This window comes from Sphingomonas sp. PAMC 26605, from assembly GCF_000241485.1.
GTDB lineage: Bacteria > Pseudomonadota > Alphaproteobacteria > Sphingomonadales > Sphingomonadaceae > Sphingomonas.
The window spans coordinates 2,871,788-2,929,458 of sequence record NZ_JH584241.1; the positions used below are offsets into that span (position 1 = coordinate 2,871,788).

44 protein-coding genes and 1 pseudogene (1 of these 45 cut by a window edge) are annotated in these 57,671 nt (G+C 66.0%); 26 read left to right on the forward strand and 19 right to left on the reverse strand.

Going from position 1 to position 57,671, the window contains the following annotated elements; translation table 11 throughout:
* From RH90_RS13425 to RH90_RS13435, 3 genes are all read right to left on the reverse strand, one after another.
* Positions 1-1,185, reverse strand: a 1,185-nt coding sequence (locus RH90_RS13425; protein ID WP_010186232.1) for a TonB-dependent receptor, incomplete at its 3' end; no start/stop codon positions are given.
* Positions 1,186-1,565: 380 nt separating this feature from the next.
* Entirely contained in the window at positions 1,566-3,056 is a 1,491-nt protein-coding gene (locus tag RH90_RS13430) for an MFS transporter (RefSeq protein WP_010186233.1), read from the reverse strand.
* Positions 3,057-3,112: 56 nt separating this feature from the next.
* Positions 3,113-4,171, reverse strand: coding sequence for a LacI family DNA-binding transcriptional regulator (locus RH90_RS13435; RefSeq protein ID WP_010186234.1), 1,059 nt, complete (start codon positions 4,169-4,171; stop codon positions 3,113-3,115).
* Between the two features lie 206 nt (positions 4,172-4,377).
* Between RH90_RS13435 and RH90_RS13440 the strand changes: the two genes are divergently transcribed.
* Genes RH90_RS13440 through RH90_RS13470 form a run of 7 tightly spaced genes read left to right on the forward strand, consistent with a single transcriptional unit; the run spans position 4,378 to position 16,557 of the window.
* On the forward strand, positions 4,378-7,068 hold the full coding sequence (locus RH90_RS13440; protein WP_010186236.1) for a TonB-dependent receptor: 2,691 nt from the start codon (positions 4,378-4,380) through the stop codon (positions 7,066-7,068).
* 56 nt (positions 7,069-7,124) lie between these two features.
* The gene (locus tag RH90_RS13445) at positions 7,125-8,642 is read left to right on the forward strand and encodes a tryptophan halogenase family protein (protein WP_010186237.1); all 1,518 of its coding nucleotides are present in this window, start codon (positions 7,125-7,127) and stop codon (positions 8,640-8,642) included.
* A complete protein-coding gene (locus RH90_RS13450) occupies positions 8,639-10,453 on the forward strand; it encodes an alpha-amylase family glycosyl hydrolase (protein ID WP_010186238.1) in 1,815 nt (604 codons plus the stop codon). Before RH90_RS13445 ends, RH90_RS13450 begins: the two co-directional genes overlap by 4 nt.
* Positions 10,450-12,084, forward strand: coding sequence for an alpha-amylase family glycosyl hydrolase (locus RH90_RS13455; RefSeq protein WP_010186239.1), 1,635 nt, complete (start codon positions 10,450-10,452; stop codon positions 12,082-12,084). Before RH90_RS13450 ends, RH90_RS13455 begins: the two co-directional genes overlap by 4 nt.
* Entirely contained in the window at positions 12,081-14,186 is a 2,106-nt protein-coding gene (locus tag RH90_RS13460; RefSeq protein ID WP_010186240.1) for a glycoside hydrolase family 97 protein, read from the forward strand. Before RH90_RS13455 ends, RH90_RS13460 begins: the two co-directional genes overlap by 4 nt.
* Complete coding sequence (locus tag RH90_RS13465; RefSeq protein ID WP_010186241.1) at positions 14,183-15,085, forward strand: alpha/beta hydrolase; 903 nt, start codon at positions 14,183-14,185, stop codon at positions 15,083-15,085. Before RH90_RS13460 ends, RH90_RS13465 begins: the two co-directional genes overlap by 4 nt.
* Positions 15,082-16,557: a tryptophan halogenase family protein gene (locus RH90_RS13470; protein ID WP_029625313.1), complete on the forward strand. Its 1,476-nt coding sequence runs from the start codon at positions 15,082-15,084 to the stop codon at positions 16,555-16,557. The genes RH90_RS13465 and RH90_RS13470 overlap by 4 nt, the downstream gene beginning before the upstream one ends.
* Positions 16,558-16,643: 86 nt before the next feature.
* Here RH90_RS13470 and RH90_RS13475 read toward each other — a convergent pair whose 3' ends face one another.
* The 3 genes and pseudogenes from RH90_RS13475 to RH90_RS24695 all read right to left on the reverse strand — a co-directional run.
* Positions 16,644-17,651 carry an SDR family oxidoreductase gene (locus tag RH90_RS13475; RefSeq protein WP_010186244.1) on the reverse strand — a complete coding sequence of 336 codons (1,008 nt, stop codon included), beginning with the start codon at positions 17,649-17,651 and terminating at the stop codon, positions 16,644-16,646.
* A complete protein-coding gene (locus tag RH90_RS23970; protein WP_010186245.1) occupies positions 17,648-19,237 on the reverse strand; it encodes an L-dopachrome tautomerase-related protein in 1,590 nt (529 codons plus the stop codon). Before RH90_RS23970 ends, RH90_RS13475 begins: the two co-directional genes overlap by 4 nt.
* A gap of 80 nt (positions 19,238-19,317) precedes the next feature.
* A pseudogene (locus RH90_RS24695) lies at positions 19,318-19,908 on the reverse strand (alpha/beta fold hydrolase); the annotation flags it as partial.
* Positions 19,909-19,987: 79 nt separating this feature from the next.
* Between RH90_RS24695 and RH90_RS13495 the strand changes: the two are divergent.
* The gene (locus tag RH90_RS13495) at positions 19,988-20,845 is read left to right on the forward strand and encodes a serine hydrolase (protein ID WP_010186247.1); all 858 of its coding nucleotides are present in this window, start codon (positions 19,988-19,990) and stop codon (positions 20,843-20,845) included.
* A 51-nt stretch (positions 20,846-20,896) separates the two neighbouring features.
* Positions 20,897-21,655, forward strand: coding sequence for a DUF72 domain-containing protein (locus tag RH90_RS13500; RefSeq protein WP_198283409.1), 759 nt, complete (start codon positions 20,897-20,899; stop codon positions 21,653-21,655).
* A gap of 297 nt (positions 21,656-21,952) precedes the next feature.
* On the opposite strand, the gene RH90_RS23500 is transcribed toward RH90_RS13500, so the two are convergent.
* Together RH90_RS23500 and RH90_RS13505 are read right to left on the reverse strand one after the other, a co-directional pair.
* The gene (locus tag RH90_RS23500; protein ID WP_157134593.1) at positions 21,953-22,111 is read right to left on the reverse strand and encodes a hypothetical protein; all 159 of its coding nucleotides are present in this window, start codon (positions 22,109-22,111) and stop codon (positions 21,953-21,955) included.
* 10 nt (positions 22,112-22,121) lie between these two features.
* Positions 22,122-23,048 (reverse strand): LysR family transcriptional regulator, encoded by a 927-nt coding sequence (locus RH90_RS13505; protein WP_010186249.1) that lies wholly within the window; start codon positions 23,046-23,048, stop codon positions 22,122-22,124.
* Positions 23,049-23,146: 98 nt separating this feature from the next.
* Here RH90_RS13505 and RH90_RS13510 point away from each other — a divergent pair, with 98 nt between their 5' ends.
* From RH90_RS13510 to RH90_RS13525, 4 genes are all read left to right on the forward strand, one after another.
* Positions 23,147-24,256, forward strand: a complete 1,110-nt coding sequence (locus RH90_RS13510; protein WP_010186250.1) for an aldo/keto reductase — start codon at positions 23,147-23,149, stop codon at positions 24,254-24,256.
* Positions 24,257-24,356: 100 nt separating this feature from the next.
* Positions 24,357-24,566, forward strand: coding sequence for a hypothetical protein (locus RH90_RS13515; RefSeq protein WP_010186251.1), 210 nt, complete (start codon positions 24,357-24,359; stop codon positions 24,564-24,566).
* A gap of 331 nt (positions 24,567-24,897) precedes the next feature.
* Positions 24,898-26,313: a M20/M25/M40 family metallo-hydrolase gene (locus tag RH90_RS13520; protein WP_010186252.1), complete on the forward strand. Its 1,416-nt coding sequence runs from the start codon at positions 24,898-24,900 to the stop codon at positions 26,311-26,313.
* 70 nt (positions 26,314-26,383) lie between these two features.
* Positions 26,384-28,033, forward strand: a complete 1,650-nt coding sequence (locus tag RH90_RS13525) for a M20/M25/M40 family metallo-hydrolase (RefSeq protein WP_010186253.1) — start codon at positions 26,384-26,386, stop codon at positions 28,031-28,033.
* A gap of 136 nt (positions 28,034-28,169) precedes the next feature.
* Here the strand turns inward: RH90_RS13525 and RH90_RS13530 are convergent, their stop codons facing one another.
* Positions 28,170-28,613, reverse strand: a complete 444-nt coding sequence (locus tag RH90_RS13530; protein WP_232280356.1) for a hypothetical protein — start codon at positions 28,611-28,613, stop codon at positions 28,170-28,172.
* A gap of 324 nt (positions 28,614-28,937) precedes the next feature.
* On the opposite strand from RH90_RS13530, the gene RH90_RS13535 reads away from it, so the two are divergent.
* The gene (locus RH90_RS13535; protein ID WP_010186255.1) at positions 28,938-32,024 is read left to right on the forward strand and encodes a TonB-dependent receptor domain-containing protein; all 3,087 of its coding nucleotides are present in this window, start codon (positions 28,938-28,940) and stop codon (positions 32,022-32,024) included.
* Positions 32,025-32,095: 71 nt separating this feature from the next.
* Here the strand turns inward: RH90_RS13535 and RH90_RS13540 are convergent, their stop codons facing one another.
* Positions 32,096-33,748, reverse strand: a complete 1,653-nt coding sequence (locus RH90_RS13540) for a tetratricopeptide repeat-containing sulfotransferase family protein (RefSeq protein ID WP_198283410.1) — start codon at positions 33,746-33,748, stop codon at positions 32,096-32,098.
* Positions 33,749-33,813: 65 nt separating this feature from the next.
* Between RH90_RS13540 and RH90_RS13545 the strand changes: the two genes are divergently transcribed.
* A complete protein-coding gene (locus RH90_RS13545) occupies positions 33,814-34,059 on the forward strand; it encodes a hypothetical protein (protein WP_010186257.1) in 246 nt (81 codons plus the stop codon).
* A 4-nt stretch (positions 34,060-34,063) separates the two neighbouring features.
* On the opposite strand, the gene RH90_RS13550 is transcribed toward RH90_RS13545, so the two are convergent.
* Complete coding sequence (locus tag RH90_RS13550) at positions 34,064-35,125, reverse strand: hypothetical protein (RefSeq protein WP_010186258.1); 1,062 nt, start codon at positions 35,123-35,125, stop codon at positions 34,064-34,066.
* 63 nt (positions 35,126-35,188) lie between these two features.
* Between RH90_RS13550 and RH90_RS13555 the strand changes: the two genes are divergently transcribed.
* Positions 35,189-36,472 (forward strand): aspartyl/asparaginyl beta-hydroxylase domain-containing protein, encoded by a 1,284-nt coding sequence (locus RH90_RS13555; protein ID WP_010186259.1) that lies wholly within the window; start codon positions 35,189-35,191, stop codon positions 36,470-36,472.
* Here the strand turns inward: RH90_RS13555 and RH90_RS13560 are convergent.
* The gene (locus RH90_RS13560; RefSeq protein WP_010186260.1) at positions 36,462-37,424 is read right to left on the reverse strand and encodes a hypothetical protein; all 963 of its coding nucleotides are present in this window, start codon (positions 37,422-37,424) and stop codon (positions 36,462-36,464) included. The genes RH90_RS13555 and RH90_RS13560 overlap by 11 nt on opposite strands.
* 53 nt (positions 37,425-37,477) lie before the next feature.
* Here RH90_RS13560 and RH90_RS13565 point away from each other — a divergent pair, with 53 nt between their 5' ends.
* Both RH90_RS13565 and RH90_RS13570 read left to right on the forward strand, forming a co-directional pair.
* Entirely contained in the window at positions 37,478-38,461 is a 984-nt protein-coding gene (locus tag RH90_RS13565) for a TauD/TfdA family dioxygenase (protein ID WP_029625316.1), read from the forward strand.
* Between the two features lie 113 nt (positions 38,462-38,574).
* Entirely contained in the window at positions 38,575-40,677 is a 2,103-nt protein-coding gene (locus RH90_RS13570) for a M3 family metallopeptidase (RefSeq protein ID WP_010186262.1), read from the forward strand.
* A gap of 75 nt (positions 40,678-40,752) precedes the next feature.
* On the opposite strand, the gene RH90_RS13575 is transcribed toward RH90_RS13570, so the two are convergent.
* Positions 40,753-41,850: an alpha/beta fold hydrolase gene (locus tag RH90_RS13575; protein ID WP_010186263.1), complete on the reverse strand. Its 1,098-nt coding sequence runs from the start codon at positions 41,848-41,850 to the stop codon at positions 40,753-40,755.
* 447 nt (positions 41,851-42,297) lie between these two features.
* Between RH90_RS13575 and RH90_RS13580 the strand changes: the two genes are divergently transcribed.
* Positions 42,298-42,633, forward strand: a complete 336-nt coding sequence (locus RH90_RS13580; RefSeq protein WP_010186264.1) for a hypothetical protein — start codon at positions 42,298-42,300, stop codon at positions 42,631-42,633.
* 407 nt (positions 42,634-43,040) lie between these two features.
* Here the strand turns inward: RH90_RS13580 and RH90_RS13585 are convergent, their stop codons facing one another.
* Positions 43,041-44,021 carry an alpha/beta hydrolase gene (locus tag RH90_RS13585; RefSeq protein ID WP_198283411.1) on the reverse strand — a complete coding sequence of 327 codons (981 nt, stop codon included), beginning with the start codon at positions 44,019-44,021 and terminating at the stop codon, positions 43,041-43,043.
* Positions 44,022-44,108: 87 nt separating this feature from the next.
* Here RH90_RS13585 and RH90_RS13590 point away from each other — a divergent pair, with 87 nt between their 5' ends.
* The gene (locus RH90_RS13590) at positions 44,109-45,005 is read left to right on the forward strand and encodes a LysR family transcriptional regulator (protein WP_010186266.1); all 897 of its coding nucleotides are present in this window, start codon (positions 44,109-44,111) and stop codon (positions 45,003-45,005) included.
* A 141-nt stretch (positions 45,006-45,146) separates the two neighbouring features.
* Here RH90_RS13590 and RH90_RS13595 read toward each other — a convergent pair whose 3' ends face one another.
* Positions 45,147-47,126 carry an acyl-CoA synthetase gene (locus RH90_RS13595; protein ID WP_010186267.1) on the reverse strand — a complete coding sequence of 660 codons (1,980 nt, stop codon included), beginning with the start codon at positions 47,124-47,126 and terminating at the stop codon, positions 45,147-45,149.
* A gap of 218 nt (positions 47,127-47,344) precedes the next feature.
* Between RH90_RS13595 and RH90_RS13600 the strand changes: the two genes are divergently transcribed.
* The 4 genes from RH90_RS13600 to RH90_RS13615 all read left to right on the forward strand — a co-directional run bounded on the left by RH90_RS13600 (position 47,345) and on the right by RH90_RS13615 (position 52,697).
* A complete protein-coding gene (locus tag RH90_RS13600) occupies positions 47,345-48,364 on the forward strand; it encodes a LacI family DNA-binding transcriptional regulator (RefSeq protein ID WP_010186268.1) in 1,020 nt (339 codons plus the stop codon).
* 117 nt (positions 48,365-48,481) lie between these two features.
* Entirely contained in the window at positions 48,482-50,722 is a 2,241-nt protein-coding gene (locus RH90_RS13605; RefSeq protein WP_198283412.1) for a TonB-dependent receptor, read from the forward strand.
* Positions 50,723-50,759: 37 nt separating this feature from the next.
* Positions 50,760-51,689 (forward strand): alpha/beta hydrolase, encoded by a 930-nt coding sequence (locus RH90_RS13610; RefSeq protein ID WP_010186270.1) that lies wholly within the window; start codon positions 50,760-50,762, stop codon positions 51,687-51,689.
* A 51-nt stretch (positions 51,690-51,740) separates the two neighbouring features.
* Positions 51,741-52,697 carry an alpha/beta hydrolase gene (locus RH90_RS13615; RefSeq protein WP_010186271.1) on the forward strand — a complete coding sequence of 319 codons (957 nt, stop codon included), beginning with the start codon at positions 51,741-51,743 and terminating at the stop codon, positions 52,695-52,697.
* A 352-nt stretch (positions 52,698-53,049) separates the two neighbouring features.
* Here RH90_RS13615 and RH90_RS24770 read toward each other — a convergent pair whose 3' ends face one another.
* From RH90_RS24770 to RH90_RS13630, 3 genes are all read right to left on the reverse strand, one after another.
* Complete coding sequence (locus RH90_RS24770; protein ID WP_029625317.1) at positions 53,050-53,442, reverse strand: RidA family protein; 393 nt, start codon at positions 53,440-53,442, stop codon at positions 53,050-53,052.
* Between the two features lie 243 nt (positions 53,443-53,685).
* Positions 53,686-54,168: a DUF417 family protein gene (locus RH90_RS13625; RefSeq protein ID WP_010186273.1), complete on the reverse strand. Its 483-nt coding sequence runs from the start codon at positions 54,166-54,168 to the stop codon at positions 53,686-53,688.
* Between the two features lie 160 nt (positions 54,169-54,328).
* A complete protein-coding gene (locus RH90_RS13630) occupies positions 54,329-54,883 on the reverse strand; it encodes a TetR family transcriptional regulator (RefSeq protein ID WP_010186274.1) in 555 nt (184 codons plus the stop codon).
* A gap of 150 nt (positions 54,884-55,033) precedes the next feature.
* Here RH90_RS13630 and RH90_RS22645 point away from each other — a divergent pair, with 150 nt between their 5' ends.
* Entirely contained in the window at positions 55,034-55,831 is a 798-nt protein-coding gene (locus RH90_RS22645; RefSeq protein ID WP_010186275.1) for a Rid family hydrolase, read from the forward strand.
* Between the two features lie 207 nt (positions 55,832-56,038).
* Entirely contained in the window at positions 56,039-57,022 is a 984-nt protein-coding gene (locus RH90_RS13640; protein WP_010186276.1) for an NAD-dependent epimerase/dehydratase family protein, read from the forward strand.
* A gap of 156 nt (positions 57,023-57,178) precedes the next feature.
* On the opposite strand, the gene RH90_RS13645 is transcribed toward RH90_RS13640, so the two are convergent.
* On the reverse strand, positions 57,179-57,671 hold the 3' portion of the coding sequence (locus RH90_RS13645) for a PdaC/SigV domain-containing protein (RefSeq protein ID WP_010186277.1). It continues 140 nt past the right edge of the window; the window shows 493 of its 633 coding nt (coding positions 141-633); its start codon lies off the right edge, out of view; its stop codon occupies positions 57,179-57,181.

Below are 57,671 nucleotides of genomic sequence, written 5' to 3' on the forward strand. Positions count from 1 at the left end.
CAGCTGGAGCTCGTGGCTCCAGAAGTCGTAGCGCGAGAAGGCCGTATTGTTTTCGCTGAAGCTGTCATTGGGCAGGTTGAGCGACCCGTCGGCGTTGCTGAACGGCGGATGCGCGCCGGCATCGGCGTCCGAATTCGCCGTGCCGCCGACGCGGCTGAAGCCGGCGATATACGCGGCCTCGATATGATCGGAAATGTCGTACGTCATGTTCGACCGTACGCTCCACGAATAGCGATCGGTCTGTGGCGCGGTATCGGCCAGCGTCGACCAGAATTTCTGGCCCGCGCGCGGGGTCTGGAAGAGGCTCTGAATGGGCGAGCCGGTGTCCTTGTAATATTCGCCCGACAGGTTCCACTTGAAGCGCCCGAGGTTCCACAGCGCCGAGACACGCGCCGACTTCTGGTCGCCGGCATAATATTTGGTGCCGCCGGTGACATAGGCGGAACGGTTGACGCCCGGCACGTTGGGCGCCTGCTGGTAATCGATATAGCCGTCATGCCGATCGGTAACGAAGGCCGCGCGCACCGCGAGATTGTCGGTAACCGGGATGTTGATCATCCCGCGCGTGCCGAAGCGGTTGTAGCTGCCGCCGACCGCCTCGATGCTGGCGTGGAAACCGTCGAGCTGCGGCTTGGCGGTGATCAGGCTGACCGCGCCGACGGTCGCGTTGCGGCCGAACAGCGTGCCCTGCGGGCCGCGCAGCACTTCGACGCGCTCCATGTCGTACATCAGCACCGATGCGCCCTGCGCACGCGGCGAATAGATGCCGTCGACATAGATCGCGACTTCGGGGTCGGCGACTTCGGTATAGGCGGCGTCGTTGCCGATACCGCGCAGCGTCAGCAGGATCGCGCCTTGGTCGCCCTGCTGCGCGAAGTGCAGGCTTGGCACGTAATTGGCAAGCCCGGTCACGTCGCGAACCTGCTGCCGGTCGAGCGTCGCCTGGCTGAACGCGGAGATCGCGATCGGGGTCTTCTGGAGGCTGGTCTCGCGCTTCGTCGCGGTCACCACGATATCCTGGAGCTGGCCCGAATCGCCTGTCGCGTCCGACGGCTGCGCGGCAGGCGTTGGTCCGGCGGGGGTCGCGCTAGGCTGCGTCGCGGAATCCGCTTGCGCGTGCGCGGCGGATGAAAACACCAGTACGGCGGCGAGCGCGGTGCTCGCGGCAAGTATCTGCCGAGTCATTAGAAATCCTCCCAAAATCGCACGTCTTTCACGAGCTTGAGGGCGCCAAGAGCAAACCGCGCGCGCTGTGTCAAAACATTTCTGACATCGATGTCGAAAAATTGACATCGATGTCGAGCGCGGGCGCGGTCCGATCGGCGGCGTGGGTGCGCAGTGGAGCGGGCGAACTCGGTCTGACGGGCAGGGAAGGGCGTTTCGCTCGCCCGACTGGGCGCGGGTCGCTTGGGCGGACGACGGTTAGCCCGGTGTGCGCGTGCCGGGCTCAGAGCCGGTCGCGGCGTTTTGCGGGCGGGGAGCAGCCTCTGCCGGAGATTGTCGGGCGGTTGTCACGGGCAATCCGCGCGCGGGGCTCGGCGATCAGCGCAGAGCGACGGGCGACGTCATGCCGGCTCCACGACGCGCAGCATCGCGACGGCGGCGAGCGCCATCACCACCGCGGCGAACGCCATCGTCCAGATCGGATCGCCCGGGAAGAACGCCTGCATGATCGACCCCATCACCGTCGCGACGAGCAGTTGCGGCACGACGACGAAGACGTTGAACAGCCCCATATAGATGCCGAGCTTGCGCTGCGGCAGATGCGAGGCGAGGATCGCATAGGGCATTGCGAGGATCGACGCCCAGGCGATGCCGATGCCGATCTCGCTCAGCAGCAATGCGTGCGCATCGCGCAGCACCAGGAAGCTCGCATAGCCCGCCGTGCCGCACAGCAGCCCGACGACGTGCGTCCGCGCGGCGCCGATCCGCTTCGCCAGGAAGGGCAGCAGCGTCAGCGCGGCGACTGCGGCGACCGCGTTATAGGTGCCGAACAGCACGTCGACCCATTGCCCCGCCTCCTGGAAGCGCGGGCTGTCGCCGCGCGGCGCATCGAAGACATATTGCGCGACGACCGGACCGGTGTTGGTCCACATGATGAACAGCGCCGACCAGGTGAAGAACTGGACCAGCGCGAGTTTTTTCATCAGCGGCGGCATGCCGGCGAAATCGCCGACGATATGCCCGAGCATCGACGCCTTGCGCCCGCGCTTGGCGAGACCGATCGCGATGCTGCTCGCGACGCCGTACGCCGCGAGCAGGCCCGCCAGCAGGTACATCTCCTTGTGCAGACCGAAGCGGGAGACGCTCGCCGCGACGACCAGCCCGGCGGCGATCCACGCCGCGCACGCGCCATAGCCCCGCGCCGCAAGCAAGCGGATCGTGGCGCCGTCGTCATTACTCGGCGGCCCATCGAACGCCGCCATCTCCGCGGGGCTGTATTCGCGCGTCGTCACCACGGTCCACAGCACCGAGCCGAACAGCGCGATCCCGCCGAACCAGAATGACACCGTCACCGTGGCGGGAAGGGCGCCCGCGGGCGCGGCGTTCGAAACGCCGAAATATTCGAGGATATTGGGGAAGATCGACCCGACCACTGCGCCCGCCCCGATAAAGGCGGTCTGCACGGCATAGCCGACGCTATGCTGGTCCTTGCAAAGCATGTCTCCGACAAAGGCGCGGAACGGCTCCATCGAGATGTTGAGCGATGCGTCGAGCACCCACAGCATCACCGCCGCGAACAACAAAGGCTGCGCCAGCGGCATCGCCAGCAGCGCGAGCGCCGCCAGCACTGCGCCCGACAGGAAATACGGTCGCCTACGCCCGAGCCGTCCGAGCCAGGTGGTGTCCGACAAATGCCCGATGATCGGCTGGACCAGCAGGCCGGTCAGCGGCGCGGCGATCCACAAAGCCGGCAATTGCTCGATGCTCGAGCCGAGCGTCTGGAAGACGCGGCTCATATTGGCGTTCTGCAGCGCAAAGCCGATCTGGATGCCGAAGAACCCGAACGAGATGTTCCACAGTCCGGCGAGGGACTGGCGCGGCCGTTCGTTCAATGATCCACCCCTAGACTTTTCTCTTCTGTGGCTACGGCCTGGCCGCGAACGCGCGCTTAGTCGCCATGAATACGTATGCCGCTCGACGCGCGCACGACGAGCCGCGGCGGCAGGATCGCGGTCGCGGTGGTCTTGCCGCGGATCCGCGCGAGCAGCGTATCGACCAGGCACTCGCCCGCGAGGCGGTAATCCTGCGCGACGGTGGTGAGCGGCGGGTGCGCGAGTTGCGCCGCGGGCAGATCGTCGAACCCGACGATCGTGACGTCGCCGGGCACGTCGCACCCGGCCTCGGCGAGCGCGCGCATCGCGCCGATCGCGATCAGGTCGCTCGCCGCGAAGATCGCGTCGAAGTCGCGCGTGCGCTCGAGCAACGTCTTTGTCGCGTCGTGGCCCGATGCCTCGGTGGTGATGGCATCGACCTGCAGGATCGGATCGAGCGTGAGGCCGTGTTCGCGCAGCGCGTCGCCCAATCCGTGATAGCGATCGGCGAATTCGGGATAGCGGCTCGACGCTTCACCGAGGAACGCGATCCGCCGCGCGCCGCGATCGAGCAGGTGGCGCCCGGCGAGCAGCCCACCGAGCACATTGTCGCATCCCACCGTGGCGACATCGACCGCGCTCTTGCCGAGACTCGGCGTGATCGACCCCCAGCGCACGAAATGCGTGTTCTGCGCCACCAGCAGGTCGAGCCGCGCGCGATACTGCTCATAGTCGCCATAGCCGAGCAGGATCAGCCCGTCGGCCTTGCGGCTGTCCTCATAATCGACGTGCCAGTCGTCGGAGAGCTGCTGGAACGAGATCAGCAGATCATAGCCGCGCAAAGCGCAGGTCCGCGTGATCGACCCGAGCATCGCCAGGAAGAACGGGTTGATCAGCGAATCGTCGGGGGTCGGATCCTCGAAGAACAGCAAGGCGAGCGTGTTCGACTGGCCGCGCCGCAGGTTCGAGGCGTTCTTGTCGACCTTATAGTTCAATTGCCGCGCGATCGCCTCGATCCGCAGGCGCGTCGCCTCGCTCACCGTGGGGTCGCCGCGCAGTGCGCGCGAGACCGTCGGTTGCGACACGCCCGCGAGCGCCGCGATGTCGAAGGACGTCGGCTTGTCGTTCAGCGCCATCTCCGTGGCCGTTCCTCACCCTGAAGTGCGCCGAATGCGTCGGCGCCGGTTCTTGTATCCGACATACCGCGTTTTAGAAAAGCCGTACATCCGGGGGCCGTGAATACGTATGTCGGTCGCTTGGCTTTGCGACCCGCGCGGCGCAATCACGCCGCACAGATGCTCAACGCGCCGAAGACGCCGTGGAGCTCAAGGGGAGGATTGCAATGATCGCATCAACACGCCGCGGGGCGCAGCCGTTCCGCACGACCGTTTCGGCCGGCACCAGCATCGCAGCGCTCGGCGCCGCACTGATGCTCGGCACCGCCGCGCACGCCCAGACCTCGCCAGCGCCCGCCGCCGACGCGCCCGTCGCGACGCAGGATGGCGACAAGGACATCGTCGTCACCGGCTTCCGCGCGGCGCTGCGCAGCGCGACCGCCAAGAAGAAGAATTCCGAGACGGTCGTCGAATCGGTTTCGGCCGAGGATATCGGCAAGCTCCCCGACAACGGCATCGGCGAGTCGATCGCGCGCCTGCCGGGCATCTCGGCGCAGCGCAACGGCGGCCGCGCCAACATCATCTCGATCCGCGGCTTCGGTCCCGATTTCTCGAGCACGACGCTCAACGGTCGTCAGCAGACCACGACCAACGACAGCCGCGCGGTCGAATTCGACCAATATCCTTCGGAAATCCTGGCCGGCGTCGACGTCTACAAGACCGCCGAGGCCGATCACACCGCCGGCGGCCTGGTCGGCAGCATCGACCTGCGCACGATCCGTCCGCTCGACGTCAGCAAGCGGATCATCGCGGTCGGCGCACGCGGCACCTATACCGGTGACAAGCTCGACCCCAATGCGAGCAACGCCGGCTATCGCGCCTATGCGACCTTCGTCGACAAGTTCGCCGACGACCGGATCGGCGTCGCCTTCTCGGCGGCCTATACCGACGAGCCGTACCAGACCGACGATTTCAACGCCTGGGGGTTCGGCAGCTATCCGGGCGGGGCGCAGGGCATGAACGGCATCAAGACCTGGGTCGAGACCGACAAACTCAAGCGCTTCGGCGCCAACGCCACCGTCCAGGGCCAAGTGGACGACAATCTGCGCGTCACGATCGACGGCTTCTATTCGCACTTCATCGACCGGGTCGACCAGCGCGGGTTCGAGATGCCGTTCAACTGCGGCGGCGGGTGCGGCCATGACGCGATTTCGAATGTCACGGCGACCAACGGCCTGGTGACGGGTGCGACGATCGCGGGCACCCCGCTGATCGAGAATTATGCCAATGACCGCGTTGCCGACCAGTACGCATTCGGCGTCAACGGCGCATGGGATAACCATGACGGTTGGCACGCGCTCGCCGACTTCAGCTGGTCGCGCACCGACCGCACCGACGAGGCGCTGCAATCGACCGCCGGCCTCGGCCGCGCATTGCCGAATTCGACCGCGGTGGTGTCGTACAAGACGACGCCGACCGGGCCGCAATTCACCAGCAACTATAACGGCACCAGCTCGGCGCTGGTGCTGACCGACGTCGAAGGTTGGAGCGGTTCGCCGGTCCAGGCGGGCTACGACAACCTCCGTCGCACCAAGGACGATCTGATCGAGGCGCGCGGCGAGATCGAGCGCGACATCGGCGGCTTGCTCAAGTCGATCAAGGCGGGCGTTGACTATACCACGCGCACCAAGACGCTCAGCGCGACCGAGGGCTATCTCAGCCCGCCGAACGGCGCGCTGACCGCCGCGATCCCGACGAACCTGCTGCTGCCGTCGGTCACGCTCGATCGCGGTCTCGGGTCGATCATCGCCTACGACCCGCGCAAGCTCGTCTCGAGCGGTACGCTCGTCTACAACGCCAACCCGTTCGGCGCGAGCAAGGGCTATGGCATCGAAGAGAATGTCGTGACGCCCTACGCCATGGCGAAGCTCGACGGGCATTTCGGCACGGCCGTGCTGACCGGCAATATCGGCGTCCAGGCGATGCACACCGACGTCACCTCGAGCGGTCAGGCCTTCGCGACCGTCAAGGACTCGTACTGGATGGTGCTGCCGAGCGCGAACCTCAATTTGCGCACCGCAGGCGACTTCGTCATCCGCGCGGCGGCATCGAAGGAAATGATGCGCCCGCGCCTGCCCGATCTCAACAACGTGATCACCTACGGGGTCGACACGACGCGTTCGCCGATCATCTTTTCGGGCAGCGGCGGCAACCCGCGGTTGAAGCCCTATGAGGCCTGGGCGTTCGACTTCAACGTCGAGAAGTATTTCGGCACCAAGGGCTATGTCGCGCTGCAGCTGTTCTACAAGGACATCACGACGTACATCGCGAGCGGCTTCACCGACACGTTCAACTATACCGGCTTCGCGCCCGTCCCCGGCACCCAGCCAGCGACGCCGGTCGGCATCCTGTTCAGCAACGTCAACACGCATGGTGGCCATGTCTATGGCGCCGAGGTCGCGGGCACGCTGCCGTTCGACGTCTTCTCCTCGGCCTTGTCGGGCTTCGGCATCACCGGTGGCGGCGGCTATACCGACACCAAGGTGAAGGACTTCAACGGCGCCGACACGACGATCCCGGGCTATTCGAAGTGGGTCGCGAGCATGACCGCCTTCTACGAGAAGAACGGCATCAACATCCGCGGCAGCGCGCGCTATCGCTCGTCCTATCTCGGCGACTTCGCGCTCTACAGCGGTGGCCTCGATCGCCAGAACGTGCTCGGCGAGACGATCTACGATGCGCAGGTCGGCTATGACTTCCAGGATACATCGGCGCTGCACGGCCTGTCGCTCTATGTGCAGGGCCAGAACCTGAGCAACACGCGCTCGGCGACGCTGGGCACGGCGGATCCTTTGTCGTACCTCAAATATCAGAGCTATGGGCGGCGCTACGTCGCCGGGTTTACGTACAAGTTCTGATACCCATGACGCGCCCTGCTGCTGGTTGGCAGGGCGCGGCGTTGCGAAGGCCGGACATGCGCGACCCTGCTGCTCTCAATATCGTGATCGCCGGCGGCGGGACAGCGGGATGGATGGCGGCCGCCACTTTCGCCCGCTTTCTGGGCAACACTGCGTCGATCACGCTGGTCGAATCGGATGCGATCGGCATCGTCGGCGTCGGCGAGGCGACGATCCCGCAGATCCACAATCTGCTGATCGGGCTGGGGATCGATCAGGCTGATTTCCTGCGGCGCACCAATGCCAGCTTCAAGCTCGGCATCGAGTTCGCCGACTGGCTGCGGCCGGGGCAGTCCTACATCCACAGCTTCGGGCAGGTCGGGCGCGGGGTCGGGCTGATCCCGTTCCGGCAGCTGTGGCTGCGCGCGCAGGCGCTCGGCGTCGCGGGTGACTATGGCGATTACAGCGTCAATGTCGCGGCGGCGCGGCTCGGGTGCTTCGCGATTGGCGAGGGGCAGGGGGGCAAGCTGCCCGATCTTGCTTATGCCTATCATCTCGACGCGACGCTGTTCGCGCAGATGCTGCGCGACTATGCCGAGGAGCGCGGCGTAACGCGGATCGAGGGGAAGATCGCGTCGGTCGAACGCGACGGCGATACCGGCGACATCCGTGCGCTCAAGCTCGATGGCGAACGGCGCATTGCCGGCAACCTGTTCATCGACTGCACCGGTTTCCGCAGCCTGTTGCTCGGCGATGCCCTCGGCGTGGCGTTCGACGACTGGAGCGCCATGCTGCCGTGCGACACCGCGCTCGCCGTGCCGAGCCAGACGCGGGCGGCGCTCGATCCCTATACCCGATCCACCGCCCGCGCCGCCGGATGGCAGTGGCGTATCCCGTTGCAGCACCGCACCGGCAACGGGCACGTCTTCTGCTCGTATTTCACTTCGGTCGATGAGGCGAGCGCGCTGCTGCTCGCCAATCTCGATGGCCCCGCGCTCGCCGATCCGCGGCCGATCCGCTTCACCACCGGGCGTCGGCAGACGCCGTGGTCGCACAATTGCGTCGCCCTGGGGCTGGCGGCGGGGTTCATGGAGCCGCTCGAATCGACGAGCATCCACCTCGTCCAGTCGGGGATCGGACGGCTGCTGAATCTGCTGTCGCACGACCTTTCCGATGTCGCCGCGGCGCGCGCGTCGTTCAATCGCCTGTCCGAAATCGAATGGCGGCGCGTGCGCGATTTCCTGCTGCTGCATTATGTCGCCAACGCGCGCGTCGGCGAGCCGTTCTGGGACCATTGCCGCTCAATCCCCCTCCCCGACACGCTCGCCGAGAAGATCGCGATCTTCCGCGAAACGGGCGGCTTCATGCGCGAGGAGGACGAGCTCTTCCTTGACGACAGCTGGGGGCAGGTGATGCTCGGCCAGGGCATCGCCCCGCGCGCCTGGTCGCTGCTCGCCGACAATGTCGCGGCGGCGGAGATCGGCCCGTTCCTCGCCTCGCTCGGCCAAGCGTGCGCGCTGAAAGCCCAATCCCTGCCGCGCCACCGCGATTTCATCGCGGCGATGCTGAAGACCAAGACGGAGCAATACGCATGATCGCGGCGCTTGCCATCCTGCTGGCGGCCGCCGCCGCCCCGCCGCCTGCGGTGCCTGCTCCCCCGCCAGCGCCGAGCTATCGCGAGCGCCTGCCGCAGGACGAGGTGATCTATTTCGCGCTGCCCGACCGCTTCGACAATGCCGATCCGTCCAACGACCGCGGCGGCCTCAGCGGCGACCGGACCAGGACGGGCTACGATCCGACCGCCAAGGGCTTCTATCATGGCGGCGACCTCAAGGGCCTGACCCGGCGGCTCGACTATATCCAGGGGCTCGGCGCGACCGCGCTGTGGGTCGGCCCGGTGTTCAAGAACAAGCCGGTGCAGGGCGCCAAGGGCGCGGAGTCGGCGGGCTATCACGGCTATTGGATCACCGACTTCACGCAGGTCGACCCGCATCTCGGCAGCAACGCCGATTTCAAGGCGCTGGTCGATGCGGCGCATGCGCGCGGGATGAAGGTCTATATGGACATCATCATCAACCACACCGCCGACGTGATCAAATATCGCGAGTGCGTGCCCGACCAGTATTGCGCCTATCGCTCGCGCGCGGACCATCCCTACACGCGCCGCGGCGGGCTGACCGGTGCGCCGATCAACCCGGGCTTCGCTGGCGAGGGCGACGGGAGTGCTGCGAATTTCGCGCGGCTGACCGATCCGAACTACGCCTATACGCCGTATATCCCCGCAGGCGAGGCCAAGGCCAAGACCCCGGCCTGGCTCAACGACGTCACGCTCTACCACAACCGCGGCGATTCGACCTTCGCGGGCGAGAGTTCGACGCTCGGCGATTTCTCCGGGCTCGACGATCTGATGACCGAGAACCCGCGCGTCGTGACGGGCATGATCCAGATCTTCGGCGACTGGATCGACCGCTTCGGCGTGGACGGCTTCCGCATCGACACCGCGCAGCACGTCAATCCGGAATTCTGGCAGGCGTTCGTGCCCGCGATGAAGGCGCGCGCCGCCGCCAGGGGGATCCCCAACTTCCACATCTTCGGCGAGGTTTCGACCGGCGACATGGACCCCGCGCGGCTCGCCGAGCATACCCGCGTCGACGGCTTGCCCGCAGTGCTCGACTTCGCCTTCCGCCGCGCGGTGATCGATACCGTCGGCGGCAATGCTGGCACCGAGGAACTCAACCGCCTGTTCTTCGCCGATCCGCTCTACGAAGGCGGCGCGGCGGCGGCGCAGCAGCTGCCGACCTTCCTCGGCAATCACGACAACGGCCGCTTCGCCTTGTTCGTCAAGAAAGGCTTCCCGCAGGCGAGCGACGCCGAGCTGCTCAAGCGCGTGATCCTCGGCCATGCGATGCTGCTGACGCTGCGCGGCGTGCCGACGATCTATTCGGGCGACGAGCAGGGCTTCGTCGGCACCGGCGGCGACCAGGATGCGCGCGAGGACATGTTCGCGAGCAAGGTCGCAAGCTACAATGCCAACCATCTGCTCGGCACGACCAAGACGACCGCGACCGACAGCTTCGATCCCGCGCATCCGTTGTACCGCGCGATCGCCACGCTCGCGAAGCTGCGCGTCGAGCTGCCGGCGCTGCGCCGCGGCAAGCAGGTGCTGCGCGCCTATGGCGACAAGCCCGGCCTGTTCGCGGTCTCGCGCTTCGACCCGGCAACCGGGCGCGAAGTGCTGCTCGCGTTCAACACCTCGACCGCGCCGATCGACGCGCACGTGCTGGTCGAGACGCGCTCGACCGCCTTCACCGCGCGCCACGGCCAATGCCCCGCCACGCCGGGGGCGCCCGGCAGCCTCGCGCTCGCCATTCCTCCCCTCGATTATGTGATCTGCACCGCGCAATGAGCACCCGTCCGATCGACCCGTCCCCCGCTCCCGCCGAAGCCCCTGATTGGTGGCGCGGCGCGGCGATCTACCAGATCTATCCGCGCAGCTTCGCCGATTCGAACGACGACGGGATCGGCGATCTCCCCGGGATCACCGCGCATCTCGATCATGTCGCAGCACTCGGTGTCGACGGCATCTGGCTGTCGCCCTTCTTCGCCTCGCCGATGAAGGATTTCGGCTATGACGTCGCCGATTATCGCGCGGTCGACCCGATCTTCGGCACGCTCGCCGATTTCGACGCGATGGTCGCGCGCGCGCATGCGCTCGGGCTCAAGGTGATCATCGACCAGGTCTATTCGCACACCTCGGACGAGCACGCTTGGTTCACCGAAAGCCGCGCCGACCGGCACAATCCCAAGGCCGACTGGTACGTCTGGGCCGACGCCAAGCCCGACGGCTCGCCGCCCAACAATTGGCAGTCGGTATTCGGCGGCCCGGCCTGGACCTGGGATGCGCGCCGCGGGCAATATTACATGCACAATTTCCTGAGCGCACAGCCGCAGCTCAATCTGCACTCGCTGGCGGCGCAGGATGCGGTGCTCGACGTCGCGCGCTTCTGGCTCGATCGCGGCGTCGACGGGTTCCGCATCGACGCGATCAACTTCGCGATGTGCGACCCCGAACTGCGCGACAACCCGCCCGCGCCCGACACCAACGGCGTGCGCACGCGGTCGTTCGATTTCCAGCTCCACGTCCACAACCAGTCGCACCCCGACATTCCGCTGTTCCTCGAACGGCTGCGCGCGCTGACCGATCGCTATGACGGCATCTTCACCGTGGCCGAGGTCGGCGGGGCGGATGCCGAGCCCGAGATGAAGGCGTTCACGCGCGGCGAGCAGCGGCTCAACAGCGCGTACGGCTTCAACTTCCTCTATGCGCCGACGCTGACCCCGGCGCTGGTGCGCGACGCGGTCGAGCAATGGCCCGATGTGCCCGAGATGGGCTGGCCGAGTTGGGCGTTCGAGAATCACGACGCGCCGCGCGCGCTGTCGCGCTGGGCGGGGCCGGACGGGATGGCCGCTTTCGCACGCCTCAAGCTGCTGCTGCTGATCGCGCTGCGCGGCAACATCTTTCTGTATCAGGGCGAAGAGCTCGGCCTGACGCAGGTCGACGTGCCCTTCGACCGGTTGCGGGATCCCGAGGCGATCGCCAACTGGCCGCTCACGCTCAGCCGCGACGGCGCGCGGACGCCGATGCCCTGGGCCGAAAGCGCGCCGCAGCTCGGCTTTTCGAGCGTCGAGCCGTGGCTCCCGCTCGGTCCCGACCATGCGGCGCTCGCGGTCGACCGGCAGGAGGCTGACCGGGACTCGATCCTCCAGCTGACGCGGCACCTGCTGCAGCTACGCGACGCCAACCCGGCGCTGCGCGGCGGGGACATTCGCGTGATCGAGGCGCGCGCCACGCTGCTCGTGTTCGAGCGCATCTCCGCCGAGCAGCATCTGCTCTGCATCTACAATATCGGACCCGACGCGATCGAGTGGCCGCCCGCCGATCGATCGCGCTGGACACATCTTGCGTCGGTCAACGACGTGCAGGCATGGCGTCTGGGCGGCTTTGCCGCCCTGATCGCGGAAAAGGGTATCCAATGACCTCCAAATATCTCCTGGCGATGGCCGTATCGCTGCTCGCCACCGCCACCGCCACTGCCGCCACGGCGCAGGACAAGCCCGCGCCCGCGGTCACCAACGAGACGATCAAGCCCCAGCCCGCCGCCGCGATCCCGAGCGCCAGCGCGACCTCGCCCGACGGCCGCATCCAGGTAACCGTCGCGACCGACGGCGAAGGCCATGCGACCTATGCGATCGTCCGCAAGGGCGAGACGATCGTCACCCCGTCGCGGCTCGGCTTCCTGTTCACCGACGCGCCCAAGCTCGACCGGCACCTCCACATCGTCTCGGTCAAGCGCGGCGCCGCCGACTCGACCTGGACCCAGCCATGGGGCGAGTGGCAGAGCATCCGCGACAACCACACCGAACTCCGCGTCCGCCTGCAGGAGAATGACGGCGCGCAGCGCATCCTCGACGTCGTGTTCCGGCTGCAGGACGATGGCGTCGGCTTCCGCTACGAATTCCCCGAACAGCCCAATCTCAAGACCATCAACATCGCCGAGGAGCTGACGCAGTTCGCCTTCGCCGAGGACGCGACCGCCTGGTGGAAGCCCGCGTTCGAATGGAATCGCGAGGAATATCTGTACAATCGCACCCCGCTGCGCGGCGTCGGCACCGCCGCCACGCCGATCACCTTGAAGCTCGCCAGCGGCACGCACGTCGCGCTGCACGAGGCGGCCTTGGTCGATTATGCCGGCATGGCGGTCGCCAAGGTCGGCGACAGCAATACGTTGAAGGCGGTGCTCACCCCCGGCGCCGGCGCGCCGAAGGTGACGCGTACCGGCCCGTTCACCACGCCGTGGCGCACGCTGATCATCGCCGACGACGCGCCGGGCCTGTACATGAGCCACCTCGAGCTCAACCTCAACGAGCCCAACAAGCTCGGCGACGTCAGCTGGGTCAAGCCCGGCAAGTTCGTCGGCGTGTGGTGGAACATGATCACCGGCAAATGGAGCTGGGCGACCGGGCCGAACCACGGCGCGACCACCGCGAAAGTGAAGACCTACATCGATTTCGCGAGCGCCAACAAGATTCCGGGCGTGCTGGTCGAGGGCTGGAACGTCGGCTGGGACGGCGACTGGTTCGGCAACGGCAACGCCATGCAGTTCGACCAGCCGACCCCCGATTTCGATGCCGCCGAACTCAAGCGCTACGCCAAGGCGAAGCATGTCTATCTGATCGGGCATAACGAGACCGGCGGTTCGGCGAGCCATTACGACAGCCAGCTCGACCGGTCGTTCGGCTATGCGCGCGACCACGGCATCCCGGTGATCAAGACGGGGTACGTCACCGACGCCGGCCAGATCGAGCGCGTCGATCCCGACGGCAGCCAGCACCGCGAATGGCACGAGGGGCAGTGGATGGTGAACCATTACCAGCGCGTCGTCACCACCGCGGCGAAATACCATGTCGCGATCGACAGCCACGAGCCGGTCAAGGATACGGGTCTGCGCCGCACCTATCCCAATTGGGTCGCGCGCGAGGGCTCGCGCGGGATGGAATATAACAGCTGGCCCGGCAAGAACCCGCCCGAGCATGAGGCCAACCTCGTCTTCACGCGGATGCTCGAGGGGCCGATGGATTTCACCCCCGGCGTGCTGAGCCTCAAGGGGTCGGACAATAGCGATCTGCTGTCGACCGAGGCGAAGCAATTGGCGCTCTACGTCGTGCTCTATTCGCCCGTCGTAATGGCGGCGGATACGCCCGAACATTATGCCGAGCATCGCGCCGCCTTCCAGTTCATCCACGACGTGCCGACCGACTGGTCCGACACGCGCGTGCTCAACGGCGAGGTCGGCGATTATGTGACGATCGCGCGCAAGGATCGGCGGTCGGCCGACTGGTATCTCGGCAGCGTCACCGACGAGAATGCGCGCACGCTGACGATCCCGCTCGACTTCCTCGACGCCGGGCGCAGCTACACCGCGCAAATCTATCGCGACGCGCCCGATGCCGATTACCGCACCGACAAGCGCCACGCGATGGTGATCGAGACGCGGACGCTGCGGCGTGGGGACACGCTCAGCCTGCCGCTCGCCCCCGGCGGCGGCGCGGCGGTGCGCTTCGTGGCGGGGAAGCGGTGATCCGCGCGCTGCTGGCGGCGCTGCTCGCGCTGGTCGCGACGATCGCGCCGGCGGCGGCGCAGGATGCCGGGCGCTTCGTCACGATCGCGGCGGCGCCTTCGGTCAATATCGTAGCCCCGCGCGTCACGATCTGGCTGCCGCCGGGGTACGACGCGGGGCGGCAGCGCTACGGCGTCGTCTATATGCACGACGGGCAGAATTTGTTCGATCGCAAGCGCTCGAGCTACGACAAGGTGTGGGCGGCGGACAGATCGGTGCTGCGGCTCGTCGCGGCGCACCGGATCGCGCCCGTCATCATCGTCGGCATCGATCAGCCGGGCGAAGCGCGCTATCGCCAATATTTTCCGAAGCGTTTGTACGCGATGGCGTCGCCCGGGCTGCAGGCCGATATCGACAGCTCGGCCAAGGGGCCGCTGACCGGCGATGCCTATCTGCGCTTCCTCACCGACGAGCTGAAGCCGCTGATCGACCGCAGCTATCGCACGCGCACCGACGCCGCGCATACCGCGGTGATCGGGTCGAGCATGGGCGGGCTGATCTCGTGCTACGCCTTTGTCGAGCGGCCCCAGGTGTTCGGCCGCGCGGGCTGCGTGTCGACGCACTGGCCGCTGACCTTCGGGCTCAAGCTCCTGCCAGGCGACGAACGCCCCGCGCTGTGGAAGGCGTATCTGACGCAGCATCTCAGCAAGCCGGCGGGGCGGCGGCTGTGGATGGATCATGGCGACCAGACGCTCGACGCATCCTATCCGCCGTTCCAGGCGCTGATCGACGCAGATCTCGTCGCGCTCGGGTGGCGGAAGGGCCGCGATTTCGAAAGCCGCGCCTATCCCGGCGCGGCGCACGAGGAAAACGCCTGGGCCGCGCGGATGGACGACATTCTCGGCTGGCTGCTGCGGTGACAGTGCCCAGGTCGGGGCAGGGGCCGGGCCGGATCGTCATCCTCGGCGGCGGGACGGCCGGGTGGATGGCGGCGAACCTGTTCGCCAACGCCTGGCCGGGTCGCGCGCAGGTGACGGTGGTCGAAAGCCCCGACATCGGCATCATCGGCGTCGGGGAAGGTTCGACGCCGCAATTGAAGGCGTTCTTCGACACGCTCGGCATCGCCGAAATCGCATGGATGCCCGCCTGCAACGCCACCTACAAGAACGGCATCGCGTTTCACGGCTGGTCGGACCGGCCGGGCTTCGAAAGCTACTTCCACCCCTTTCCCGGGCCGCTCGATCTCCACACCGCGCCCGCCTTCTTCGATGCGACGCGGCGGCGGCGCCACGGGCAGGATGTGTGGGCGCATCCCGATCGCTTCTTCCTGTCGTCGCGGCTTGCGGCGGCGCGGCTGTCCCCGATCGCGCCCGAGCATTTTCCGCTCGGGCCGTCCTACGGCTATCATTTCGATGCGCATCTGGTCGGCGCCTTCCTGCGCGATCATGCGGTCGGGCAGGGCGTGCGGCATCTCGAGCGGCGCATCGTCGAGGTCGCGGTCGCCGAGGGATCGGTCACGGATCTCGTCGCCGAGGGCGGCGAGCGGATCGCGGGCGACCTGTTCGTCGACGCCAGTGGGTTCCGCTCGGCGATCCACCAGGCCGCGCTCGGCGTACCCTTCCGCTCGTTCGGCGAGACCCTCTTCAACGACAGCGCGGTGGTGATGCCGACCCCGTCCGATCCGGGCGGCCGCGCCACCGCTACGCGGGCGACCGCGCTCGGCAACGGCTGGGTGTGGGACATTCCGCTCACCAGCCGGACGGGCAACGGCTATGTCTACGCCTCGCGCTATTGCGCGCGCGAGGAGGCGGAGCGCGACTTGCGCGCGCATCTCGGCGTGGGTGATGCCGGCACAGCGCGGCACCTGTCGATGAAGGTCGGGCGCGTCGCCGAGAGCTGGGTCAGCAACAGCCTCGCGATCGGGCTGGCGCAGGGGTTCATCGAACCGCTTGAGGCGACCGCGCTGCACATCGTCCAGGCAACCGTCGAAGGCTTCATCCGCGCCTGGAGCGCAGGCGGCTTCTCCCCGCAGAACCGCGCCGCGTTCAACGCCCGCATCGCCGCGCGCTATGACGGCATCCGCGACTATATCGTCGCGCATTATCGGATGAACGGCCGATCCGACACACCCTATTGGCGCGACAACGCCGCCAACACTGCGCTGTCGGACTCGCTCAAGGCGATCATCACGTGCTGGTTCACTGGCGGCGAACTCGAGGCCGAAATCGCCGCGCAGGGTATCGGCGGCTATTACAGCGCCCTGTCGTGGCACTGTCTGTTCGCCGGTTATGGCGCTTTCCCGCGGACCACGCCACACGCTCCTACGCCGGGTGCAGCCGACATGACCGGCATCGATGCCTTTCTGCGCCATGTCGCCCTCAATTTCGGCTAGCCGATCGCGCGGTCGGCGCGGCGCCGATGCTTCATCCTCGCGGCCGCGCCGTCGCGAACTCCGCCCCCGGCTCGCCGCGCGTCAGCTCATTTGCGCGTTCTGGATCGCCGGAACGCCAGCAACGTCGCACCCGCGATGCCCGCCAACGCAATGCTGCGGAGCGCGATCGGATGGCGCTCGGCGGCCGTATAGACGCTAGTCTTCCGACCGGGTTGGACGCCAGAGCGTTCCTGCCCGCGCTGTTCGGGTTCGAACAGCGTCGTGCTTTCGGTCTTGGGACGCGTCTTGTCCGACATTGCCGGGATCATCACCCCTGCGAGCCTGTCGAGCAGCGCGGGGAAATGCGTGCCGAGCAAGACCTGCAATCGTCCCGCGCCCCCCACCGTAATATCGCGGCGGACATGCTCCGCCGCATCGAGAATTGCCTCGGCCACCAGCGCCGGATCGTAGACCGGTGCCGGGATCAGCGCCTCGCCATCGACATGGTTGGCGGCATGCTGCGCGATCGGCGTGTCGATTCCCGCCGGCTTTATCAGCGTTATCGCGATCGGCACCGCGTCCGCCGTCAGCTCCATGCGCAGCGCATCGACGAAGCCCTTCACCGCGTGCTTCGACGCGGCATAGGCGCTGAGGATCGGCGACGGCAGATCCGACGCGATCGATCCAACGGTGATGATCGCGCCACCCGTATCGCGCAGATATGGGATCGCCGTCAGCGCGCCGTGGACCACGCCGAAATAGTTGGTCTGGAACAGCCGCTGATGCTCGTCGAGCGGGGTGTCGACGAGCTTGGCGTAGATCGCGCTGCCGGCGTCGTTGACCCAGGTGTCGATGCGACCGTAATGCCCGACCGCCTTTGCCGCGGCGGCACGGACTGCGGCGATATCGCCGACATCGGCGACCGCAGAGATGGCGTCGCCGCCGGCGGCACGGATCGCCTCGACCGCCTCGGTGAGCGATGCGTCGTTGCGCGCGACGAGGACGACCTTCGCCCCGCGCGCGGCGGCGAGCTTCGCGGCGACCAGCCCGATCCCCGAGCTTGCGCCCGTGATGACCATGACCTGCTCGGCGAGCGGCTTGAGCACGAGCGTCACTTCGTCACCGGCGCAAAGGAGAAGAGCTGCGTGCGGATCGACGGCGGCGCACCGGGCGTGAACCACTGCGTGTCCTGAATGTGGCTGGCGGTGACGTAGATCCGACCGTCCGGCCCTTCGGAGAAGGTGTCGGGCCAGCGGAGCCGTTTGTCGGTCAGCACCGGCTCAACCCGGCTCCCTGCCAGTCGCGTGATCGAATAATGGGTGGGTGAGGTGAGGTACAGGACGCCCGCCTTGCTCATCCACAGACCGTCGGCGACATGCGTCGTCGCGACTTTCACGACGGCCTGCGCGCGATCGGTTTCGCTGACCTCGGCGCGGAGCTTCGCCGTGCTGATGCTGTAGAGCGTCTTGCCCGTCAGCGCCTGATAATACAGCGTCGCGCCGTCGTTCGAGATCGCGATGCCGTCGGACGCGAAGGCGGGCTGGCGGCCATCGGGGCGTACCAGCGGCTTGCCGTCAATCTCGACCGTCACCGTCTTGTCGATCTGCGTCGAGGGGTGACCATCGAGCGCGCGGAAACTCTTGCCGCTGTCGAGATCGACGACGATGATCGCGCCGCGCGTCCCGCTGTCGGTGATATAGCCGGTGCGGCCGTCGGGCGAGAAGCGGATGTCGTTGAGATAGGTGCCCTGCAGCGCGACATCGCCGGGGATTGCGATCACCTTGACGACGCGATTGCTCGCGAGATCGATCTTGACCAGCTTGGGCGCGCCTTCGAGGATTTTCTCGTTGCCCGGCGCACCGGGATCGAGCACCCACAGATTGCCATGGCCGTCGGGGACGATCGACTGGACACAGACGAAATGGTCGGCGACCGATAGCTCGTTGGCCCTGGCGTTGCGCCAGCTGTTCCATTTGGCATCGGGATAGGGCTCGAGCGTCCCGTCGGACAGGATTTCGGCGACCGAGACCGGCGCGTCATCGGTCCAGCGCGGGAAATTGACGAAGCGCCTGCCGTCCTCGGTCACCGCGACGCCCGTTACCTGATGATCGAACTGCGCTTCCTGCGTCAGCGCGCCGCGCGCCTGGGCATAAGCAGTGGCGCCGAACGCCGCTGCGGCGATCACGCCGGCGGCAGCGAGCCCGGCGAGGACGGGTTTGGCTTTGGTCATGATAAGGCTCCGGTCCGTGGTGTCGCTCAGGGTGGCGGGGTCGCCAGTGAACAGGTGAAGGAGGTGCCGCGCGACCGCGTCCGGATGCTCGCGCTGGATGAAGTGCCCGACGCCCGCCAGCGTGACCACGCCGAACGGCCCGCTGAACTTCGCCGGAACGCTCACGCTGGCCGAGGGCGGGTTCACGCCGTCGAGCGCGCCTTGGAAATAGAGCGTCGGCAGCGAAAGCGTGGCGGTCGCCTTGACCTTGTCCTCGAGCCATTGGCTGCGCGGGTCGGGTTCGGCTTCACCCCAGCGCGCGCGATAGCTGTGCAGCGTGACGTCGACCCAATCGGGCGTGTCGAACGACCGCGCGACGGAGTCGAATGTGGCTTCGTCGAACCATCCCGATGGCGACCAATTGACCCAATGCAGCCGCGCGAACGCTTTGCGGTCGTCGCGTACGGCTTGCTCCCCGCGCGCGGTCGCCATGAACCAGTGATACCATTGCCGCTGCGCCTGCTCGAAGGGGGGGTGGGCATGCCGCCGAGCCGCGACGGGGTTGCCAGCATCGCCATCCGTTCGACGCGGTCGGGCCAGCCCACCGCGAGCGCCTCGGCGGTGTTCGAGCCCCAGTCATGCCCCGCGACCATGAACCGGTCGATGCCGAGGCCGTCGATCAGCGCGATCATGTCGATCGCCAGCATCGCGCTGTTGCCCGTGCGCGGGGCGTGACCGAGCAGGCGGCTCTCGCCGAAACCGCGCAAGGTCGGCACGATCGTGCGCAGGCCCGTGTCGTTGAGCTGGCGTGCGACCGAGGTCCAACTCGTCGCATCGTCGGGCCAGCCGTGGATCAGCAGCACCACCGGGCCGTCGCGCGGACCGCTATCGGTATAGGCGATCGTCAGGTCGGCTATGGCCAGACTTTCTCGCGCGATGCCCGCACTGGCTGAGTCAGGAGACATTCGGTGGGTGTTTCTGGCTGGGGATCCAGCTGCGGTAACCAACCGCCCAACCGCCTGTTCCCACGGACGTGAAAACGCGGGTCGTTGGTCTTTGCCAGGACGACGGGTGGGGGCAGGTTTCGATCGGCGGCGGGTGAACGCGCGGCGATGCCGAGGATGCACCGAACACCTGCCTTTAGCATCCGGTTGGCCGTTCATCGCCGGCGTGCAATATGATGTTCGTGTTTTCGAGTTAGCATGGGCCCGCCGCTGGTCGACACGGCTTTAAGGACGATTGATGCGCGCATTTCCGCTTTCGCACCTGCTTGTTTCCGGTCTCGTCGCGAGCCTCCTCGTCCCGACCCCTGCGGCCGCGAGCTCGCCCGAGCTTATCGGGCTCGAGCGTCAGCTGAGCATGCTGGTCGCGGCGAATTCGGGGCAATATGGCATTGCCGCGCTCGACCTGCGCGACGGCTCGACCGTGGCGATCAACGGCGACACGCCGTTTCCAATGGCGAGCACGGTCAAGATCGCCATCGCAGCAGCCTATCTCGCCGAGGTCGATCAAGGCCGAAGGAGCCTCGGCGATATGGTCCTCGGCCGCTCTGCCGCGAAAGTCCTGGAGCTGATGATCGTGCGGAGCGACAATCACGCCGCCGATCAGGTGCTGGCGGCGCTCGGTGGCCCGGTTGCGGTACAGCAGTGGCTCTCGTCGCACAATATCGTCGGCATCCGCGTCGACCGCACCATCGACCAGCTGCTTCGGGAGCGCGGCCACCTGGCCGACAGCAAGGATGTCGCCACGCCGGTCGCCATGGTCGCGCTCTTGCACAAGCTCGACAGTGGGGCAGTGTTGTCGGCGCAAAGCCGCGCCTTTCTGTTCGAGCTGATGCGCCGATGCGAGACGGGCACACGCCGCATCCGCGCGATGCTGCCCGCTGGTACCCCGGTCGAGGACAAGACTGGCACACTCGACGGCGTCACGAATGACGTGGGGTTCATCACCATGCCGGACGGCCACCGCGTTGCCGTCGCGGTCTTTGCGCGGGGTGGACGCGATCGCCAGCCGGTCATCGCTGCTGCCGCTCGCGTCATCTATGACCGCTTCGCGGATACCGCACTCACCGCACTGTCGTACTTCCTGCGACTGCGGTGACTCGGCCCCGACCGGTCGCGCCCTTCATTTCGGACCGGGAAAGGCGAGCGCGTGAAGAATATCTTTCCCATGTCGCCGCTGATCGGAACCGCAGGCTGGGCCATCCCGGCCCTCGATCGCCCATTGCTCTCGCAAGCGGGAACGGCGCTGCAACGGTATGCGGCAACGCTGCCCTGCGTGGAGGTGAACTCCTCTTTCTACAAGCCGCATCGGCGCTCGACATGGGAACGCTGGGCGGCATCGGTGCCGGATGGCTTCCGCTTCGCCGTCAAGATCCCGAAGGACATCAGTCATGTTCGACGATTGGTCGATACGACGGATCGGCTCGATCGGTTTCTGAATGAAGCCACGGGTCTCGGCGACAAGCTGGCCGTTCTCCTCCTGCAGCTCCCGCCGAGCCTGGCCTTCGACGCGGACGTGGTCGCGCGCTTCCTCGAAGCGCTGTCGTCCCGGAACGAAACGCAGATCGTATGCGAGCCGCGTCACCCGAGCTGGTTCTCGCCCGAGGCCGACGCGTTGATGACCGAACGGCGGGTGGCGCGCGTGGCCGCGGATCCTGCCCGGATCCCCGAGGCGGGCCGCCCGGGGGGCTGGCGCGGTTTGAGCTATTGGAGGTTGCACGGCTCGCCTGTGATGTACCGATCGGCCTATGGGGAGGCGCGCCTGCGCTTCTATGCCAACGCGATCGCAGCAGACCTTGCTGCGGGGCGGCCGGCATGGTGCGTGTTCGATAACACCGCGTCCTCGGCTGCACTTGGCGATGCGCTGAACCTTCTGCAGCTGTTCCATAGCACGCGCTCCGCATCGTGATCGTGTCGCAACGCACGGGGTGTTTGAACGCGGTCCTCGATCGCGCATTGGTATCGGGTATCTCGGACGGTCCGTCGTCGTCGACGATGATTGGTGGTTGAGGTCGGCGCGGACTTCATGCGGAAGCTCCCAGCGGTGTCGTTGGCGAACACGCCGCCGTTCAGCTTGCTCTTCGCGACCTTGCCCTCGGCGCTGACCAACCGATCATCGGTGTAGCGATAGTGCGCCAGGCTCGGCACGCGGTTGCCGATCTTGTCGATCTCGGTATTGGCGCCGCCGAGCGCTCCGGGCTGCGCCTCAGGTGGTGACGATGTTCGCCGCAGTGTCGATCGTGTCGAGCAGCGTGCTGTCGCGGCGATAAACGCGGATTGTGCTCGAGCCGATGATCACCGGCGGGCCGTCGAAGGTCGGCTTTCGCGACCCAGACAGAGCGGTGTGATGCCGCCGCTGGATCACATGCGTCCGCCTACGCGCCGACAGCGACGGCGGCGGCCTCTTCGCTAACGGAAGTCCAGCGGAGCCGATCGATCAACACGCGCAATGCCGGCGTGACCTGTCGGCTGGGGTAATAGAGGTGGCAGCCGGGGAAGGCGGGGCACCAGGATTCGAGAACTTGGATCAGCCGGCCATCGGCGATCTCCGCCGCGACATCGTGATCCAACATATACCCCAGCCCCGCGCCCGCTCGGACCGCGGCGGCCGCCAGATGCTCGTCGTTCACGATAAGCTGTCCGCCCGGGCGAAACTTGATGTCACGCCCGTCGCGCTCGAATTCCCAGGGAAGCAGGCCACCCCCGCCGAGCAGCCGGTAGTTGATGCAATTGTGCCCCTCCAGATCGGCGGGGGACGCGGGCCGGGGGCGGCCCTCGAAATAGCCCGGCGTGCCGACCACGAGTGTGCGCAGCGAAGGGCCTACCGGCACCGCCACCATGTCGAGATCGACCGTCTCGCCCAGCCGGATCCCCGCGTCGAAGCCGCCCGCCACGAGATCGACCAGCCGATCCTCGACGATCACCTCGACCGATATGTCGGGATGCTCGCGCAGGAAACGTGGCAAAGTCGGCGCCAATATCGTGCGCGCGGCATAGCCGAACGTCGTCAGCCGGATGGCGCCCGATGGGACACCGCGCCAGTCGGCCAGCGCCGACAATCCGCGCGCAACCTCCGCCAGCGCCGGGTCGAGCGAGCGCAGCAGGCGCTCGCCGGCCGCGGTCGGCGCAACGCTGCGTGTCGTGCGCGCGAGGAGGCGGACCCCCAATCGCGCTTCGAGGCTGCGCATCGCGTGACTGAGCGCCGAGGGCGAGAGACCGAGTTCGGCCGCCGCACGGGTGAAGCTTCGCGCACGTGCGACCGCCGCGTAGGCAACCAGATCGTCGAGGTCGCCACGCTTCATTGCTGCATTTCCTTCACAAGCCCTTGTCGCAGATGAGGGCTAATCCGGCGGCGAACAAGGTTTATCTCCGGGGGCAGACCTTTCAAGGAGCAACAGCAATGACCCTCGCCACCTATCGGACGCTCGGACGCTCCGGCTTGACCGTCAGCCCGCTTGCCCTCGGCACGATGACCTTCGGCGCTGGGCGGTGGGGCGCTGACGAAGCGACGTCACGCGCGATCTTCGACGCCTATATCGAGGCCGGCGGCAATTTCGCCGATACCGCCGACGTCTATTCCGGCGGGGAGAGCGAGGCGATGCTCGGCCGCTTTGTCGCCGAACGGGGAAACCGCGACCGGATGGTGATCGCGACCAAATCGGGCTTCCCGCGGACCGACGGGACGCCGCTCGCTGGCGGCAATTCGGCGCGCAATATCCGCGACGGGATCGAAGGATCGTTGCGCCGGATCGGCACCGATTTCATCGACATGTACTGGACGCACGTCTGGGACCGAACGACACCGCCCGAGGAAGTGCTCCGCGCGCTGACCGACGCGGTCCGGCGTGGTGACATTCTGTATTACGGCTTCTCCAATGCGCCGGCGTGGTACGCCGCGCAGATCGCGACGCTTGCCCGCGCGCATGGTCTGCCCGAGCCGATCGGCCTGCAATATTCCTATTCGCTGATCGATCGCGGCGTCGAACTGGACGTGATGCCTGCCGGGCAGGCGCTCGGGCTGGGCCTCGTCGCCTGGAGCCCATTGGCGGCCGGCATGCTGACCGGCAAATACGGCCGCGAGAAGATCGCCGAGGCCGGTCCCGCGGGAAGCCTGCCCAACCGTGCCGGCGTGGCCGCGGTCAACGGGAGCGACGGCCGCCTGAATGGCGACAATCCCTTTGGTGGCATGCTGTTCACCGAACAGAATTTTACGGTGGTGGACGCGGTGCGCTCGGTTGCGGCTGAAATCGGTCGTCCGATGGCGCAGGTCGCGCTGGCCTGGGTCGCGGCGCGCGGTGGCGTCTCGTCCGTCCTGGTGGGGGCGAGCCGACCTGAACAGCTGAAGGAAAACATCGCCGCGCTCGACATCGTCTTCAGCGCCGAGCAGCAGGCGCGCCTGGATGCCGCAGGCGCGCCACCGATGCTCAATCCGTACTTCATATTCGATCTGCCGCGTTCGCGTATTTTCGGCGGTCAGGAGATCGAGCCGTGGGCGCCGGCTTTGGTCTGAGGGAAGGGGAGGGCGGCGTCGAGCTGCGAGCCATGTTCCCGCCCCCCCCGCAGAACCGCAGTCACGCTTCGAATGTCGCCCCAGCGAAAGCTCGGCTCAAGTGATCGCGCGCACCGTCGTCGATCGCAACCGGTTGACCGGCGGCGGCATCGCCTCCGGCCTGGATGAATCGCTCAAACTGATCGCGCTGATCAGCGGCACCGCGGCGGCGATGAACGTGCAACTCGGCACGCAATATTATCCCAATCCGCCCGTGACCAGCGCGATCCCAGCCTCGGTGCCGATGCCCGCGCTGCCGACGCCGCCTTGATCGCATCGCTGCACAGCGCCGTCCAGGGCTGCGCTCGCTCGAAGTCGATCGCCGCAGAGCAGGTCACGAGCGCGAGTGGCAGTATCGCACCCCCTTGGCGTCGTTCCCCGCTGCCATATTGGCGCATGTTGGTCTTTGTGCTCACCGAGGCGGAGATCGGCCTGCATGCGGAGGCGAGCTTATCGATTGCGCTCTTTCGCGGAGGGAGCGGCGACTGCATTGGCCGCGCAAAAAATTCAGCCCTCGCAGAAAGATCCTTCCGCGGTGGCTTCCCGATCGCGTCGAGGCTGCCATAGTGGTGGCGAGAGATGCCAAGGACGGGGGAAGTCACATGAAGAATGCCGCAACGGTCGCCATCGGTCTGGCGACTCTGACGAGCCTGTTCGCGGCGCAACCCGGCGCGGCGCAAACGCTGCGGCCGGACCAGCAGGCGTTCCGTGCGCTCTACAAGGAAATGGTCGAGACCGACACCAGCATCACGACGGGCAGCTGCACCGCGCTTGCCGGCAAGGTCGCCGAACGTTTCAGGGCGGCAGGGTTTACCGACGCGCAGATCACGCCTTTCTCGGTCCCCGATCACCCCAAGGAGGGCGGGCTCGTCATCGTCTATCCGGGCAGCTCGAAGACGGTGAAGCCGATGTTGCTGCTCGGCCATATCGACGTGGTCGTGGCCAAGCGCGAGGATTGGGTGCGCGACCCATACACGCTGATCGAGGAAAACGGCTATTTCTACGGCCGCGGCACCGCCGACATGAAGGCGCTCGACGCGATCTGGGTCGACAGCCTGCTCCGCTTCAAGCAGCAGGGGTATCGCCCCAAGCGGACGATCAAGCTCGCGCTGACCTGTGGCGAGGAGACGAGCTGGGCGTTCAACGGCGCCTCCTGGCTCGCGGCGAACAAGCCCGATCTCATCGCCGCCGAATTCGCGCTCAACGAGGGCGGCGGCGGGCGCAGCGACGGGCATGGCAAGCTCGTCATCTCGACGCTCCACGTCGGCGAGAAGACCGCGATCAATTACCGGATCGAGGCGACCAATCCGGGCGGCCATAGCTCTGCACCGGTCAAGGAAAACGCGATCTACCAGCTGTCCGACGCCCTGGTCCGGCTGCGCGGCTATGATTTCCCCGTGATGATGACCGACACGACCAAGGCGTATTTCCGCAATGCCGGCGCCGCGCGCGGCGATGCGATGGGGCGCGCGATGATCGCGCTCGCCGCCAACCCGGCCGATACCGCCGCGCTCGCGCTGGTCGATACCGACAAGAGCTATCACTCGATGCTGCGTACGACGTGCGTCGCGACGCTGCTCGACGGCGGCCATGCCAACAATGCGCTGCCGCAGCGCGCCGGCGCCAACATCAATTGCCGCATCTTCCCAGGCGTTTCGCCCGATGCAGTGCGCGACCAGCTCGCGAAGGTCGCCGCCGATCCCGCGCTTACGGTGAAGCAGACCGACAGTCGCGGGCCGGTCGCCAAGCCGGTGCCGCTCGACCCGAAGATCATCGGTCCGGCAAAGGCACTGCTCGCAAAATATTACCCCGGCGTGCCGCTGAGCCCGATGATGTCGACCGGCGCGACCGACGGCATTTTCCTCGAGGCGATCGGCATTCCGGTCTACGGCCCGCCGGGCACCTATGGCGACCCCGACGGGAATGGCACGCACGGTCTCAACGAGCGCGCGATCGTCAAGGCGGTCTATTCGGGCCGCGACTATCTGTTCGACCTGATCAAGGCCTATGCGGGCTGACCGACGCCGATACATCGAACGATCGTGATACTCGCCGGGGCGATCGGTCCCGGCAGCTGGGGGCATTGCTATGTTGAAGACGCTTTCGATCCTCGCGCTGCTCGCTTCCGCGACGCCGGCACTGGCGCAAGGCGTCGATACCGTCGTGATCACCAAGAGCGTGCAGGACCTGTCGTCGGACGCGTTCCAGGGCCGCGCGCCGGGCGGACCGGGCGAGGCGGCGACGATCGCCTATCTCGTCAAGCGTTTCGCGGCACTCGGGCTCGAGCCCGGTGCTGCAGACGGGACATGGACGCAGACCGTCCCCCTGCTGCGGACCAAGCTCGGCGACACCACGCGCTTCGGCGTGGCGGTCGGCGGGCAGGAGCAACGCTGGACGCGGGGCGAACAAGCCTATGTCTGGTCGCTGCAACCCAAGGACCGGGCGGTGATCGACGCGGCCCCGCTCGTCTTCGTCGGGTACGGCGTCAGCGCGCCCGAACGCGGCTGGGACGATTTCAAGGGCGTCGATCTCCACGGCAAGGTCGCCGTCGTGCTGGTCAACGATCCCGATTTCGAGGCCGTGCAGGGCGACGATGCGTTCGGCAAGTTCGGTGGCCGGACGATGACCTATTACGGACGCTGGACCTACAAGTTCGAGGAACTGGCGCGGCGTGGCGCGATCGGCGCGCTGATCGTCCACGATACCGCCGGCGCAGGCTATGGCTGGAATGTCGTGGTCTCCGGCCAGGGCGAAGCGTACGACATCGCGCGGGCGCCGGACGCGATCACCAGCCTGCGGCTGCAGGGCTGGCTCCAGGGTGACGCCGCCACCGCCTTGTTCAAGAGCGCCGGGCTCGATCTTTCGGCGCTGCGTGCGGCCGCGCGGCAAAAGCGCTTCACCCCGGTGGCGCTGAAGGGTGCAAGCTTCTCCGCCGCGATCGCCGTCGAGCATAAGATCGTCGAAAGCCACAATGTGCTCGCGCGCATTCCGGGCACGGTCGCGCGCGACCAGACGGTTATGTTCGGCGCGCATTGGGACGCGTATGGCGTCGGTGCACCCGATGCGGAGGGCCAGACGATCCGGCGTGGCGCCAATGACGATGCGCTCGGCGTCGCGGCGCTGCTCGAGATCGCGCGGATCCTCAAGGCCGAGCCCGCGCCGCGCCGCACGATCGCCTTCGCGCTGTGGACCGCCGAGGAGCGCGGGCTGCTCGGGTCCGAATATTACGCGACGCATCCCGTCTATCCGCTCGAGAAGACCGCGGCCAACCTGACGATCGACATTCTGCAGACCGCGGGCAAGGCGAAGGATGCGATCCTGGTCGGCGTCGGGCAGGACAGCCTGCAGGACGACATGGCGCGCGTCGCCGCGACGCAGGGGCGCCGGGTGACCCCCGAGGGTTTGCCCGAGCGCGGGCTGTTCTACCGCGCCGATCATTTCAGCCTGGCGAAGCGCGGCGTTCCGGTGCTGCTGCAGATGGGGATCGCCGGCGCCTCCGACTTGGAGCAAGGCGGGGCCGCGGCGGGGCAGGCGTGGATCGATGCCTATACGGGCAAATGCTATCACCAGGCGTGCGACGCCTGGTCGCCCGACTGGAATCTTGCCGGCGCCAAGCAGGATATCGACCTGATGCTGACGATCGGTCGCGAGGTGGCGAATGCTTCGACCTGGCCGAGCTGGAAGGCGACTTCCGAATTCAAGGCGATCCGCGACCAGAGCGCGGCGGCACGCAAATAGCCCGCCCCCGGGATCTACGCAAACGCCGCAATCCGCTGTCGACCGCGGTCCGCGCGCGTCGAACGCCGCGGCAACGCGTCTTCCCTTGTGCACAGCGATCTGCGCCGCGTAGCGACTGCCGCGGTGATCTGCGCAATCAGCGGATGCGTTTCACATCGACCGCGCGGCCTGTGCCGATCTTTGCGATGTAATGGCCCAGCATCCCTGCCTTGATCGTAACCGAGTCACCCTTGCGGGGTTCGAAGGCAGAGCGATCGCTGATCGACTGCCAATCCCCGCCCTCGGCAAGGCTGAATGCCCATAATCCGTAGCCGGCTTGCCGGGCCGAGGTCACGGTACTGGTGATCTCGCGGACATCGGTGTCGGATTCGGCGCGCGGGTCTTCCTTGCCGGTCCCGAACAGATTGAGATGCGGCAACGAGAACCCGAACAGCGAACGTTTGGCGCGCTGAACGGTCTCGCGATCGACAATCCTGATCTCGCGGTGATCGCGCGCCGCAACAAGGGCCGCAGCGGTCCGGTCGTAACACGCCAATTGCTCCGCGCGCGGTTCCGTGCGGCAGGCGGCGACCGCCGTCACCAATTGGTCGCCTCGATTTTCAACGGTTTGGCCCGTCGCGGGTAGCGGCAGAAGGGCAACACACAGAACCGATCCTATGACGCGTTTGGGCATTGCTCACCTGTGCTCCGATGGTCGTTATGGTCGTTATACGCCGTCCTGACCGCTCGGCAATTCGGGCGCTCCCACACGATATGTATCTAAAACGTCACATGCGAAACGATATTGTCATGTCACTATATTTGACCGTTGCGGCCCCACCTCGGAATGCCATACCTTTTGCATAACGGCCGGCACCAGTCGGACCTGACGAACGGCGGCCATAACGGCCGAAATGGGGGTTTTATGAAATCGAGAACGCGGTCCATTCTGCTTGGTTCTACCCTTTTTGCCAGCGCGGCGCTTGGGTCGACGTCGGCCTATGCGCAGACGGCACCCGCCACGCCGCCGGCCGATACAACGGCGCAACCAGCCCCCGCCGAAACGAGCGGCTCCGACATCGTCGTTACCGGAACCCTTATCCGGAACCCGAACCTCGTCAGCTCGACACCGGTCGCGGTCATCGGTTCGAACGAACTCGCGCTGCGCCAGACCAATACGGCGGAGCAGGTCCTGCGCGATCTGCCGGGTGCCGTCGCGAGCATCGGCTCGGCGGTCAATAACGGCAATGGCGGCGCCTCCTATGCCGATCTTCGCGGCCTCGGCAACTTCCGCAACGTCGTGCTGCTCGACGGCAACCGCATCACCCCGTCGAACACCGTCGGTCGCGTCGATCTCAACAATATCCCGCTCGCACTCGTCCAGCGCGTCGAGACGGTGACCGGTGGCGCGGCCACCACTTACGGTGCCGACGCGGTGTCGGGCGTCATCAACTTCATCACGCGTCAGGACTTCTCTGGCGTCGAGGCGACGGTGTCGAACCAGATCACCGAGCGCGGCGATGGCCACACCTATCGCGCCGATCTGACGATCGGCGCCAATTTCGACGACAGCCGCGGCAATGCGGTGCTGTCGGTCGGCTATCAGCATTCTGACCCCGTCTACCAGGGCGCACGCAACATCGCGGTCAACAACTATACCTCGACGAGTGGCGCCGCCGGCGGTTCGGGCACGACGGTACCGACGCGCTTTTCGGTCGCCGGGCTCGGCACGGGGGCTGCGCGCGTATCGGGCAATCGCCAGATCAACCCGACCACGGGCGCACTCCAGTCGCCGGTCGTGCCGTTCAACTTCAACCCGTACAACATCTTCCAGACGCCGTTCCAGCGCTACAACATCTACGGCGCGGCGCGGTATGACATCTCGGATCATGTCGAAGTCTATACGCGCGGCATGTTCTCGAAGAACAAGGTGAGCACGATCATCGCGCCGTCGGGCAGCTTCGGTTCGTCGCTCGCGATCCCGTTCTCGAACCCGTACCTCCCGGCGGCGGCACGGCAGACCTTCTGCGACAACAACCCGACCTTCACCGCGGCCGGCGCGCAGGTCGCGCAGCTGACCGCGGCTCAGTGCGCCGCCGCGGCGACCGCGACGGCAACGACCGATCCGAACTTCCGCTACTTCACCGTCGCGACCAACCGCCGCACCACCGAAGTCGGCCCGCGTCTGTCCGATTACACCACGACGCTGTTCGATTATCGCGCGGGCGTGAAGATCGGCATCACCGACTCGATCAAGCTCGACATCAACGGGTCGTACGGCGAGTCGGAGAATGTCCAGGCGATCCAGAACTACGTGCTGACCTCGCGCCTTCGTGCGGCGGCGTTCGCCACCAACACCACGACCTGCCTTCCCAACGGCCCCAATGGTGCCGCGAGCATCACCGCAGGGAGCGGCTGCGTTCCGATCAACCTGTTCGGCCCCGAAGGATCGATCACGCCGGGTCAGGTGTCCTATCTGACCGCGAACAGCACGTCGTCGAATCTCACCTCGCTCGCGCAGGCGCGCGCGCTGCTGACCGGCGACATCGGCGTGAGCTCGCCGCTCGCCGACAGCCCGATCGGCTTCGCGCTCGGCACCGAATATCGCAAATATACCGCATCGCAGTCGTCCGACACGCTCGCGCAGACGCCGGGCGAACTGGGTGGCGCAGGTGGTGCCGCGCCGACCTTCTCGGGCGGATATCACGTGACCGAGGGCTATGGCGAATTGAACGTCCCGCTCGTCGCCGACAAGCCCTTCTTCAAGAGCCTGACGCTCGAAGGCGGTTTGCGTTACTCGGCGTACAAGGTCGATTCGGCGGCTTCGCGCGGGTACGATACGCTGACCTACAAGGGCGGCGCGACGTGGGAGCCGGTGCATGGCATCCGGATTCGCGGTAGCTATCAGCGTGCGGTCCGCGCCCCGAACATCAACGAGCTGTTCGCGCCGGTCACGACCGGCCTGACCAACCTGTCGTACGATGCGTGCGCCGGGGCTGCGCCGACGACGAACGCCAATCTGCGCGCGGTCTGCCTGGCACAGGGCGCTCCGGTATCCTCGATCGGCAGCATCCAGACCCCGACGGCGGCGCAGGCCAACTTCACCAGCGGGGGCAACATCACCTTGCGGCCGGAAAAGTCGGACTCGTACACGCTGGGTATCGTGTTCCAGCCGGACTATGTCCCCGGCCTGTCGATCTCGGTCGACTATTACAACATCTCGATCCGCGACGCGATTTCGCAGCTGACCGCCGGCGGCGCATACAATCTCTGCTTCGGTAACAGGGTGGGGGCGGGCATCACGTCCGCCAGCGCCGCCGATGTGAACTGCACCGTGATCCGCCGCAATCCAGCAACGGGCGCGCTCGACGGCGATCCCGCAACCACCCAGGGCCTCAACATCATTCCGAGCAACGACGGCAAGGTGTTGACCGATGGTATCGACCTCAGTGCCAACTATCGCCGCAACCTTGGCTTCGCCAAGCTGGACCTGAGCTTCAACGGCAACTGGACGGCGCGTTCGCGGTTCCAGGCGAAGCCCGGATCGGACGTCCTGAACTGCGTCGGCTATTACGGCCAGAATTGCGGTTCGCCGGCTTCGGCGGGTCCGTCGTCGACCGCCGGATCGCTTCAGCCGCAGATCACCTGGAACCAGCGCACGACGCTGACCGTCAACCGCGTCGATTTCTCGGTGAACTGGCGGCACATCAGCTCGATGCGTGTCGAGCCTGGCGTCACGACCTTCACCGGCACGATCGCCACGGGCGCGCTGGCGGGTACGGCCGTCAATTTCGGCAAGATCCCGTCGTACGATTATTTCGATCTGACAACGCGCTTCGCGATCGGCGATCATTTCGACCTGACCTTCACCGTGATGAACCTGTTCGACCGCGATCCGCCGATCGTCGGTGGCACGGTCGGTTCGACCTCGTTCAACAGCGGCAACACCTATCCGTCGACCTACGACGCGCTGGGCCGTCGCTTCGCAGTGGGTGCCAGCGTCAGGTTCTGACCCGCACGCGACGTGAAGAGACCGGGGGGGGCGGGCCGAAAGGCTCGCCCCTCTTTCGGTGCAGGCAGCGTCTAGCCGCCGCTGCCGAAGCGCTCGACCCATGGCGCGAGGATCGGCAGCACCGGGGCGAGCTGGTCGGCGTAGCGCCGCCATTGGCCGCCGCCATTGTAGAGCCCCTTGCGGACCTGCGTCTCGCTGGCGGTGCGAACGCCGCGCGTCCTCGCGGTGCTGGCAAAGCGTGTAAAATCGTCGGTCCAGGCAAGGCCGATGAACGCGGCCAGCGCGCGGACGGTCGGCGCGAAGTCGCCGACCAGTTGATCGTACCGCACGTCATGCGTCGCGATCGGCAGCATCTCGCGCGTCAGGTCCGTGAGCCGCATCAGCGAATCGTAATGCAGCGCCGTTTCCTCGAGGTCGCTGAACGCCCAGGCGCCTGCGCCGGGCGTGAAATTGACGCGGAAGCAGCTCAGCACGACGTCGCGCGGATCGCGCCGCATCACGACGAAGCGCGCCGTCGGGAACAGCCGTGCGAGGATCGGCAGCTTGATTCCGTTGAACGGATTCATGTCGACCAGCACCTTGCCGGCGACCGGGGCCCCGGCGAGCGCCGCAACGCGCCTCCAGTAGCGGGTGCGCAGATCGTGCAGCAGCGTGGAATCGAGCGCATCGAGATCGGGCATCGCGCCGTCGTTGGCGAGCAGCGCGGCGTCGATGTCGACCAGCGTGTCGCGTTCCTCGAGCGCGACGACGTCGGGTGCGCTCGCCAGCACATTCTCGATCAACGTCGTGCCCGAGCGCGGATAGCCGAGCAGGAAGACATGGGTCGCGGCGGCCCCCGCGACTGGCTCGGCGGGCGGCAGCGCCGCGACCGGTCCGGTGGCGGCGACCTGTGCGCGGATCGCGTCGATAAAGGCGCGATGCGACGGGCGCTCCGCCGTCGGCGCGAGCAGCGTGCGATACGCGTCGCGGAACGTGGCTTTTGCTGCCCGATACGCGGCGAATGCGTCGCTCGGACGATCGAGCCGGTCGAGCGCGTCGCCAAGCAGGGTGAGCGAGCGTGTCCGATCGTCGAGCGCGAGGCGGGTCTCGAGCAGCGGGCGCAACAGCGCTTCCGCGCGAGCACCATCGCGCGCCTCGACCGCGAGCAACGCCAGCGCAAAAACCGCCGATGGCTCGTGCGGGTTTAGCGCCAATGCTTGTTGCGCAAAGCCTTGCGCGGCGTCGGCGTCGCCGCGCCGCGCCGCTGCATCGCTCAGCTTGCCGAGCGCGGGCGACAGCGTCGGGTCGATCGCGAGCGCGCGCGCGTAGCTGGCGGTCGCCGCGGCATCGTCGCGTTGCGCGTCGAGCACATAGCCGCGCTCGAGCCACGCCGCAGCATGGCGCGGTTCGGCGGCGACCACCTGGTCGAGCACGGTGAGCGCTTCGCCGAGAAACCCCTGCTTGCGCAGCACCGCGCCGATCGAGCCGAGGATCGCCACGTCGCCGGGGCTGATCGCCAGCGCGCGGGCGAGCAGGGCGTGCGCCGCGGCGAATTCGCCCGCTTCCTCCTTACGCCATGCGGCGAGATTGAGCACCAACGGGTCCGGCCGCCCGGCCGCGAGTTCGCGCTCCGCCAACTGCGCGGCCTGCGCTACGTCGCCCGCCGCAAGCGCTTGATCGACCTGCGATCTTTGCGATCGTGGCGGGGTCGTCGGGCGGCGCTGCGGGATGTTTCGCTTTGACATTGCTCCGCCATAATCCTTATCGTTACGCAGGCACATCGCCATAATTGTTATGCTGGGAGGTCGTGATGATCCTGCTCCTGTTGTCGCTGGCCGCGGCCGATCCGCAGACCCCGCCGTCCAGCACCACCAAGCCCGCTGCGAGCGCGCCCGACAAGCCGGTGTGCAAGCAGTTCCCGATCACCGGCTCGCTGGTCGGCAGCAAGAAGATCTGCAAGACGCGGCGCGAATGGGATGACGAACGCGCCCAGCTCCGCGCGAGCGGCACGGGCTTCGATGCCTGTGCCAATGGCGGCGTCGGCGGAAAATGCTGATCGGCTAGCCGACGAGCGGAGCGGGGGGGGCCATCGCGATGGCCCGGAGCGCGGCGATCGATTCGGCCCATATCGCAACCTTTTCGATCTCGTCGGCATGGAGGGTGTCGCCGCGCGCAAGCTCGGCGGCGCGATCGTCCGGCGTGAACGCCGCGCCCGATTTCGAATGGGTCGTGAAGGCGGGCCCCTGTGCGATCGCGTCCAGCGTCTCGGCGGCGAGCGGGTGCCTGGTCAGCGTGGCAAGGCGCGTCAGTGCTGCGGACGGATCCGCCATCAGCGTCGCGCTGTCGAGCGTCCGCACCCGCGTCGCGCCGAACTGATCGACCAGCCGCGCGAACAGATGCTGTTGCGCGAGCCATCCGACCGCGGCGATCTGCAGATCGGTCAGGCCGAGATAGTCGCGCGGCGCGAAGCCGAGGTCGACCAGCCCGTCGTCGAGCATCCCGATCAGCAACGTGCGCACCCACAACCGTCCGTCCAATCCCTTGCGCGCGATCGAGCCGAGATAGGTGCGCAGCGGCGCATAGAGCAGCACCGCGCAGGCATCGCCGCGCAGCGTCAGCAGGGCAGGGGCCAGCGCGTTGACCGCGGTCGACGGCTTGACGAATACCGCCTCGCCCGGCGCGAACGGGCGTGCCAGCAGCGTCAATACATCGTCGAGCACCCCCGCCATGTCGGGTCCTTTCCCGCCGCGGCGACGCCAGCCGATGATGTCGTTAAGGATCACCGGCTCCTTCAGCCCCATCGCCCAGCCGGGATGATCGAGCGCGCGGGCGAGCAGCGTCGAGCAGCAAAAGGCCGAATGGAAGAGGAAGTGGAGCGGCGCGGTCGGCGGGGCGGCGGCGATCGCATCGGCGCGGCGCACGACGAGCGGGGTCAGCCCGGCGGGCAGATAGGCGTCGGTCAGGAAGGTCGCGCGGCGATGGTCGGCGCGCGGCAGCGGGAGGAAATGCACCGCGTCGTGACCGGGATCGTAGCGATGCGCGAGCCAGGCGGGATCGCGCGCGACATCCGCGATCGATCTCGGCGTGCCCGATGGGCCGCTCGACAAGGGGGTCGGCGTCATTGCGCCTGTTTGTGCAGCGGTGCGTGCGTTGTCTAGTCGGTTGCACGCCGATATGCAGTTGGCATGGATGATCCCCAGATTCAGCGATTGCTCCAGTCGGCGGTGCAGGAGCGGCGCGCAGGCCGGGCCGAGGTTGCGGCAGGCCTGTTCCACGAGGTGCTCGCGAACGCCGGCGAGCATCCGCTGGCGCTGAATGCGTTGGGCATGCACGCGCTGGCGCTGGCCAGGCCAAGCGAGGCAGCCGGCTATTTCGAGCGCGCGATCGCCGCCGATCCGGGCGCGCCCGAATTGTGGATGAACCTTGCGCGCGCACGCCGCGAACAGCGTGACGATCCCGGCGAGGCGGCGGCGCTCGAGGGCGCGCTGGCGATCGACCAGCGCCACTTCATGGCGCTGGTGCGGATGGCCGAACTGCTCGAGCGCCAGGGCGACGTCGCCAACGCTGCCGACCGCTGGGGCAACGTGCTCGCGATGGAGCCGTCGATCGAGGAGCGCAGCCCCGCGCTCGAACTGATGTTCGACCATGCGCGCGCTTTCGTGGCGGGGCAGCGCGCGGCGTTCGGGGCGACGATCGATCGCGGCCTTGCCGCGGTGCGCGACGCGATCCCGGCGGGGGAGCGTCGCCGTGCCGATGCGTGCATCGACCATGCGCTCGGGCGGCGCGCGATCTACGCGAACGTCTGTGCCGGCATGCACTTCCCCTTCTTGCCCGCGGAGGAATATTTCGCGCGCGATCATTTCCCCTGGCTCGCCGAAATCGAAGCCAAGACCGACCTGATCCGCGCCGAGCTCGAGGCGATCCTGGCCGAGGATGCGGCGGCGATCCGTCCTTATGTCGCGATGCCGCCGGGCACACCGCCGAACAAATGGTCGGCGCTCGACCATTCGTTGCAATGGGGCGCGCTGCACCTGTGGAAGGACGGCGCGCGCGACGATGCAGCGTGCGCGCGCGCGCCGCGCACCGCGCAAGCCATCGCAGCGCTCCCCTTGTCGGATCTGCCGGGACGGACGCCGACGGTATTCTTCTCGCTGCTCCAGCCGGGCGCGCATCTGCCCGCGCATACGGGGGTGAGCAACGTCCGTTCGATCGTCCATCTGCCGCTGATCGTGCCGCCGGGGTGCAGCTTCCGCGTCGGCGGGGAGACACGCGACTGGCGCGCGGGCGAGGCGTGGGTGTTCGACGACACGATCGAGCATGAAGCGTGGAACCGCTCGGATCAGCTGCGCGCGATCCTGATCTTCGACGTGTGGAACCCCTATATCACCGCGACCGAACGCGACGTGCTGCGCCGCTTCTATGCGGTTGCCGCAGACGCGGGACACTCCGCGATCGGCGTCAGCGACTGAGCGCGGCGGCCGCCAGCGCGGCGTCGGGCGTCGCGGTCGACGCCCTGCGCTCGATCCAGGCCTGCGCCGCGTCGAGCTCGGGCGCGATCGCGGCGGCGACCTGTGCGGCGCGGTCGCGCCGCGCGGCATTGTCGAACGCAACGCTCGGGTTCTTCGAATAGGTCGAGAAGAGCGGGCCGGCGACGACCGTTTCGAGGGCCTGCGGCGCAAGCGGCAGTCCCAGATGCGCGGCCGCTGCCTGCAAGCTCGGCAACGGCGCATCGAACAGCGTTTCGGCATCGAGCGTTCGCGCGTTGGGCAGTGCCGACAGCGCCGCGGTGAAGGCCTCGACCTGCGTCAGCCATAAGGCGGCACCGCGCTCGGCGTCGTTGAGCGCCGACCAGTCGCCGACATACGGCGCCAGCTGCGTCGTTACATGGCGCAGCCAGCCACGATGGTTCTCGTCGCGCAGGATCGCCAGCAGATAGGCGCGCAGTGGCAGATAGAGCAGGGTCGCCCGCATCTCGGGCTGCGCCACGGCGAGCTGCGGCAGCAGGAAATTGACCGGCACATTGGCCTTCACCAGCGTCGGCGCGTCGGCCCGATAGCGTTTCGCCAGCATCGCCAGCACCAGCGGGAGTCGAGCAGGGTCGCGCTGGATCGCGGTCTGTCGCAGCGCCAGCGGCTCTCGCAGCACGAGGCTGGCGCCAGGGTCATCGAGCGCGCGCGCCAGCAAGGTCGATCCGCAATGCGCCATATGGAAGATCCACGCCGTCGGCGCAGCCGCGGGCACGCGCGGGATCACATCTGTGAGTGGCAGCAGCATCCGCTGCGTGGCCGCCGGGGAAATCCGGTGATCGAGAAAGATCGAGCGGTGATAGGCGGCGCGATCCATCGGCATGAACACTGCCTGGTCGTGCTCGAAAGCCTGGAGGAGATGGTCGGGCGAGCCGAAGAGATCGTCGAAGGTCAAAGCCACGCTTCGGTGTAGCGCGACGGGGCGTTGACGGCTATCCCCGTCGAGTCATGCCCGCTGTCCATTTGCCCGCTCTCCACCAACCGTACGTCGTGATCGAAGCGACGGTCGAAACGTCGATCCTCGAGCTCGACAAAGCGCAGCTTATCGAACTCTACAAGGCGCATGGCGCGCTGCTGTTTCGCGGCTTCGGCGTCGATGTCGAGCGCTTCGGCGCGTTCGCGAAACGGTTTTGCGCGACCTCGGTGGTCAACGAGAGCCCCGGGCGGCAAGCGGTCGATGCGGCGGCGAACGTCTTCACGGTAGATGGCGGGAATGGCGCATTCGCCTTGCACCCCGAACTGTCCCGCGAGCCGTGGAAACCCGATATCGCCTTTTTCGGTTGCCTGGTCGCGCCGCGATCGGGCGGGCGCACGACGATTTGCGATGGCGTCGCGCTGGCGCGCGAGATGCCGGAGCCGATAAGACGGGCGCTTGCGGGCCGACGCCTGCTCTATATCAAGCCGACATGGCCGGCGCTGCTCGATTTCTGGCTCGGCACGCCCGAACCGAGCGATGCGCAACTCGCATCGCCACCGCCGGACTGCCCCTATTATCTCCGGCGCTATCCCGATGCCGGAATCCTCCGCGTGTTCAGTCGGCCGGCGCTCCACACGCCGATGTTCAGCGCTGCGCCGGCGTTCGGCAACTTTCTGCTCTTTTCGCGCTTCAATCTCGGTCGTGCCGATCATCCGGTGCTCGATGACGGCCACGCGGTGCCGGATGCATGGCTGCAGGCGATCAAGGCGACCGGCGATCGTCTCAGCGCGGAGATCGAATGGGATCCGGGCGACCTGCTGATGCTCGACAATACGCGCTTTCTCCACGGGCGGACCGCGATCGTCGATACCGCCGAACGCGTGATCCTCACCTATTTCGGCTATCTCGAATTCGCGATTCCCGATCCCGAGGAACCCGCGACGGCGATCTGGCGACGCATCGATTTCGAGCCGCCGCTGCGCCCCGACCACCCGCGAGCGAAGCTGCCGGGCTGACGTGCGCCGTACAGCCGGAAAACAGCGCGGCATGCTTGTGCAACGCGCCGCCACACCGCTAGAAAATGTACGCCAGGGGTAAGTTGGCGAAGCTCGCATGATTGGAGTTAAGGATGAAGCGCCTCGTCTTCTTGCTGACCTGCACGATCCTGTCCTCCACCGCGGCGCGGGCGGCGGACAACCCCTTCGCCAAGCCCAGCAGTCTGCCGTTCGAGGCGCCGCCCTTCGATCGCATCGCCGACGCGGACTATCAGCCGGGCTTCGATCAGGGCATGGCCGAGCAGATCGCGGAGATGCGCTCGATCGCCGACACGCCCGCAGCGCCGACCTTCGACAACACGATCGCGGCGATGGAACGCTCGGGCGCGATGCTGCGGCGGGTGTCGGCGGCCTTCGGCGCGGTCAATCAGGCCGACACCAATCCGACGCGCCAGGCTGTGCAGAAGGCCGAGGCGACCAAGCTCGCCGCGCATACCGACGCGATCTATCTCGACCCGAAGCTCTTCGCGCGCGTGCACACCCTGTACCAGAACCGCGCGCGGCTCGGTCTCGATCCTGATCAGCTGCAGGCGCTGACGATCACGCATCAACGCTTCGTGCGCGCGGGCGCGCAACTCTCGGATGCCGACAAGGCGAAATTGCGCGATCTGAACGCGCAGCTGTCGACGCTGCAGACCGCATTCGTGCAGAAATTGCTGATCGGCACCAAAGCGGGCGCGCTGGTGGTCGACGATCCCAAGCAGCTCGACGGTATCGGCGAAGGCGCGATCGCCGCGGCAGCGCAGGCGGCCAAGGCACGCGGGCTCGACGGCAAATGGGTGATACCGCTCCAGAATACCACGCAGCAGCCGGCGCTCCAGTCGCTGTCCGATCGCGCGGTGCGCGAGGATCTGTTCGAGCGCGGCTGGACGCGCAGCGAGAAGGGCGACGCCAACGACACGCGCGACATCGCCGCAACGATTGCGCAGCTGCGCGCGCAAAAGGCGTCGCTGCTCGGCTTCGCTGATTGGGCGAGCTACGTGCTCGCGGACCAGATGGCCAAGACGCCGCAGACCGCCGAGGCGTTCATGGCCAAGCTCATCCCCGCGACCGCCGCGCAGCAGCACCGCGAGGCGGCGGAAATCGATGCGGTGATCAAGCAGCAGGGCGGCGATTTCACCGTCAAGCCATGGGACTGGAATCATTACGCCGAGCAGGTTCGCAAGGCCAAGTTCGACCTCGATGAAAATGCAGTAAAGCCCTATTTCGAGCTCGACACGGTGCTCCAGAAGGGCGTGTTCTTCGCCGCCAACCAGCTCTACGGGCTGACCTTCAAGGAACGCCACGACATCCCGGTCTACAATCCGGACGTCCGCGTGTTCGAAGTGTTCGACCGTGACGGCAAGCATCTGGCGCTCTGGTATTGCGATTATTTCAAGCGCGACAACAAGCAGGGTGGCGCCTGGAACAGCAGCTTCGTCAACCAATCCGGCCTGCTGGGCACGACCCCGGTGATCTACAATGTCGCCAATTTGCCCAAGCCCGCGCCGGGCCAGCCGGCGCTGATCAGCTTCGACGACGTGACGACGATGTTTCACGAATTCGGCCATGCGCTGCATGGTTTCTTCGCGCAGCTGGCGTACCCATCGCTCGGCGCCTCGGCGCGCGATTTCGTCGAGTTTCCGTCGCAGTTCAACGAGCATTGGGCGCTCGATCCCAAGGTGTTCGCCAATTACGCGGTCCACTACAAGACCGGCGCGCCGATGCCGCCGGTGCTGGTCGCCAAGATCAAGCAGGCGGCCAAGTTCAACCAGGGCTATGCGTTGGGCGAACTCGTCGCCGCGGCCGAGCTGGACATGCAATGGCACGCCTTGCCCGCCTCTGCTCCGAAGCAGGACGTCGACGCGTTCGAGGCGACCGCATTGGCGAAGACCGGGCTCGACGTGGCGCACGTGCCGCCGCGCTATCGCAGCAGCTATTTCCAGCATATCTGGTCGGGCGGGTATGCGGCGGGCTATTACGGCTATCTATGGACGCAGATGCTCGAGAACGACGCTTTTGCGTGGTTCACCGCGCATGGCGGGCTGACGCGCGCGAACGGCGATCGCTTCCGCGCGCTCGTCCTGTCGCGCGGGCACGCGCAGGATTACGACACGATCTTCCGCAGCTTTTACGGCAAGGACCCCGATATCGGCCCGATGTTGCAGGATCGCGGGTTGGCGCCACCGTCGAAGTGACGGTGATTTGCGGGACGGACGCGAGTGTGAACCAACGGCGAGTGTGCGGATGTGGGGCGTATCGCCTCTGTCCCGCTACTCGGATCGGTTGAGCAGGTCGATCAGGTCCGATTTCCAGAAGCGCGCCGCGGTGTGCGTGCCGTGGCCACGCGTTTCGGCCGTTTCCGCAATCAGCCGGAAGCGCGCGTCATGCATCCGGGCGACGGCCTGCCGCGGATAGTCGAGGTTGCGCGGGTTGATGAAGTCGTCGGCGGAGTTGATCCAGCTGGTCGGCGCGGTGATCGCCTCCAATCGTGACCACGGCGCATAGCTGCGCGACGCGTTGATCTGATAGATCAGGTCGTTCGCGTCGATCGCCGCGATCGAAGTCGCCACCCGCTCGCGCGCAAAGGCTTCCGCCGTCTCGCGCCGCGGATACTGCGCCTGGAAATACAGCGGGGCAGCGCCCGCGACAAACAACAGGCTTGCAGCAGTGCGCAAGCCCTGCACGGGTGGTGCCCGATATTCGCCGGCGGCCCAGGCCGGGTCCGCCTTGATCCCCTCCACCGCAAGTTCGCGCCACATGCGGTTGAGCCCCGCGATCTCGACCGGCTCGCACGCGAGCGGCATCAGCGCGCGGGCGAAATCGGGATGCGTCTCTCCCCACACCAGGCTGTGCATGCAGCCCATCGACGTGCCCATGATCAGCCGCATGCGTTTGATGCCGAGCGCATCGTGCAGCAGCCGATACTGCGCCTCCACCATGTCGTCATAATCATAGGCGGGGAAGCGCATGTGCAGCCCGTCGGAGGGCTTGGACGATTTGCCGTGGCCGATACCATCGGGGAGGATGATCCAGTAGCGCGTTATGTCGAGCGGCTGGCCCGGGCCGTAGAGCTCGTCGGCGAATTGCGGGCTGAGGAACTGTCGGCCGGTGCCGCCGGTGCCGTGGAGGATCATCACCGCATTGTCGATCTCGCCGCTGGCGTTGCGATGCGGTTTCCCGAGCGAGGTGTAGTTGATGCGCAAGTGCGGCAGCATCTCGCCCGATCGAAAGCGGAAGTCGCGCAAGGTGACCTCGGCATCGCGCGCCGGCCATTTCGTCGGGGCGGCTGCGGGCGCGGTCGCGGCGGCCAGGGGCGGGGTTTGCGGCGCGGACGCTTGGGCCAGGAGCAGAAGCAGGGGTGTCAGCATCGCGCCAGTCTGCGCCAGATCGGGTGATGCGCCAAGCGGCTTCGCGTCGTCGGTGCGATCGAAGATATCCTTGGCTTGATCGGCCCCGCGGAAGTGGGAGACGGAAGGATGGAACCATGGCAGTTCTGGATCGATCGTGGCGGCACTTTCACCGATGCAAGGGTCCGCGGAACAAAAGCCCCAGAGTACAGACCGCCTCGAAGAGAAACGCTGCGCGTGGACGCAAGAGGTGGCATGGTCAGCACGGGCGTATCGCACGATCATGCGACGGCCGACGAGACCGTTACGCAGACATCACAGGCACGATGGTCGTCGACCGCCACCTTTGCCGTTGCGAAGGTGGTTATCAGATGGAAAGCTGATGATTCTTCTTGCAAGTAATTGATGTCCGGCTGACTATAAAGCGGCACAAACGGTCATGCTGGTCGTGTCGGAAGGTATCAAACCATGAAGACTTTGATCGGGCTTGCGATAGCGTTGACGGCGGTCTCGGCTTCGGCCCAGACGACGGTCGCTGGCATCGGCATGAACGCGCCGAACTCCAGCACTTTTCAGTCGGGCGTGGCGGGTAGGAGCGGTATTGCGGAGACGCCAACCATGCGGGCGGACAAGCTCAAGCGGGCGATCGCGCTGCGAACTGAAGTAAGCGCCTGGATCAAACAGGACGGGGGCAGGCTCAGCCCCGGGCACGAACGCTACGTGCAACGAAAGGCTTGCCAGATCCTCGGGACGCAGGGCGCCACGACGGGATCGCTCGTTCCACCGAGGCGCTGCAGCCTCTAGCTGCCGGACAACCTGAAGATGAGGCCGCCGCTACTGATCGTTTCCGGCAAATATGCCGGCGCGCTGCCTAGCCGATGCTCGGCGTGGCGGGGACAGCCGCATCACCGAGGGGGCAGGTTCGCGACGTGACAAACGTTTTGGCTGAAGCAGGTCCCCGCGCATTAATGGCGACCGCATGCCGTAACCGGCGTTCATTACCGGCGCTGCCGCCGATTACCGGCAGGGGGAGGTAAGCTCGGTATCGGCAGCGACAGGTAGGGACGCGGCTTCTTCGCGGTGAGGAAAGGGGCCCTGCCATTCAGCGCGAAGAGACCGGTCGAAAGCGTCGTCTGCGTATGTCTCAAGCGCGCGGACGATCGGGGTGCCGTTTGGGGGGCGAGCGACCCCCTACGAAATTGAGCCGTCCGTCACGCGGCGTCTCCGGTGTCCGGGGCGAGCAGGCGCGCGAAGGCCGCGAGCAGGTCCCGACGATAGTGCGTCTGCAGCGGCCCCGGTACCGCGTCGAAGCCGTGAACGCCGCCGGGATAGACGTGCAGCTCGGTCGGCACCGAAGCGCGCGACAATGCCAAGGCGTAAGCGACATCTTCTTCGAGAAAGAGATCGAGCGCGCCGACCGCGATGAACGTCGGGGGCAGGCCGGATACGTCGTGTGCGAGCGCCGGGCCGAACGTAGCGGGATCGGCGCTCGCGTCCGAATGTCCGCGCAGCGCGTCCCAGGCGAACCGATTGTGCCGCTCGGTCCAGACGAATTCGCCGGTCGCCGGGTTCGTGGCCGGGGCGCTCGCGGTACCGGTGCGCGGATCGAGCATCGGGTAGATCAGCACCTGCGCGCGAACGGCGAACTCCGCGCGATCGCGCACCAGCAGCGCGAGGGCGGCCGCAAGCCCGCCGCCCGCGCTCTCGCCCATGATGACGATCCGGGTCGGATCGACGTTCAACGCCGCGGCATTGGCGAACAGCCAGCGCAGCCCCGCATAAGCGTCGTGCAGAGCGCTCGGATAGATATTCTCGGGTGCCAGCCGGTAGGCGCCCGCGACGACAACGGCGCCCAGTTCCTGCGCGAGCGCGGCGTTCGCGTTCGCCGACATCTCGGGATTGCCGGCGATGAAACCGCTGGCGTGGAGAAAAAACACTGCCGGCGTCGGACCGGTCGGGCCGGACGGGCGATGGATGAGCAGGCGGACATCCGGTTCGCCTGCCAAGCCGGGAATGGTGCGCGCTTCATAGGTCGGCGCATCGGCGGCAGAGGCTTGTCCGAAGGCCGCCAGGAGATCTCGACGATATTCATCGATTGGCTGCCGGCTCGGATCGAACGCCGCGAACGCCTCGGCCAGACCGCGCGCCGAGGGGTCAACGAGATGTAGCGTGTCCATGTCAGTTCCAGTCATCGGGGTGCTCCTGCCCCCTTATATGGACCGCGCGACCGTTCTAATAATGCGCTATTATCGGTATGACGTGATGAAGGAATGTCACCAATGACCAGCCCCAGCTTCGGCGATCTCCGGTCCTTCGTCGCGGTCGCGGAAAGCGCCAGCTTCCGCCGTGCGGCGGATGCGCTGTCGGTGTCGCGATCCTCGCTCAGCCATGGCATCAAGGGGCTGGAAACCGATCTTGGCGTGCGGCTGTTTCATCGCACGACACGCAGCGTCGCGCTGACCGAAGCGGGGCAGCACTTGCTCGACCGCCTGCGGCCGATCCTGGGAGAGCTCGAAGACACGCTGGAAGATGTTGCGACATTGCGCAAGACGCCGTCTGGAACGGTGCGGATCAACGCAGCCGAGCCAGCCATTCGCCCGATCCTGCGATCCGTCGTACCGGTGCTGCTCCAGCGCTTTCCGGAGGTCAGCGTCGACCTGGTCAGCGACGGTCGGCTGGTCGATATCGTCCGCGAGGGGTTCGATGCCGGCATCCGGCTCGGCAGCATCGTGCCGCGCGATATGGTCGGGGTGAAGTTCGGCGGAGAGGCGCGCTTCGTCGCGGTCGCATCGCCCGATTATCTCGCCACACATGGCAGGCCCGAACACCCGGACGATCTGCGCGATCATGCCTGCATCCGCACGCGGTTGCCGAGCGGACGCCTCTACCGCTGGGATTTCGCCCGCGACGACCGATCGCTCAGCATCGAACCCGATGGACGGCTGATCCTCGACAGTCCGCTGCTGATGGCGGAGGCCGCGGCGGACGGCCTGGGGGTCGCCTATTTGCTCGAAAGCGTGGCGAAACCGTTTCTGGAACGCGGCGCGCTGATATCGATCTTGCCGGAGTGGTGCCCTGCAGTTCCTGGCCTGCTGCTTTATTATTCCAGCGGCCGCCGCGTGCCCGCGGCTTTGCGGGCGATGATCTCGGTCATGCAGGAAATCCTGCCACCGTAATCTGATGACGAAGGTCGGCTTCCGGCCGGGGCGGATATTTCCGGCGCTTCCCACATCTCGCCCCGGAACGAGTGTGTCTGGCCGATTGCCAACTGGCGCTTCCAGGGATGGCGCAGCAGATATCTGCCCATAGCCGGGCGATCAAGCCGGTCGCTCGCCAGCGCTCGATACTTCGATGCGATACGCGAACGCGAATGACAGGAGCGCCTCTTGAACGCGCTGCTGATCGGCCGCGTCGACCCGGATCCGCACGGTCGCACCGCCGACGCCATCTTCCAGCAGGTCGACCGCCGCCTGCTCGATCCCCGTTGCGCCAATCGCCTCGCGGGTGGCGGCAACCGCTTCCCGGTATCGCAGCGTCGGCTTGTGGATCTTGCCGACCGCGGTCAGCGGCATGGCATCGAGGATCGTGATCGCCTTAGGGATCGCCGCGCGCTCGCCGATAGCCCTGACGACGAAGTCGAGCAGCGCCGCTGCTTCGACGCTGGCATCGGCGCGCAACTGTACATAGGCGACCGGCAACTCGCCGACCCGGCGATCCGGCCGCCCTACGGCGGCCGCGATCCCGACCGCCGGATGGGAATAAAGCGCCTCCTCGATGACCGCGGGGTCGATATTGTGCCCGCCCCGGATGATCACATCCTTCGCCCGACCGGTGAGCCATAGATAGCCATCGGCATCGAACCGACCAAGATCACCGCTATTCAGCCATTTTCGTCCGTCCTTGCGATCGATCCAGGCAATCCTCTCATGCTGCGGATCGAGGTATCCGGAAAAGATGTTGGGACCGGCGATCGCCACGACGCCGATCTCTCCTGTCGCAGCATCATGCAGATAGCGGCCGTTCTGGTCGAGCAGAACGATCTCGATCCGTTGCAAGGGCAGCGCGAAACCGACCGAGCCTGGGCGATGCTCGCCATCGACAGGATTGAAGGACGCACCGCAAACCGTTTCGGTCAGGCCATAGGCTTCGCATACCGACACTTGGCAGGCCCGTTCGAAGCGATGCAGGAGTTCGGCGGACAGAGGCGATGCCGCGCAGATCGCGAAGCGAAGCGACGACAGGTCACAGCCTGCGGTCCGATATTCAAGCAGCGATACCAGCAAGGTTGGCACACCACTGAACGCGGTAACGGCGTGGCGTTCGACGATTTCCCAGAAGCGTGCGACAAGACCGGGGGCGCGATACCCCTGGGGCGTGCCCAGCAGGACCGACGCGCCTTTGAGAAATGGTACGAGGCCGGTCAGCATGACCGCATTGACGTGAAACAGCGGCAGGCCACAGAACAGCACCGAGTTCTCGTCGATCGCGGAGCCGAACATGCGCTGGATCATCCAGGCATTGGCCATCGTCTGACGATGCGTGCGCACCGCGATCTTGGGCAAGCCGGTTGTCCCGCCGGTGCAGAAGTAGGACGCGACGTCGTCGGGCGATATCTGCCGACCGCTGACGCGGCGATCGGCGGTCGCCTGCGACAGGCCCTGCGCGAAGTCGTGAACGGCAATGGGTGTCGTCGCCTCGATCAGGGTGCTGATACGCTTGAACTCCCCATTCGTCGCGGACACCAGAACGACATGTTCCACGCCGGGCGCTACCGCGAGCGCCGCAATGATTTTCGCGATGGTCGCGGGATCGACCGCCGCCGTGACCAGCACCTTCGCGCGCGCCGCGACCATCAAGCTGCCGATTGCACGCGCCTCGAGCATCGGGTTGATCGGCATGACGATTCCGGCAGCTTCGGCGCCCCATAGCGCGAAATGGGTCTCGGGCAGATTGGGCAGCAGCAGCGCCACCACGTCGGTCGCACCGACGCCGAGGCTGTCGAACAGGTTCGCGGCGCGGGTGACTTCGCGCAGCAGCGATCGATAGCCGAGTGTTCGCGTCTCGCTGTGCGTTTCGACCGTTGCGAAATACGAGATCGCGGTTCGCTCGCCGTGGCGATGCGCCGACTGGCACAGCAGGTCGTAGCTGTTGGTCGGGAAATCCTCGGGTAGTCCCGCAGCGCCGGCCGCCGCGACATCGCTGAAGGTCCGAAGCGGCGCGTCGCCAGCGTCGCCGCCCGACGATCCGCTGCCGATATGGGCGCCAGCGCTCGCATTCCCGGTTCCAGGCACGTCCATCTCCCAGCCCCCCACCACGCGTTCCGCGCTGATCACACGCCGTCGCCGTATCGCACGACCTACAAGTCATCAAAATCTCTGTAAAGTCTTACAGGCATCGATTGGGGTATCGAGGATACGAGCGGCTTCTCCATCGGAGGTGCTGGCCATGACTGCTCCGCGTTTCATGAAGGAGTGCCTCGCTTGTGAAGCGCGTGTTGTAGAGGATAGAAGCACGAATGAGCAGGAAACGCAGCACACGCGCCAATTCGACCGATGTCGCACGGCTGGCCGGCGTGTCGATCGCGGCGGTGAGCCGTGCCTTTACCCCCGGGGGCAGCATCTCGCCGGAGATGGCAGAGCGCGTCCGGACGGCGGCGCGCCAGCTCAATTACGTGCCCAACACCCTCGCCAGCAGCATCATCACCCGCCGCACCAACATCGTCGCGCTGTTGTTCCCGCCGCTGCTGAACCAGGTCTTTGCCGCCTTGCTGTCGGAGGCGAGCCTGAGGTTGGAGGAAGTCGGCAAGCAAATCCTGCTGTTTACCCCGCTCGACGAAGATGATTTCGATCGCACTCTGCAGCGCATGCTCGAATTCCAGGTGGATGCGATCGTGGTGGGGGCCGCCCCCATCTCGAGCCGCATGGCCGCGCTGTGCCTCGGTCGCGACGTGCCGGTTGTGATGTTGGGGCGCCATGTACCCAACCTTTCGGTACACAGTGTGCGCGGCAATGCCGACGATGCGGGCACCAAGGCGGCGGATCTTTTGCTGCGCGGCGGCGGCCGGCGTTTCGGCATCATCAGCGGCCCACAGACCTTTTCGAAGATCGTGGAACGACAGAAGGCGATCGTGCGCCACCTCGCCCTGAAAGGCGCGCAGGATGAACTTCCGGTAGCGGACGGCAAGATGACCTACGACGGTGGCTATGCCGCCGCGCTCGAGCTCATGCGCGGCGACGATCCGCCGGATTCGGTGTTCGGACTTACCGACATCATGGCGATCGGGGCAATGGACGCGATTCGGCACGAATTGGGCCTGCGCATCCCGGAAGATGTCGCGGTGATCGGCTTCGACGACATCGCCGAGGCGGCCCATAAGAGTTACGATCTGACGACGGTTAGAACGCCGGTGCGCCAGATGGTCCAGCACATGCTGACCCTGATCGAGCCCGGTGCTGGTCTCGGCGAGCCGCAAACCATAGAAATCGACGCGCAGTTGATCGTTCGCGGATCGACCCGCGCCGTACCAGCGGCGTAGCGCGACCCTTCCGACGCGTCTTCGGTTACAGTGGCTGTTCGGTCTCGCGATATTGCACAATCGCCCCAGTCCTGCTAGCCATGTAAATATATACAAAAAGCGATGGGGAGAGGCGACGTGAAGAGGGCTCCACAGCTGTTGGGCGCAATCGGTGTTTCGCTGTTCGCGATCGCCGACGCGTCGGCCCAGGAAGCGCCGTTACCGGCGACTGCCGCTCCATCGTCCGGTCAGAACGACGACGGACCGATACGCGATATCATCGTGACGGCGACTCGTCGGGATGAGCATATTCATGACGTTCCGGGCGCAGTGAGCGCGGTGAGCGGCGCGTTCCTCGACAGCATCAACGCGAAGAGCCTTGTCGACTTTGCGGCGTTCACCCCCGGGGTCAGCTTCCAGCAGACATCGCCCAATACCAATCAGGTCGTCATTCGCGGCGTCACTACGGGCACACAGCTCAACAGCGCGATCGGTCTCTATCTCGACGACGTGCCGATCGGATCGAGCACCCCGTTCGGTGCCGGGGCACAGGCGATCAATGTCGGCTTGTTCGATCTGCAGCGCGTCGAAGTGCTTAGCGGTCCGCAGGGCACCTTGTTCGGCGCCAATGCGCTCGGGGGTACGCTTCGCTACATCACCGAAGCGCCGAGCCTTGCCCGAATGTCGGGCCAAATCGAGGGCGAGGGGAGTTATACGACGCATGGCCAGGCGGGAGGAGCGATCCGCGCGGCACTGAATGCGCCGCTTGGTGACGACATTGCCATTCGCCTCGACGGCACGGCGGAAAAGGACCCGGGCTATGTCGATGACCCGACCCATGGCCGCAACAACCTCGGCGACGCGCGGCTGTTCGAAGGGCGCGGTGCACTCCTGTTTCAGGTCACGCCAACACTGAGTGTCCAGCTCAATGGTTTTGCCGAAAGCATCAAGAGCAACGGCTATGACGTCGGTATGCGAGACCCGATAACCCACCAGCCGACCGCGGGCGCCTATAACCAATCCTTCGCGTCCGAGACGCCGTCGCAATCCGAACTCTATCTCGGCAGCGGCGTGATCCGCTGGGATCTCGGGGGCATCAATCTCACATCGATCACTGCCTACCAGCGAACCAGGAACCAGAGCGCGAGCGACTATGGCGTTGCCTATAGCGCGATCCTGAGCGCGGCCCTCGGCCCGGCTGGCGTCAATCCGTATGTCCTCGTCACCGACGCGACCACCAAACGCTTCACTCAGGAGGTCAGGCTGGCATCGGCGAGCGGGCGGACCTTCGAATGGGTCGCCGGCGGGTTCTTCTCCAATGAGAAGACCGGCGAACAGGTCGCCATCAGAAACAATGCCGATCCCGATGGCGCACTATTCGGCCTGTCGATCGGCCGGTTCGACCTGCCGAGCACGGCGCGGGATTTCGCGTTGTTCGCGAACGCGACGGTGCATTTCAGCGCGACCTTCGATGTGACGGTCGGTGGGCGGCAGACGTGGAGTCACCAGATCTTTTCGTCGAGCGGCACTGGCCTGGTGGTCAATCCGCTGGCGCCGGCCACGCCGGTACTGGGCAGCGGCACGTCGGATCAATCGGTGCAGACCTATTTGTTCAACGCGCGCTATCGCCCCACGAAGGCGACCTTGATCTATGTCCGGGTGGCGAGCGGCTATCGGCCCGGCGGACCCAATCTTCAGACCGGCGGCGCCGGCTCGGGCAACCAGACCTTCGCCTCGGACACGTTGTGGAACTACGAGCTCGGCGTGAAGCAGACCCTCGGACGCGGCTTTCTCAACCTCAGCGGCTATCATATCGACTGGACCAACATCCAGCAGGTGCGCAACATCGGCGGCGTCAATCAGCTGGTGAACGCCGGCAATGCGCGGATCAACGGGGCCGAAGCGTCGCTCTCCTACCCGGTGCTACCGGGGCTGACCACGCTGCTGACCGCCGCCTATACCGATGCCAAGCTGACCACCGTGGCGCCCTTGCTGGGCCTCGACTACGAAGGCGCGCGGCTGCCGCTCTCTCCCAAGTTCAGCTTCGCGCTTGCCGCGAACTATATCTTCGATCTTTCGGCGGCGGCGAAGGGCGCGGCGAACGTCACGCTGCGCCATGTCGGGTCGCGCAATTCGGGCTATCCCGGCAGCACGGTTTCGCTTCCCTATGAGCTTGCAAGCTACAATCTGGTAGACGCCAACCTGACTCTGCGTCTGGCCGATAGCTGGCGTGTCAGCCCGTACATCAAAAACCTGTTCGACGTGCGCGGCGAGGTTTCGGCGAACACCATCACCAATCAGTTCGTGCCGAATGCGCCGGTTCCGGTCACGCTGACGCAGCCGAGAACGTTCGGCCTCGTTATTGGCAAAAGCTTTTGACCCGGTCTGCGATCCTGTCGACCATCGGGACGATGCTATGACTCCAGCTCTCCGGCCCGATGTCCGCGCTTTTCTCGACCTCGTTTCAGCCAGCCCGCTTGCCAGGCTGGGCGACTATGGGATCGAGGAAGCGCGCGCGATCTCGAACCAGATGCGCTCCCCGCCGCCGGATCCCGGATCGGTGCGCGTCAGCGATACCAGTTTCACACATCCGGGTGGCGATATCGCGTTGCGATGCTACGATCCGGGCACCAGTCACACGTCGACGCCGCTGATGGTGTATTTCCATGGCGGTGGCTTCGTGATGGGCGACCTCGACTCCCATCATCAACTCTGCCTCACGCTCGCCGCGGGCGTGGGATTGCCGCTGGTTTCAGTCGCATACCGGCTCGCCCCCGAAAACCCTTGGCCGGCGGCACCCGACGACGCCGCGGCGGCGGCGCGTTGGCTGGCGGTGCACGGCGCCGAACTGTTCGATACCGAGACGACGGGGCTGGTGCTGGCGGGCGACAGCGCCGGCGCGAACCTCGCCGCCGTCACGGCGCGCGCGCTCGCCGACACGCCGGCCGCGTGCCCGGTGCTCGCGCAATGCCTGCTCTACCCGTGCGTCTCGCTCGATCCCACGACGCGCTCGATGCGCGAAAATGGCGAAGGCCTCTTCCTCACCAGGACCGCGCTCGACTGGTTCACGGCGCACTACCGTGCCCCGTCCGACAGCCCGCGCTACAATTTGCTCGCGTTCGATCAGGCGGGGATGCCACCCACCTTGCTCGTCACCGCGGAATTCGATCCGCTACGCGACGAGGGCCGCGCCTATGCAGCGCGGCTAGCGGAAGCCGGCGTGTCGGTCACCTATCAGGAGGTGCGCGGACATATCCACGGCTGCTTCGGTTTCGCGCCCGCCATCCGTTCGACCAAACGGGATGTCGATCGGGCGATCGCCGCGCTTGGCGTCCTCCTTTCCTGACGCCGCGAGCTATCCCAGGTGACAGACCATCCCGACCGACTGGAGAGTGAAATGGATATTGTGCTTCCCAAGGCCACCAAGGACCGGGACGACGTCGCGCGCACCTTCGCGCACCTCGCCAATCTCGTCAGCGAGACGCCGCCGGCCGGCGCCGATCCGATCGCGTTCATGCGCGCTCAGGTCGAACGCTATGGCGCGGCCGAACCGGTTTCGGTTCCCGCCGATGTTGAGGTGCGCCCCGTTTCGGTGGACGGGATCGGCGCCGAATGGCTTCTGCCCGCGGGCTGGAAGCAGGGGCCGCATGCCCGCTTGGTCTATCTCCATGGTGGCGCATGGGCCGCAGGTAGCCTGAACAGCCATCGGCCGCTCGCGGCATCGCTGGCCAAGCGGCTCGGCTATCCGGTGCTGCTGGTCGCCTATGCCCTGGCGCCGGAGCACCCGTTCCCCGCTGGATTGAACGACTGCGCGGCGGCGCTCGCCTGGGCGCGCACCAACGGCCCCGAGGGCGAGGGCGCGACTGCCTCGCTGTTCCTGGCGGGGGACTCGGCGGGCGGCAATTTCGCCGCCGCCGCGACCGTCAAGGGCATCGTGGAAGGGGGGGAGGTACCCGATCGGTTGCTGCTGTTGTCGGGGGCGCTCGAACTCTCCCACAATGAGGGGCGAGCGGGGATCATCGATCCGCTCAATAGCTTTGCGCGGCAAGAGGCGCAGTTCGAGGGGATCCATTTTCTGTACCTTCAGGAACGTGCCCAACCCTCCGATCCGCTGGTCTCGCCGCTTCAGGCGTCAGATGCTACGATTGCGCGATTTCCGCCGACGCTGCTGCAGGTCAGCAACAGCGAATTCCTCTTGTGGGATGGGCAGCATTTTGCCGCGAAGCTGATCGCCGGCGGCGTGCGGACGCAGTTGAGCGTGTGGGCCGGACTGCCGCATGTCTGGCAAATTTTCCCGTCTCTTCCCGAAACCGATGCGGCGCTGGGCGAGGCGGCGACGTTCCTCAAACCGTAAGGCGGCCGACCTGCCGTTCGCGGGGCGCTCCTAAGTGCGTTTGAAACACCAGGATCGATGAGCGAGGGACGACGGACTAGCAGACCCTCGCATCATCGGGCGGCCACGCACCTCGTGCTAGGAATAGGTTTATTTCAAATCGGCTAAAGAACTGCTGTTCCTGAACGGCCTTACGCCCACAGTTGCGACGATGACGAGGACGCGCTCCAACACTTGGGAGATTGTTGGGTGCCCATCTGAGAATAATAAACCGCGTTCGACGATAAGCCGCGCACATATCGTGGGATCACCTTTGCGCGCGGCATAATCAGCCAGAGGTGCATCGGCGACTGCCATACCTCACGAGGACGGATCAATCGGTATGGGCGACGACACGGATTTCGATAAGCTGGTCTGGATAGAAAAGCCCCGTGGTCCCGATCACTGTTCCCGCTGGCCGATGATCGCCCAGATACGCCTGGAGTATAGGAATGAGCGGATCGGATTGCTTGCGCGGGTCGGTCAGGTACACCACCAATTCGGAGATGTTCGATCGCTTGAGCTTGAAGCCCGCCAGCACTCGGTCGATATTCGCGAGAGTCGTCCGAGCTTGCGTCGCAAAATCACCTACGCCGACGAATTTACCTTTTTCATCGTGCGAGAACTGGCCCGAGATATAGATTGTGTCGTTGATGCGGTAGCCTTGGCTGATAACCGTGTTCGCCTCGGGCGATCCCGAGCCGAAATTGAACGTCTCAACTTGGATGCGGGATTTGCCGTGCTCCCGCTTGGCGCACGCTCGGCGGCTTGCGCGGTGCCGTTCATGATGGAACCCGCAACCAGGACCGCGGCGAAGATTTTTGAAGGTATCATATTGAGTGTCCTTGTGGTGTTTGCTTGACCGAGCCGGAGAAGGAAGGGTGCGCTAAGCGCGTTCCGGTTATGGCGGCGTTTGTTGCTTGCGAGATATCGACCGACATGCATCCCCGCGTCGCACGGGATCATCGCGTCAATTTACGTTCTGCAACCGCCCCCGGGCGGCTAGGCTCTGCGCCAGCAGCACGGTCGATACCGCCAGCAGTACGATGTCCTTGAGCAGAAACAGTCCGTTGGCCGACAGGATCGGTGCGTGTCCGGGGACAAAGACCCCCGGTGTCGTGAACAGAAAGCTGAGGGTGGTGAGAAAAGATCCCACGCCGCCCACGCCGCCCAGGACAGCCACGATCGAACCCGGTCGCCAGAATGCGACAGCCAGCATCGCCCCAAAGAGCAGTTCGAAACACCCGATTACCCTACTTGCCCCCTCGATTCCGAGACCGCCGAGCCACGAGATGAACGGGCTGTTGGCGATAAGTGGCACGACCGCTTGCGCCTCGGGAAGGGTGAATTTCTGTAGACCGAAGATCACGAAAATCAGGACCAGCGTAAACCGCAGAAAGAGCATCGCCCGCTGTTCAATCGCGCTTTGACCCTCGATATTTCCAATATTCATCACGACCCCTCAACGCTCTCGCAGCAGGATCCGTGTGGTCTTTCGTCGATAGCGGCGCAGACGGTACTGTCCGGCGTCCGCTTGCAAATGCTGTCGATCATCCGAGGATCCGCCTATATACGTAGCGTATGTGGATAAATGCCTGCATATGCCTCGCCTGTCAATCCGCATACGCACCGTATGTGTAATCCACTTCCGGCGTGAGAGGCGGCGCAGGCCCTGACCGATGGGTCGGCGCCAGAGGAGAGGCGGCCTCGACATCGACCGGCTTCATCACGCGGGCGGCGATCGACTCGGCGACTGCCCGCATCGTGATGGCCAGGCAGGCGGCCTGGCTCGGCCACGTCGACGGGTCGCCGAGAAAGGCGGGCCCGTCCAGCAAGACGATCCGACGTACCTCGGGATCCAGCGCCATCACGACATACGCCTCGCCCTCAGCCAGCAGACCCGCCCGGGCGTCTGCGGCCGATGCGCCCGCTTGTCGGGCGCACTCGGCCATCTCGCCATCGATCTGAGCGACGACAGCGGCAAGCAAACCCGTCTTGTCGCCAAAGCCACGATAGAGGGCTCCGCGCGTGAGGCCGACCTGCGCGGTGAGAGCGTCCATCGACGCGGCGGCAAAACCCGATGTTGCGAACGCCTTACGCGCTGCCCCGATCGGCTTGACGCGGTTTTCCTCCATGGTTTCGGCGCGGCGTTTGACAACCAAAGACATCTCTTATTTCGCATACACCTCGTATCTGGATTTGACGGGCAGGCCATATCTGTGCTTTACATACGCGACGTATCTGGATGCGCCGATTTCGTTGGAATGTCCAACGCAGTGGGTAGGGCAGGTTTACCCCTGCATAAAAAGGATCATGTTATGACCAAGCGTGAAGCAGTGTTTCCTGCCAACCGGCATGCTCTCTATGACGCGCACGGCTATTCCGCGGCCGTCCGATCGGGCGATTTCCTGTTCGTGTCGGGGCAGGTTGGCAGTCGCACGGACGGTACGCCCGAATCCGATTTCGAAGCGCAGGTTCGCCTGGCCTTCGCCAATCTGGAAGCCACGCTCGCAGCGGCCGGATGCACGCTTGACGACATCGTTGACGTGACGTCGTTCCATACGGACCCGGAAAACCAAATGGCCACTGTCATGGCGGTGAAAGACGAGAAGTTTCCGCAAGCCCCCTTGCCGAACTGGACCGCTCTCGGGGTCAACTGGCTTGCAGGCTTTGATTTCGAGATCAAGGTAACCGCGCGCATTCCGGCGGATCCATCAGCGTCGGTCAAACGCCGCAATCCCGCGACGATGTGGGACATGGCGTCGGGGGGATTCTCGCAGATCAGCGTCGGGGAGCCGGGGCGCATCGCCTTCCTGTCCGGGCAGATCGCGGCATCGCCTGGCAGTGTCGCCGCGCCCAAGGACGTCGCTGGTCAGGCAAAGCTCGCGACTGCCAGTCTCGCGGCCGCGCTCGAGGAGCTGGAGGCATCTGCACAGGACATCGTCATGATGCGCGTCTATGTCGTGAACGCGACGACCGAAGCGTTCCAGCAGGTCCTGACCGCGCTGCGCGACCTGCTTGGGGACGCGAAGCCGAGCATGACCACGATCGGCGTCCAGGCGCTCTATACGCCGGAGATATTGGTCGAAATCGAAATGGCGGTGCGACTCCCCTGACGAGGCAGAGAGCGACACGCCACCGGCCTTCGGGGGCGTGTCGCAGGCAGACGCGCATGACCGGTGGGTCCCGACGGAGCGTTTCATCATGGGCTTTGGACACGCCAAACTGCATAGGGCGATCCCCCGCACTCGACGCTAAGCAGGTCCGGGTGGGCTGGCGCGTCGATCGGCGCACAATGGGGCGGGATATCTGAAGGACGTCAAATGAGCAGCATGACGACGCGTAGGAACGTCCTAGTAACGGGAGCGAACGGTTACATAGGCGGGGCCGTCGCCAGGGCATTCCGCCGCGCGGGTTGGAGAACCTATGGGCTCGTCCGCCGCCCCGAGGCGGTTGCCGACCTGGCGCGCAACGAAATCCACCCGATCATCGGCACGCCCGAGGACACCACGTTCCTCGATCATGTCGGCGACGTGGCCTTCGACGTCGTCGTCTCGAACACCGAAGATTTCGCCAACTATCGCAGCCACCTCGCGAAGGTCGGCGACATGTTCGAGGAGATTGGCCGCCGCAGCATGCGCGCGGGGGGGCGGCCGCTGATGATGTTCTCGAGCGGTTGCAAGGACTATGGGGTGATGGCGGAAAATGATGGCGATCCGGGGCTCGCCCCACACGTCGAGACGAGCCCGATCACGCCACCCGAGTTCCTGATCCCGAGGGCGTCTTTCGGCCAGTCATTGCTCGAAAGGCACAGTGACCTTTACGACGCGACGGTCCTCAGACCAACCAACGTTTACGGCTACGCTTCGAGCTATTACGGTCGATTGTTCGAACACGCGGCAGCGAGTGCATCGACCTTTCTCATCTATGGCAGCCCGCGCGCCATCATGGATGCGCTGCATGTCGACGATTGTGCCGATGCCTATGTTGCGCTTGCGGAGCATCAGCGAGGAGGGGTCGCGGGAGAAGCCTTCAACATCTCCAGCGTGCGCTATGACACAGCCGGCGAGATCAGCGCGGCAGTCGCCCGTTCCTACGGGCTGACCCCGCAGTTCCAGCCTGTGCCGCCCGACCTTCCGCGCTTTTCCGTCCACGGCCTGGCGAACTTCTCGCAATGGGTTTCGTCCGACAAGCTGCGCGCTTTAACCGGTTGGCGAGACCGCCGACCAGCTTTCCCCGCCGGCATCGATGAATACCGCCTTGCCTACGAAGCAGCGGCTTCGCCACATCCCATCACTCCGCTGTGAGCATCAGCTGCGGGCGCGACCTATTCCGCGCGGTCCGCCTCGCGAGCGATGTAGCTGACGATGCGATGGGCTGGTCCACCGGGCAGAGCTAGCTACCGCTTTGTCCGCGTCGCCAAGGGGATCGAATTTATGGGTCCTGCCCGTAAGGCCTCGCCCTCAGGCCGGTCCAAGCGCGAAAAACCTCCTATATTCGGGTTTCACGGCCGCCAGGATGGCGGACGTCACGGGGACGGTGATGTCGAAGCTCCCCTGCGCATACGGTCCTGCCTCGTAAGGCGGTAGGAGGAAGCCGATACGGTCGAATGCTCGTCCCGTCGTAGATCCCAGGATCAGCGCCTCCTTGCTCGGGTCGGGGCAGGGGCTGTATTCGGGCTCCCCCGGCGTGTCGCGACGAGCGTTCAGCTTCTGGCAGAAGGCCGACGTGACGGAGCGCTTCAGCGCATCGGGGCTTGAAAAGAAGGCGATCGGCGGCCGGCGCAGCTTCGCCGCCTTGTCCCAGACCAAAGCCGCGTAGCTGGCGTTGCCATGCGCGCCGCCGCTATAGTCGTAGCGCTCCTCCGAAAGGCTCAGGAAGCGCGGGAGATCGCTCACCACCTTCCATACGCGACTGGTCCGGTAGGGATCGTATTGCCGGTGGGTGGCGGCTGCA

Bases quoted from the DNA above. Each gene is read 5' to 3' on its own strand.
- RH90_RS13435 (WP_010186234.1), bottom strand. From the start codon at position 4,171: ATGGCGCTGAACGACAAGCCGACGTCCTTCGACATCGCGGCGCTCGCG.
- RH90_RS13440 (WP_010186236.1), top strand. From the start codon at position 4,378: ATGATCGCATCAACACGCCGCGGGGCGCAGCCGTTCCGCACGACCGTT.
- RH90_RS13445 (WP_010186237.1), top strand. From the start codon at position 7,125: ATGCGCGACCCTGCTGCTCTCAATATCGTGATCGCCGGCGGCGGGACA.
- RH90_RS13450 (WP_010186238.1), top strand. From the start codon at position 8,639: ATGATCGCGGCGCTTGCCATCCTGCTGGCGGCCGCCGCCGCCCCGCCG.
- RH90_RS13455 (WP_010186239.1), top strand. From the start codon at position 10,450: ATGAGCACCCGTCCGATCGACCCGTCCCCCGCTCCCGCCGAAGCCCCT.
- RH90_RS13460 (WP_010186240.1), top strand. From the start codon at position 12,081: ATGACCTCCAAATATCTCCTGGCGATGGCCGTATCGCTGCTCGCCACC.
- RH90_RS23970 (WP_010186245.1), bottom strand. From the start codon at position 19,237: ATGGCGACCGCGCGCGGGGAGCAAGCCGTACGCGACGACCGCAAAGCG.
- RH90_RS13495 (WP_010186247.1), top strand. From the start codon at position 19,988: ATGCGCGCATTTCCGCTTTCGCACCTGCTTGTTTCCGGTCTCGTCGCG.
- RH90_RS13505 (WP_010186249.1), bottom strand. From the start codon at position 23,048: ATGAAGCGTGGCGACCTCGACGATCTGGTTGCCTACGCGGCGGTCGCA.
- RH90_RS13510 (WP_010186250.1), top strand. From the start codon at position 23,147: ATGACCCTCGCCACCTATCGGACGCTCGGACGCTCCGGCTTGACCGTC.
- RH90_RS13520 (WP_010186252.1), top strand. From the start codon at position 24,898: ATGAAGAATGCCGCAACGGTCGCCATCGGTCTGGCGACTCTGACGAGC.
- RH90_RS13525 (WP_010186253.1), top strand. From the start codon at position 26,384: ATGTTGAAGACGCTTTCGATCCTCGCGCTGCTCGCTTCCGCGACGCCG.
- RH90_RS13535 (WP_010186255.1), top strand. From the start codon at position 28,938: ATGAAATCGAGAACGCGGTCCATTCTGCTTGGTTCTACCCTTTTTGCC.
- RH90_RS13540 (WP_198283410.1), bottom strand. From the start codon at position 33,748: ATGTCAAAGCGAAACATCCCGCAGCGCCGCCCGACGACCCCGCCACGA.
- RH90_RS13545 (WP_010186257.1), top strand. From the start codon at position 33,814: ATGATCCTGCTCCTGTTGTCGCTGGCCGCGGCCGATCCGCAGACCCCG.
- RH90_RS13550 (WP_010186258.1), bottom strand. From the start codon at position 35,125: ATGACGCCGACCCCCTTGTCGAGCGGCCCATCGGGCACGCCGAGATCG.
- RH90_RS13555 (WP_010186259.1), top strand. From the start codon at position 35,189: ATGGATGATCCCCAGATTCAGCGATTGCTCCAGTCGGCGGTGCAGGAG.
- RH90_RS13565 (WP_029625316.1), top strand. From the start codon at position 37,478: ATGCCCGCTGTCCATTTGCCCGCTCTCCACCAACCGTACGTCGTGATC.
- RH90_RS13570 (WP_010186262.1), top strand. From the start codon at position 38,575: ATGAAGCGCCTCGTCTTCTTGCTGACCTGCACGATCCTGTCCTCCACC.
- RH90_RS13575 (WP_010186263.1), bottom strand. From the start codon at position 41,850: ATGCTGACACCCCTGCTTCTGCTCCTGGCCCAAGCGTCCGCGCCGCAA.
- RH90_RS13580 (WP_010186264.1), top strand. From the start codon at position 42,298: ATGAAGACTTTGATCGGGCTTGCGATAGCGTTGACGGCGGTCTCGGCT.
- RH90_RS13585 (WP_198283411.1), bottom strand. From the start codon at position 44,021: ATGACTGGAACTGACATGGACACGCTACATCTCGTTGACCCCTCGGCG.
- RH90_RS13590 (WP_010186266.1), top strand. From the start codon at position 44,109: ATGACCAGCCCCAGCTTCGGCGATCTCCGGTCCTTCGTCGCGGTCGCG.
- RH90_RS13595 (WP_010186267.1), bottom strand. From the start codon at position 47,126: ATGGACGTGCCTGGAACCGGGAATGCGAGCGCTGGCGCCCATATCGGC.
- RH90_RS13600 (WP_010186268.1), top strand. From the start codon at position 47,345: ATGAGCAGGAAACGCAGCACACGCGCCAATTCGACCGATGTCGCACGG.
- RH90_RS13610 (WP_010186270.1), top strand. From the start codon at position 50,760: ATGACTCCAGCTCTCCGGCCCGATGTCCGCGCTTTTCTCGACCTCGTT.
- RH90_RS13615 (WP_010186271.1), top strand. From the start codon at position 51,741: ATGGATATTGTGCTTCCCAAGGCCACCAAGGACCGGGACGACGTCGCG.
- RH90_RS13625 (WP_010186273.1), bottom strand. From the start codon at position 54,168: ATGAATATTGGAAATATCGAGGGTCAAAGCGCGATTGAACAGCGGGCG.
- RH90_RS13630 (WP_010186274.1), bottom strand. From the start codon at position 54,883: ATGTCTTTGGTTGTCAAACGCCGCGCCGAAACCATGGAGGAAAACCGC.
- RH90_RS22645 (WP_010186275.1), top strand. From the start codon at position 55,034: ATGACCAAGCGTGAAGCAGTGTTTCCTGCCAACCGGCATGCTCTCTAT.
- RH90_RS13640 (WP_010186276.1), top strand. From the start codon at position 56,039: ATGAGCAGCATGACGACGCGTAGGAACGTCCTAGTAACGGGAGCGAAC.